Source organism: Sedimentitalea xiamensis (assembly GCF_030164465.1).
GTDB classification, from domain to species: domain Bacteria; phylum Pseudomonadota; class Alphaproteobacteria; order Rhodobacterales; family Rhodobacteraceae; genus Sedimentitalea; species Sedimentitalea xiamensis.
Genome location: NZ_JASNJE010000004.1, coordinates 56,722 through 113,696, shown reverse-complemented (window position 1 = coordinate 113,696; position 56,975 = coordinate 56,722). Strand labels below are relative to the sequence as shown.

Below are 56,975 nucleotides of genomic sequence, written 5' to 3'. Positions count from 1 at the left end.
CGAGGAATTCGGCCCTGGCTGGCGGCATACAGGGAACACCGCTGGGGGCAGCACGTCGGCAATGCCGATCAGCCCCTCCGGACGCGTCCACATCGCAGGGTCGCGGTAACGCGCCCAGACCCGGACGTATCCCCGGTCCGCCCCCATGAACGGCAGGTGTCCGTCGATCAACCGCACCTCGAAATTGCCGAAGAACCGAGCCGGCGGGCGGGACATGCCCGGTGGGAAATAGGGATCGGTCTGTTCCGGCAGCGGCGCCGCTGGCGCGGATCGTTCCACGGTCACGTGACTGTTCTGCGCCAGACCGAATGAAAACGTGCCCTGTGCCACCACCTTCCCGTCGATCCGGGCCTGGGTATTCACGGTGGTCACGTTTCTGCCCTGCCGGAAGATATCGACCGAGATATCAGGCGAAGTCGTGACCGGCGCGGTGAAATTGATCAGGGCCGAACGCAGAGGCGGAAGATCGGCCTGGACCCGACGCGCCGCGGCCAGCAGCAAGGCGGCGGTGAACCCTCCATAGGCGGTTCGGCCCTGTTTCCAGTTGTCGGGGACCGCGAACCGGGGCGAAACGCCGGTTGCATCTGGCGCGTCAAGCACTTCGGAAAGGGTCATTTCGCTCATCGCCGGTCTCCTCCTGGTGGCAGGTGGATCCTTGCAGCCTCGCCGCCCGGACACAAAGATTACCTCGGGTCAGAATCCGCTTCCACCTTGCCCCCGAACAGGGTTTGCACCAGCGGAACCAACAGTTTGGAGGCCACCGGAATCAGGACCATGCCGAGTGCGACGCCGAACACACCGTCCATTGCCGCCGTGGCGGCCCATTCCACAGTGCCCCGGTATGCATCCGGAACCAGGCCAGCGACGAGAACGGCGGCATCGTGGATGTGATGGCCAAGCCAACCGAACCCCAGTTCTTCCATCCCATGGATCACGATGGATCCGCCGACCCAGAGCATCGCCGCCGTGCCGATGATCGTCAGCGCCTTCATCAGCCCCGGCATGGCGCGCACGATTCCCCGCCCCAGCGAACGGGTCGGGCCAAGGCGGCCGTTGGCGGCCATGAACAGCCCCACGTCATCCGCCTTCACGATCAGGGCGACGCTGCCGTAGACGACCACGGTAATGCCGATCCCGACCACTGCCAGCGTCGCGGCTTCCATCCAGATGTTGGATTGCGGGATCGCCGCCAGCGCGATGGTCATGATCTCTGCGGACAGGATGAAGTCGGTCTTTATCGCGCCCGCCGCCTTTTCCTGTTCCAGATGCGCCGGATCGCCTTCGATGTCTTCGGGAAAGACATGGGGATCGTCATGCGGAATCAGGGCGTGATAGATCTTTTCGGCGCCTTCGAAACACAGATAGGCCCCGCCCAGCATCAACAGGGGCGCGATCATCCAGGGCGCGAAATTCGCCAGCAACAGGCCGACGGGCAACAGATAGAGCAGCTTGTTCTTGAACGACCCCTTGGCAATCTGCCAGATGATCGGCAATTCGCGGCTGGCATGGAAACCGTGCACGTATTTCGGCGTGACCGCCGCATCGTCGATCACCGCGCCCGCCGCTTTGGCACCGGCCTTGGCCGCCTGACCGGCAATGTCATCCACCGAGGCGGCCGCCACCTTGGCGATGCCCGCCACATCATCCAGCAACGCCAGCAGCCCGCTCATGTTCCACCCCTTGCAGATTGCGCCTGAAATTGCAGCCTAGCGCATACGCCCGTCAGGGCAAGCGTTAGCGCAACCGGAAAAAGTTTGCGCTAACACGCTGTGAATGCGACGCTTTTTCCCTTTTTATGCAGGGGGTGCGGGTCTATATGCCCATCAACCCGCAACCTTCAGGAGCGACAGAACATGACCGTAACCGTCGGAATCAACGGATTTGGCCGCATTGGCCGCTGCACCCTGTCCCACATTTCAGCCAGCGGCAGGAACGACATCAAGGTGGTCAAGGCGAACGCGACCGGACCGCTGGCGACAGCGGCGCACCTTTTGCGCTATGACAGCGTGCATGGACGGTTCGGCAACGATATCCGCGTCGGAGAACGCACCCTGGACCTGGGCCGGGGCGAGATCGAGATGTTCTCGACCTATGACCCCAACGAACTGGACTGGTCGGGTTGCGACGTGGTTCTGGAATGCACCGGAAATTTCAACGACGGCAAGAAGGCCAATGTCCACCTTGAGCGCGGCGCGAAATCGGTCCTGATCTCCGCACCTGCGAAGAACGTGCAGAAGACCATCGTGTTCGGCGTCAACGACGAGATGCTGGCAAAGGGCGACAATATGGTCAGCAACGGCTCCTGCACCACCAACTGCCTGGCCCCGCTGGCCAAGGTGCTGGACGAGGCCGTCGGTATCGAACACGGGATCATGACGACGATCCATTCCTATACCGGCGATCAGCCGACGCTGGACCGGCGCCACAACGATCTCTACCGCGCCCGCGCGGCGGCGATGGCAATGATCCCGACCTCGACCGGAGCCGCCAAGGCGCTGGGCGAGGTTCTGCCGAACCTCAAGGGCAAACTGGACGGCTCCGCCATGCGCGTGCCGACGCCGAACGTGTCCGCGGTCGACCTGACGTTCCGCGCCGGGCGCGACGTGACCGCCGAGGAAATCAACGAGATGGTCGCCGAAGCGGTCAAGGGTCCGATGGGGCATGTCATGGCCTATGACCCGGAGCCCAAGGTGTCGATCGATTTCAACCACACCGAGGAAAGCAGCATCTTCGCACCCGATCAGACCCGCGTGGTCGACGGTCGTATGGTGCGGGTTCTGGCATGGTATGACAACGAATGGGGCTTTTCGGTGCGGATGGCCGATGTCGCCGTTGCCATGGGCCGCCTGAACCGCTGACACTTGCGGCGCACTTGAAGGAAGACGTCCGGTCAGGCATAGCTGATCGGGCGTTTTTTGTCCGCCGGGGTCCGAATGACCAATAGAATTGCGCTAGTGCTGGGCCTGCTGATCCTGGTCATCCTGCTGGCGGATGTTCTGCTCTACGGCGCGGATCACCTTGTTTTCCTGGGCAAGAAACTGTTCGACCTGATCGACTGGCTGGCCTTCTGGAGATGATTAAAAACGCCGACGCCTAGCGGCCCAGCCTTTCGAGCAGCGCTTCGTTGACCTGTGGCGTCACGAACTTCGACACATCGCCTCCGAGGCGGGCGATCTCCTTGACCAGCTTGCTCGCAATGGCCTGATGCTTGGCATCGGCCATCAGGAAAACGGTTTCGACGCTGTCGTCCAGCGCCCGGTTCATCCCGACCATCTGGTATTCATATTCGAAATCCGCCACCGCGCGCAGCCCTCGGACGATGATCTGCGCCCCGACATCGTTGGCGCAATCGATCAACAGGTTTTCGAACGGGTGCACGACGATTTCGATGCCGGTCCTGGACGCCAACGCGGTGCAGTCCGCCTCGATCATGGCCACCCGTTCCTCCAGCGAAAACAGCGGCCCCTTGTCCCGGTTGATGGCGACCCCGATCACCAGTTTGTCCACCAGCGCCGCTGCCCGCCGTATGATATCTGCATGCCCCAGCGTGATCGGGTCGAATGTTCCGGGATAAAGGGCAACGCGCATGGCAGACTCCGACCGTTGGCATGTGCGGCCAAGCAACCACGCCGCCCCCGGTTTTGCAAGGGGAGCCGGCCGGATTTGCCTTTGAATTCAGGCGTGGATCGGGCGGCGGCGCCCTAGTGCCCCATGATCATGCCTTCCAAGGCTTCCTTTTCCATGGCCAGAACGGACAACTGCGCCTTGACCAGATCGCCCAGTGTGATCAATCCGATCATCGTTCCGTCCTCGACTACGGGCATGTGGCGGAACCGGCCTTCGGTCATTATTCCCAGGATGTCCTGGGCGGAATCCTTGCTGGTGCAGGTGACGAGCTTGCTCGTCATGTAGGTGCTGACCGGCTGATCCAGACATCCCTTGCCCACATTGGACAGTTCGCGCACGATATCGCGTTCCGACAGGATGCCCGATGCGGTCTTGCCGCCGTCATCGGACACCACGACCGACCCGATCCTGTTGTCGGCCAGAATCTTGGCCGCATCCGAGACCTTAGCAGTCGACTCGATCGTCAGGACTCCGGTGGTGGATTTTGACTTGAGAATCTGATGGACAAGCATTCTGAGGGGCTCCGCAATAATCTTTCAATATCAACAGCGTTGCCGCAATAAGCAGACAAGTCAAGTCAGGCTTTCCAAACGCGCGACTTCTTCGCGCAAACCCTGGCTCAGCGCCTGGGCAAACCGGTTCAACCGGTCGCTGCGTTGGTCGCCCTGATGGCGCACCAGGAAGAAACTGCGGGTCAGGCTTACCTGATCCGTCAGGACGCGCCGCAACTGCCGGTGGCTGGGCAGCGCGAAATCATGCGCCACCCCCAGGCCGGCGTGTTGCGCCAGCAATTTCAGTTGCACCGGGACCGAATTGGACGCCAACGGCACCCGCTTGACGCCAAGCTGATCCAGATAATCCAGTTCGGCGTCAAAGATCATGTCGGGAATATAGCCGATCATCCGCCGCCCCCGCAGATCCTCGACACTCAGCAACGGCGGAGTGTCGCGCAGATACCGGCGACTCGCCACCAGATGCAGGCGATAGTCGGTGATCTTCTGCACCAGCAACCGCCCGGCCGTCGGGGCACTGACGGCGACGGCCATGTCCGCTTCGCGGCGGGACAGGTTCACGATGCGTGGCAGGGCGACGATCTGGATGTCGAGATCGGGATTGTCCGCTGCAATCGCCGCACAGACCTGTGGCAGAAGGTAGTTGGCGCAGCCGTCCGGCGCTCCGATCCGAACCTGCCCCGCCAGCCCTTCGCTGGGACCGGCAAGGGCTTCGGTGAGCGCGCGCATGGCCATTTCCGCCTGTTCGCCATGGGCCAGCAGCCGTTCTCCCTGCGCCGTAAGCGCATAGCCCTGCGGCGATTTCACGAACAACGGCGTCGCCAGAGCCGTTTCCAGCCGCGCGACGCGGCGCCCGACGGTGGCGGGATCGATCTTGAGAACGCGGCCCGCGGCAGACAGGCTTTCCTCGCGCGCGACGGCGAGAAAGACCTTGAGATCATCCCAATGTGGTGTCATCGCGCCACTCCTTTTGCAAAATCGCAAATCCTTTTTGAGTTATTGCCTCTGTTCGGTCCATTTTTGCAAGACTATGGTGCGCCCGGATGATCAATGGGAGAAAACCGATGCAGGAACTGAAACATTACATCAACGGCAGCCACGTAAAGGGACAGTCGGGACGGTTTGCCGATGTGATGAACCCGGCCACCGGCGAAGTGCAGGCCCGCGTACCGCTGGCCAATGCCGAAGAACTGGCCTTTGCCGTCGACGTGGCCGCCGATGCGCAACCGGGTTGGGCCGCAACCAATCCGCAGCGCCGCGCGCGCGTGCTGATGAAATTCGTCGATCTGCTAAACCGCGACATGGACAAGCTCGCCGAGGCGCTGAGCCGCGAGCATGGCAAGACCCTGCCGGATGCCGCAGGCGACGTGCAGCGCGGACTGGAAGTCGTGGAATACTGCATCGGCGCGCCTCAGATGCTGAAGGGCGAATTCACCGACGCCGCCGGACCCGGCATCGACATGTATTCCATGCGCCAGCCCCTTGGGGTTACGGCCGGGATCACGCCGTTCAACTTTCCCGCGATGATCCCGATGTGGATGTTCGCGCCGGCCATCGCCTGTGGCAACGCCTTCATCCTGAAGCCCAGCGAACGCGACCCCTCGGTGCCGATCATGCTGGTGGAACTCATGGAAGAAGCCGGACTGCCCAAGGGCATCCTTCAGGTCGTGAACGGAGACAAGGAAGCGGTCGACGCGATCCTTTACCACCCGACGATCCAGTCGATCGGCTTTGTCGGCTCCACCCCCATTGCCGAATACATCTACGGAACCGGGTGTTCGCAAGGCAAGCGCGTTCAGTGTTTCGGCGGCGCGAAGAACCACATGATCATCATGCCCGATGCCGACATGGATCAGGCTGCCGATGCGCTGGTCGGCGCAGGCTACGGCGCGGCCGGAGAACGCTGCATGGCGATTTCCGTGGCCGTTCCGGTGGGTGACGAAACCGCGGATCGGCTGATGGAAAAGCTTGTCCCGCGGGTCGAGGCGCTGAAGGTCGGCCCCTACACATCCGGGAACGACGTGGATTACGGTCCGGTCGTGACCGCCGCCGCCAAGGCCAACATCGAACGGCTGGTGCAGACCGGGATCGAACAGGGGGCCAAACTGCTCGTGGACGGGCGCGGTTTCAAGCTGCAAGGCTACGAGACCGGCTTTTTCGTCGGACCGCATCTTTTCGACCATGCGACGCCGGACATGGACATCTACAAGACCGAAATCTTCGGTCCCGTCCTGACCACCGTGCGGGCGCAATCCTACGAGGAAGCTCTGAAACTGGCGATGGACCACGAATACGGCAACGGCACCGCGATCTTCACCCGTGACGGGGACGCGGCGCGCGATTTCGCCAGCCGCATCAATGTCGGAATGGTCGGCATCAACGTGCCGATCCCGGTGCCGTTGGCCTATCATACCTTCGGCGGCTGGAAGAAATCCGTCTTCGGCGATCTCAATCAGCACGGCCCGGACGCGTTCAAGTTCTACACCCGGACCAAGACCGTGACTTCGCGCTGGCCATCAGGCCTGAAAGACGGCGGCGAGTTCCACTTCAAGCCCATGGACTAGGACTGTCCTGCCGTCCGATATCCCGGTGTGTCCCCTTGTCCGATGGGCAATGGGGACACACCTTAAGGGAATGCTACCATCTATTAACAACCCAAGATTGCATATAGGCGGAATTCTGCCTATCCTTTCCAGAGCAACGGCCATCGAGCGAGGATTGGACGCGATCATACCATGGGGATAACCTACAAGTACCTCCCAGAGCGGTATCTGATCTACGTCCGCCTGGAAGGGTATGTCGATCAGAAGGACATATTCCGATACTTCGCAAAATTCGAGCGCGATACGACCCTGGTCGCCGGCTGCAATGAACTGATCGATTTCAGCGCCTTGACGGATCTGGATCTCACCTACGAAGAAATGCGCACGGTCAGATTGCGTGAAGAAGGCTACTACAAGAGCGCGCCCGCTCCGGTGCTCTGCGTGATCCACGCCCCGCGGGACACGACTTTCGGCATGGCGCGGATGTATCAGCAGATGGTGGCGGCCACCGAAGACCATATCGTTCAGATCGCCCGAACCGAAGCCGAGACGCTGCAAATGCTGAGTCAACCTGAAGCCCGGTTTTCAGAATTGCTGGGCACCGTCGACAGCCCGGCCTGAACCGTCGAACTTTCCGGCAGGACGCGCCTCACCCTCTTTCAATTCAACGTGAAACCGCCGATTTCGCGGGATTTTCACTGGCTTCCACTTCTGCGGCGCAATAGAGATCCTTCCAAAACGACTGAAGAGGCACGATCATGACCCGTTTGAACTTAACCCGACGCACGGCGCTTTTGGGGGCTGCGGCCAGTCTGGCGGCGCCGACCCTGCTGCGCGCGCAGACATCCAGCGACGCGTTTCCGCAGGATGAAGCACCGATCCGCGATCAGGAAGCCGTGCGCCGCAATATCTCTTCCTTCACTCAGCAGAACTGGCAGGACCACTTCGACACGCTCGGCAAGGGCTGCCTGCTTGCGGATATCACCAGCCGCGCGGTGCATTACTGGGGTCCTGACGGGGTCACTTACATGCTGTTCCCGTCATCGGTTCCGATGTCCGAAGAACTGACGCGACGGGGTTATTCCAAGATCGTGCGAAAGGCAGAAAATCCCCGCTGGACGCCGACCGCCAACATGCGGGAACGCGATCCGACCCTGCCCGACTACATGGAAGGTGGCCCCGGCAACCCTCTGGGCACACGCGCCATGTATCTGGACTGGCCCGCATACCTGGTGCACGGCACCCATGACACGCGCAAGATCGGGCGGCAAAGCAGTTCCGGCTGCATCGGTCTCTACAACCAGCACGTCGAACAGCTCTATCCGCTGGTTCAGATCGGCACGCAGGTGCGGCTGCTTTAACCGCGTTTTCGAATCCAGAAGCTCTGGGCGCGCCCCGCGCCCAGAAACGGCAGGGCGGCCACGGCATCGGGCCGCTCTTTTTGCAGGTAGTAGCCCGGCCAGAGAATGTCGTAGCCGCCGCCCTGGAGCAGAGCGTGCAGCATGTATTGTTCCGCCCAGGACGGACAGTCGTAGAAGAACCGCTTCGGGTATTCATAGGGCAGGAACACGTCATGCACATGAATGACGACCCCGGCGGGCAGAGCCGGGATGATCCGGCAGAACAGATGCGCCACATCATTGCTCATCCGGACCTGATGGCTGCTGTCGATGAACAGGATGTCGCCTCGGGAAAGATCCGAGAACAGGGACGGATCGACACTTTCCAGTGGAGCCTGGTGAAACCGGTCCACCAGCCCGACAATATCGGCGCGCGGAAAGGGATCGATCGCGGTCAGCGTGCAGTCCATCCCCCCGTCGAGAATGGCCTGACGGGTGATGCGGGTCGAATTTCCGCAGCCCACCTCGATCACCCGCCGCGGCGCGTTTTGGCGCACCATCAGATACAGGGCTTCGGCGTCGGGGCTGTCGAAATACCCATTACCGGGGACATATCCCGTCGCATTCGCGGCGGGGTCCGCCAGGCGATGCAAATCCGCCGCGAACCGGCCCGCATCCTCGATCAAGGGCGAAATGTCGAAGCTTTCCATGCCGGGAGACAGCGCATAGGCCGGAGCGTTCAATCCGCCGCGCGCTTCGAAGTCTCGGAGCCGGCGCTGTTCCGCCTCATGCTCTGCACCATCCGTGATCCGAACATCAAGTTCACCAAGCAATGCATTGATTTTCCGTATCTTGCTGCCGTTTCCCATTGCTTCTTCTCACCCCCGGCAACACCGCGCCACCCGCGCTTTGCACCCGTGCAATTGCCCTGTTCCGCAGGCAGTTTCAAGCCGTGCCGGCGCACCGGCAACGGTTTTTCTTCTTGGCATCCGCAGCGACAGCCTTTTCACTGAAGAAAACCCGGACCGGAGACGTCGCATGCAGCAGGAATTCACCCTTGGCATCGAAGAGGAATACCTGCTGGTGGATCGGGACAGCTTCGATCTAGCGCAAGCGCCCGAGGCGCTCATGTCCGCCTGCCAGGCGGATCTCGAAGGTCAGGTCAGCCCGGAATTCCTGCAATGCCAGATCGAGGTCGGCACCCGCGTCTGCGCAACGATCGCCGACGCCCGCGAGGACCTGAGGCGCCTGCGCGCCTGCGTGTCGCGACATGCCGCGGACCACAATCTCGCCCCGATCGCCGTGTCCTGCCATCCCTTCGCCGACTGGAAGGATCAGCACCACACCGCAAGAGCCCGCTACGATTCCCTGCGGCAAGCCCTGGGCGGGGTGGCCCGGCGCATGCTGATCTGCGGCATGCATGTGCATATCGGGATCGAGGACCAGTCCCTGCGCACCGATCTCATGCCGCAGCTGTCCTATTTCCTGCCGCATCTCCTGGCCCTGTCCACCTCGTCGCCGTTCTGGCAGGGCGACGATACCGGACTCGCCTCCTACCGTCTCACGGTGTTCGACAACCTGCCCCGCACCGGCTTGCCGCCGCATTTCGACAGCTGGGCGGAATATGAACGGACCACCGGAACCCTGATCGAGCTCGGCGTGATCGAGGACACCAGCAAGATCTGGTGGGATCTGCGGCCTTCGGCTAAATTTCCGACGCTGGAAACCCGGATCATGGATGTCTCTCCCCGGCTGGAAGACACGCTGGCGCTCGCCGCCCTCAACCAGGCCATTGTCCGCATGCTGTGTCGCCTGCGGGAACGCAACCTGCGCTGGCGCGCCTATGACCGGTTCCTGATCGCCGAGAACCGCTGGCGCGCGCAGCGCTACGGGGCCGCCGAGGGGCTGATCGACTTTGGCGACCGGTCGATCAAACCCTTCGCGACCCTGCTGGACGAACTGATCGGAATGCTGCTCGAAGACGCCGATGCCCTTGGCACGACCCAAGAACTGGCGGCCCTGCGCGGCATCGTCAAGGATGGCACCAGCGCCGCCCGCCAGCGCCAGGTGCATGCCGAAGCCTCCGCCGCCGGACAGCCCGCAGGCGAAGCGGTGGTCCGGCATCTGATCGAGGAATTCCATGCGGATCTTTGATGCCTCAACGGCGCGCCATCCCTGGTCGCCCACGCGCAGTTTAACGCGAATCATCGTCTGAACGGACCCTGTCCAACCGGCGTCCAGCGCAAATGGGTGAGACCATCGGCTGAGGCGTGCAACTTTCTTTCCCGACGCGGCGAGAATGTTCAATGAAGCAGAAAACCAAAAGGCGAGCCGCAATAAACTTAGCAACCTAAAATTGAACAACGCAATAATCGCTTTGCGGAATGGTTCAAATTCTTCTAGATTAAAGAGTATTGCGAAGTGATGCGTCGTCGCGACAGATCTTCCTTCGGAGGCGCATTGATAACGAGAGTGTGGGAAGAAGGTGAGTGGAACGATGGAACTTAATTTCAGGGCTGCGCTATGCGCAGGTGGACTTGCACTAGGGGCGCTGGTTGCCTTTGGTCCGGCAGCAAACGCGGCTTCCGTGACGGTGGATCTGGACTATGAGTTCAGCGGCGCGACGATGCCGTCATCGCCCTTGAAGCTGACAATCAATGAGTCGGCGGTCGATACGCTGACCTACACGCTCGATGCGTCTGCGCTGTTGGCGTCAGAGCACGTGAAGGAATTCTACTTCAACCTCGATCCGTTCCTGTCGCCCCTGACGTGGGATCTGACAGATACCTCCGCTGCATGGGACAGCTATGGTGAAGGTCTGGATACGTTCAAAGCGGATGGTGATGGCTTCTTTGACTACAGGCTGGTTTTTGACAACGCCAACCGTCTGTCGGGTACCGAAATCTATTCCTTCTCGATCACGGGCACCGACTTGGATCTCACCGATATCGTTTCAAAATCGACGGCGTCGGGCAATGCGACGATTATCGGCGGCTTCTATTTTGCGGCGCATGTGGGCGGCATCCCTGATCCCGCTGGTGGGTCGTCTTTGTCGGGTTGGATAACCTGCAACCACTGGGATCAGAATGGGGGCTGTTCCGGTGGACCGACCCCGCGGAGCGGTCCGCCGCCGAACAACGTCCCGGTGCCGGCAAGCCTGCCCTTGCTGTTGACGGCCTTGGGTGCAGCGGCATTTATGCGGCGTCGTGCGAAAGCTTCTGCATAAGCCGAACGGAATGCGATGAAAGTTTCAAGGCGCCCTTCCGGGGGCGCCTTTTTCCTGTCCCGATGCCATCAGGCATACAACCGCACGACGATGCGCCAGTCCAACTCTCTCATTGCGGCGCATTGCAAAACTCCTGTAAGAATTCCGAATTAAACAGCCGTTCAATTCGACACATACGGGGGAGACACGCATGGATTTTGCGCTGAGCGACGAACAGACCGCCATCTTCGACATGGCGCATGCGTTCGGACAGGAACATATCGCGCCTTTTGCCCGCCAGTGGGAAGCGGAAGGCACGATCCCGAAATCGCTCTGGCCCCAGATCGGCGAACTGGGGTTCGGCGGACTCTATGTCAGCGAAGAAGGGGGCGGCGCGGGGCTGACCCGGCTTGACGCGACGCTGGTCTTCGAGGCGCTGAGCATGGCCTGCCCGTCGGTCGCGGCCTTCCTGTCGATCCACAACATGTGCGCAAAGATGCTCGACACGTTCGCCGATGACGCCCTGAAGGCGCGGGTGATGCCGAGTGTGTTGAGCCTCGACACGGTTCTGTCCTATTGCCTGACCGAACCCGGATCGGGCAGCGACGCGGCGGCGCTCAAGGCCCGCGCGACCCGCACCAACGACGGCTACGTGCTGAATGGAACCAAGGCGTTCATTTCGGGCGGCGGCTATTCGGATGCCTATGTCTGCATGGTCCGCACTGGCGAGGACGGACCCAAGGGAATTTCGACGGTCTATGTGGAAGACGGCACGCCGGGCCTGTCCTTTGGCGGTCTCGAAGACAAGATGGGCTGGCGCAGCCAACCCACCGCGCAGGTGCAGTTCGACGATTGCCAGATCCCGGCCGGGAACCTTGTCGGGGAAGAAGGCCAGGGCTTCAGATACGCGATGATGGGGCTGGATGGCGGACGGCTGAACATCTCGGCCTGTTCGCTGGGCGCCGCGCAGACCGCGCTGAACATGACGCTCGGCTACATGGGCGAGCGCAAGGCCTTCGGCACCTCGATCGACCAGTTCCAGGGGCTGCAATTCCGCCTCGCGGACATGGAGATCGAATTGCAGGCGGCGCGCACCTTCCTGCGGCAGGCGGCCTGGAAGCTCGACACCGGTGCGCCGGACGCGACCAAGTTCTGCGCCATGGCCAAGAAATTCGTCACCGAAGCCGGCAGCAAGGTGGTGGACCAGTGTCTGCAACTGCACGGCGGGTATGGATACCTCGCCGATTACGGGATCGAGAAACTGGTGCGGGATCTGCGGGTGCACCAGATCCTCGAAGGCACCAACGAAATCATGCGGGTGATCGTTGCCCGGCACATGCTGGCGGCGCGCTAGGTGCTCATGGCTGATCTCAACGTCCGCGTCGAAGGCCGCGCCGGCCGGATCACGCTGACCCGGCCCAGGGCGCTGAACGCGATGACCTATGACATGTGCATGGCCATCGACACGATTCTGCACCTGTGGCGCGAGGAAGAACAGGTGGCGCTGGTGGTGATCAACGCCGAGGGCGACAAAGCGTTCTGCGCCGGCGGCGACATCGCCGAGCTTTACGACACCGGCACGAAGGGCGATTTCGCCTACGGCCGCAACTTCTGGCGCGACGAATACCGCATGAACGCGATGCTGGCGGATTTTCCGAAACCGGTGGTCAGCCTGATGCAGGGCTTTACCATGGGCGGCGGCGTCGGCATTGGATGCCATGGCAGCCACAGGATCGTGGACGACAGCAGCCGCATCGCTATGCCGGAATGCGGGATCGGGCTGGTGCCCGATGTGGGCGGCAGCTATCTGCTGGCCCGTGCGCCGGGCCATCTCGGAACCTACCTGGGCATCACGGCAGCCCGGATGGACGCGGGCGATGCGATCCACGCCGGGTTCGCCGACCATTACGTGCCGCGCGACCGCTGGGCGGACCTGACCGAATTGCTGGAGGCCAGCGGCGACGTGTCCCACGTTTCGCGGCTGGCCCAATCGCCCCCGGCCGGGGCGATGGCACCGCACCTGGACGCGATCGATCGCCTGTTCAAGGCCCCTGCCCTGTCCGGAATACTCGCCGACCTGCGATCGGACGGCAGCGCATTCAGCCAGGGCGCGCTCAAGACGATGAGCCGCAATTCACCGCTGTCGATGGCCTGCGCGGTCGAGACGATCCAACGTCTGCGGCGGGACGGCCCGGCCATGCGGGCGGCGCTGGACCTGGAATTCCGGTTCACCTGGCGGGCGATGGAACACGGAGACTTTCTCGAAGGCATTCGCGCGGCGATCATTGACAAGGACCGCAATCCGCGATGGCAATTCGCTGACCTCGATGTGCCGGACTCCGCCGTCGAGCGGATGCTTGCGCCGCTGGGTGCGGATGCGCTGACATTTCAGGACTGAGGAGAGCGAGATGAAGATCGGATTTATCGGACTGGGCAACATGGGCGGGCCAATGGCCGCCAACCTCGCGAAAGCCGGGCATGACGTGATCGGCTTTGACAACGCGGACGTCGCGGTCGACGGAGTCGAGATGGCCGGGAGCGCCGCAGAGGCCGCCAGCGGAACCGACGTGGTCATCACGATGCTGCCCAATGGCGACATCCTGCGGTCCGTGGCCAACGAAGTGATCCCGGCCATGGCCAAAGGCGCGACACTGATTGACTGTTCGACGGTGGACGTGGACAGCGCCCGCGCTGTCGCCGAACAGGCCGAAGCCGCCGGGCTGCTGGCCGTGGACGCCCCGGTCTCCGGCGGCGTCGGCGGCGCCTCCGCCGGAACACTGACCTTCATGGCCGGCGGGTCGGACGCCGCCTTCGCCAAGGCTGCACCCCTGTTCGAGATCATGGGTCAGAAGGCGGTGCATTGCGGCGGTGCGGGCGCCGGTCAAGCCGCCAAGATCTGCAACAACATGATCCTCGGGGTCACGATGATCGCCACCTGCGAAGCCTTCGCGTTGGCCGACAAGCTGGGCCTGGACCGGCAGAAGATGTTCGACGTGGTTTCAACCTCGTCCGGCTATTCCTGGACCATGAACGCCTACTGCCCCGCACCCGGCGTCGGCCCGCAAAGCCCGGCGGACAACGGCTACAAGCCCGGTTTCGCCGCCGAACTGATGCTGAAGGACCTACGCCTTTCGCAACAGGCCGCCGAAAGCGCCGATGCGGATACCCCGATGGGACAGCTGGCGCAGGCGCTCTACGCGCAATTCGTCGAGGCCGAAGATGGAAAGGGCTGCGATTTCAGCGCCATGCTGCCCCGGTTCGAGAAACGCGGGCGCAACGCCTGATCCTGTCCCGGTCGGCAAGAATCCACCGCCGAGATACATGCGGGACCAAGGACGCCTATATTGAGGGCAAACACAGGAGGCCGATATGAAATCGAACGCAACGACTCTGATGACCGCCCTTGCGCTTGCTCTGTCCATGACCGCCACCGCCGGACACAGCAAGGACAGCAAACACATCGCCGCCGGCTGTCCGCCGGGACTTGCCAAGAAGAACCCGCCCTGCGTTCCGCCGGGCCAGGCGAAAAAATACATCGGCAAATCCGATGACCGGCGTTACCGGGTCGGTGATCGGATCGACAACGACTATTTCTGGATCGACTCCCCGGGACGCTACGGCTTGAACCGCGACGGCTATTACCTGCGCTCGGGCGATTATGTGTATCGCGTTGATCGGGAAACCAGAAAGGTGCTCAACCTCATCGGAGCCGTGATCGATGTCCTGAACTGATCCGCCGATCCGCCGGTCCACCGCCGCGGATCAATGGGCGAATAATCCTGGCCGTTGCGACAGGCGCACCATGGCTGAGCCGTCTTCGGCAGTGTAGGATCGCAGCCATGACTCCGCACGACCGCACCTCCATGCCCGTGACCGGCATATTCGTCATTCTGCTGATCCACCTCATGCTGTGGGCGGCGAATTTTCTGATCCCGGTCACGGCCGCCGTTCTGTCCTATTTCGTCTTCAACCGCCCGCGCCGGTTCCTGTCGCGCCACGGGTTTCCCGACGGCCTGATCGCGGGTCTGTTCACCGGCTTCCTGCTGATCGTCGTCGTGATGGCCGTGCTGTGGTTTCAGGAACCCGTTTCGGCCCTGATCCGGGACCTTCCCAACCTTTTGCGCGACATCGAACAGGACGTGATGTCGCAAAGCGGCACGCTCCAGGCCGTCAACGAAGCCGCCGCCGCTTTGGACGAGGCGGTCAAGTCCGGGTCGGACAAGGCTGCGATGGAAGTCGAGGTCGTGTCCGACAAGGCTTCCAGCCTGACCATCATGTCCATGGCGCCGCAGGTTCTGGGCCAGGTCGTGTTCGCCATCGTGCTGACGTTCTTTCTCATCGCGTCGGGTGATTTCTTCGTCAACCGGATGGTCGAAAGTTTCAGCAAGAGCAGCGACAAGCGCCGGGTTGTCGAGATCATCGACCGCATCGAGACACGGTTGGGCAGCTATCTGGGCGGCATCACCCTGATCAACGCGGTGCTGGGCCTCTGTATCGGCGTCGCCATGTGGCTGTGGGGGCTGACCGGGGCGATCTCGCTCGGGTTGCTCGGTTTCGCGCTCAACTACATCCCTTTTCTCGGCGCGGTGCTCGGGGCCTCGGTCGCCGGCCTGCTCGCGTTCATCCAGTTCGACGAACTCTGGCCCGCGCTCGGCGTTTTTGCGACCTACATGGCCCTGACCTCCATCGAAGGGCAACTCGTGACCCCCATCGCGATCTCGCGCCGGATGCGTCTGAACACGCCGATCCTGTTTCTGGTCGTGGCCTTCTTCGCATATATATGGTCCGCCGTCGGAATGGTTGTCGCGGTGCCCATCCTCATCGTCGCCAAGATCGTCTGCGACGAGATCGAAGGGCTGAAGTGGCTGGGCCACTTCCTGGGCGACGCGCAAGAACGCTACCCAAAGCGTGGCCGTGCTCGGACGGACATCTCTCCCTGAACCGATCCGCGGCCTGCACCGGGCCTCGTCAGAAAAACCGCCGGGACCGGTGCATCCCGTTCAAAGCGACCGCGACGCGCGGATCGTGCCCGCAGCCCTTCGCCATGGGCAAGCCCGGTCGCCCGTCATGGCCTTTTGTAGGGATTCCTCGGCGCCCGGTCCTCTGACAGCGACTGCTGGGTCTTGCAGACCAGTTGTTCGATTGCATCAGCGAGGTGAACGCGGTCGATATGGTGATCGCCCCTCGCGACCCGGATGCGATGGGCGGCAATCATCACATCCGCATGGGTGCAGCCGGTCGGCGGTTCGAAACGGTAGCTCGCCAATTCGATCAGAAGGCCCAGCGGGTCCTTGAAATAGATCGAATCCATGAAACCGCGATCCTTTGGGCCGGAATGGTCGATTCCGCGCTCGTCAAGCCGCTCCACCGCCTGCCAGAAGGTCGCCTGGCTGACGTTGAACGCCAGGTGATGCACACAGCCCGGATCGGTCGGCGTTCTGTCAGGGCTCCCCGCGCGGGACTCGTTGGTGAACACGGTGATCAGACGGCCATCGCCCGGATCGAAATAGACATGACCTTCGTCCGGGTTGTCGAGATTGGGCTGATCGAACACGAAGGGCATCCCCAGAACGCCGGACCAGAAATCGATGGTGGATTGCCGGTCCGCGCCGGTCAGGGTGATGTGGTGCACACCCTGGGTCTGAAGTTTGCGCATCCGATCCTCCGGTCCTTATGTTCTGGAGACAAATTGCCACGAACCGCCCGGCATGTCATCCGGACATGGGCGCTTGTTCCTGCCCCTCTTGCCCGTTGGCAGGACCCGATTCACTGTCGACCATCAGATCAAGGCTCTCGATGCGCGCACCCTCGCCCCCAAGGCAAGGACGAACGTCACTCCGCCGCGACTTTCTTCTTGGCCAGCATCGGTTTCAGATAGCGCCCCGTGTGGCTCCTCGGTTCCTCTGCCACCTCTTCGGGCGTGCCGGTGGCGACGATCTCGCCGCCGCCGTCGCCGCCCTCGGGGCCGATATCGATGATGTGATCGGCGGTCTTCACGACGTCGAGATTGTGCTCGATCACCACCACCGAATTGCCCTGATCGACCAGTTCGTGCAGCACTTCCAGAAGCTTGCGCACGTCTTCGAAATGCAGACCCGTCGTCGGCTCGTCGAGAATGTAGAGCGTGCGGCCCGTGGACCTCTTGGCCAGTTCCTTGGACAGTTTCACGCGCTGCGCTTCGCCACCGGACAGGGTGGTCGCCTGCTGGCCGACCTTGATGTAGCCCAGCCCGACACGCATCAGCGCATCCATCTTTTCGCGAATGCTGGGCACCGCTTTGAAAAACTCCTGGGCGTCCTCAACGGTCATGTCAAGAACGTCCGCTATGCTCTTGCCTTTGAAGTGGATTTCCAGGGTTTCGCGATTGTAGCGCGCGCCCTTGCAGGTTTCGCAGGTGACATAGACATCCGGCAGGAAATGCATCTCGATCTTGATGACACCATCGCCCTGACAGGCCTCGCAGCGGCCGCCCTTGACGTTGAAGCTGAAGCGCCCCGGCTTGTATCCCCGCGCCTTGGATTCCGGCAGGCCGGCGAACCAGTCGCGGATCGGTGTGAAGGCGCCGGTATAGGTGGCCGGGTTGGACCGCGGTGTGCGCCCGATGGGCCGTTGGTCGATGTCGATGACCTTGTCCAGATGTTCGAGCCCCTTGATGGTCTCGCAGGGTGCCGGCGTCTGGCGCGCGCCGTTCAGACGCATGCTCGCGGTCTTGAACAGGGTTTCGATGGTCAGGGTGGATTTGCCCCCGCCCGACACGCCGGTCACGCAGACGAACTTGCCGAGAGGAAAATCCGCCGTGACCTCCTTGAGGTTGTTTCCCGTCGCCCTGACCACCCGGACCGCCTTGCCCTTGCCCTTGCGGCGGGTGTGCGGAATCGGGATTTCGCGGGTTCCGGCCAGGTATTGGCCGGTGATGCTGGCCGGATCGGCGGCGACCTCGGCGGGGGTGCCATGCGCCACCACACGGCCACCGTGCACGCCGGCGCCGGGACCGATGTCGAAAACGTAGTCCGCCTCGCGGATCGCTTCTTCGTCATGCTCCACGACGATCACCGTGTTGCCCTGGTCGCGCAGGTTCTTCAGCGTGCCAAGCAGGCGGTCATTGTCGCGCTGATGCAGCCCGATGCTGGGTTCGTCCAGGACATATAGAACGCCGGTCAGGCCCGATCCGATCTGGCTTGCCAGGCGGATACGCTGGCTTTCGCCTCCGGACAGGGTGCCGGAATTGCGGGACAGGGTGAGATATTCCAGCCCGACATTGTTGAGGAATCCCAGCCGTTCGCGGATTTCCTTGAGAATCGCGCGGGCAATCTCGTTCTTCTGTGCGCTCAGATGTTCCGGCACGTTCTTGCACCAGTCGAACGCCTCCTTGATCGACATCTGAACCACCTGCCCGACATGCAGGCCGGCGATCTTGACCGCCAGCGCCTCTTCGCGCAGACGGTAGCCCTGGCAGGTGCCGCAGGGACGGTTGTTCTGGTAGCGCTCGAACTCTTCACGAATCCAGTTGCTGTCGGTCTCGCGATAGCGCCGCTCCATGTTCGGGATCACGCCTTCAAAAACGCGCGTCACCTGGTAGACGCGGCCGCCTTCGTCATAGCGGAACGAGATTTCCTCGTCACCGGAACCATAGAGAAACACCTGCTGCACATGCGCGGGCAAGTCTTTCCATTTGGTATTCTTGTCGAATTCATAGTGCCTGGCGATGGCTTCGATGGTTTGCAGGAAATACGGGCTCTTGCCCTTGCGCCAGGGCGCCAGCGCACCGTCATAGATCTTCAGACCCTGGTCCGGCACCACGAGACGTTCGTCGAAAAACAGCTCCATCCCCAGACCGTCGCACTCCGGACAGGCTCCGAATGGTGCGTTGAAGGAAAACAGCCTCGGTTCGATTTCCGGGATCGTGAAGCCGCTCACCGGGCAGGCGAATTTCTCGCTGAACACCGTGCGTTCGGGGTCGTCGGTCGCGGTTTCCACTATGGCGATGCCATCGGCCAGGTCCAGCGCCGTGCGCAGGCTGTCGGCAAGCCGCGTTTCAAGCCCCTCGCGCACCACCAGCCGGTCCACGACCACGTCGATGTCATGGCGGAATTTCTTGTCGAGCGCCGGCGCGTCGTCGAGTTCGTAGAACTGGCCGTCCACCTTGACCCGCTGAAACCCCTGCTTGCGCAGTTCCAGCATTTCCTTGCGGTATTCGCCCTTGCGGTCGCGCACGATGGGCGCCAGCAGATAGGCGCGGGTGCCCTCCTCCATCGCCATCACGCGATCGACCATGTCCTGCACCTGCTGCGCTTCGATCGGTTTGCCGGTCGCCGGCGAATAAGGTGTGCCCGCGCGGGCGAAGAGAAGGCGCAGGTAGTCGTAGATCTCGGTCACGGTTCCGACGGTGGATCGTGGGTTCTTGGAGGTCGTTTTCTGCTCGATGGAAATCGCGGGCGACAAGCCGCTGATGTGGTCCACGTCGGGCTTTTCCATCATGTCCAGAAACTGCCGCGCATAGGCCGACAGACTTTCGACATAGCGGCGTTGCCCCTCGGCATAGATCGTATCAAAGGCAAGGGACGACTTGCCCGACCCGGACAGGCCGGTGATCACGACCAGCCGGTCGCGGGGAATATCCACGTCGATGCTCTTGAGATTGTGTTCGCGCGCGCCGCGCACTTCGATGTTCTTGAGTTCGGCCATGGTGCCCCCGTTAACGGTTTAGACATAGTGGAACGGTGGCGAGTCTCCAACTGAAAAACGAGAACTTAAAGTGAACATACCCGAAGGAACATGTTCGATGGCCGGATTACGCCGGGTGCATTTGGTTTTTGCCAGCCAAGCCCGCGGCAACCGGTCACCGGATCGGCAGCGATCCATGAGCCGTAAATGGTCTTCGGACCTGACAGGAACGCGGCGGACCCGGCGCAGGCTCACATATGGATGACGCGGCCGTAGGCGTCCAGAACGCTTTCGTGCATCATTTCGGACAGGGTGGGATGCGGGAACACCGTGTTCATCAGGTCTTCTTCGGTGGTTTCCAGCTGACGCCCCACAACATATCCTTGGATCAGTTCCGTCACTTCCGCACCGACCATATGGGCGCCCAGCAATTCGCCGGTCTTCGCGTCGAACACGGTCTTGATCATGCCTTCGGGTTCCCCCAGCGCAATGGCCTTGCCGTTGCCGATGAATGGGAAACGGCCCACCTTGATCTCGTATCCCAGATCTTTCGCCTTAGCCTCGGAATAGCCGACGCTGGCGACCTGGGGTTGGCAATAGGTGCATCCGGCGATGCTTTCGGGTTTGACCGGATGCGGATGACCGCCGGCGATCAGTTCGGCGACCATCACACCTTCGTGGCTGGCCTTGTGCGCCAGCCAGGGTGCGCCAGCGATGTCGCCAATCGCATACAGGCCTTCCACGGCCGTCCGGCAGTATTCGTCCGTCACCACATGCGTGCGGTCGATCTTGACGCCCAATTCCTCCAGTCCCAGGTTTTCGACATTGCCGACAATCCCGACCGCTGAAATCACGGTGTCGAATTCGATCTTTTCGGTCTTGCCGCCGGTTTCGACATGCGCCGTTACCCGCCCCTTGCCACGGTCCAGTTTCTTGACAGTCGCCTTTTCGCGGATGTCCATACCCTGTTTCACGAACTGTTTTTTGGCGAAGGCGCTGATCTCGGCGTCTTCGACCGGCAGGATCCTGTCCATGACCTCGACCACCGTCGTTTGCGCGCCGAACGTGTTGTAGAAACTGGCGAATTCGATTCCGATGGCGCCCGATCCGATCACCAGCAGCTTTTTCGGCATACGCGGCGGGACCAGCGCGTGCTTGTAGGTCCAGACGAGATCGCCGTCCGCCTCCAGGCCGGGCAATTCGCGGGCACGCGCACCGGTGGCGAGAATGATATTCGCCGCTTTCAGTTCCTCGGCTCCCTTGTCGGTCTTGACCGAGACGCGCCCCTTTTCGGGCAGGGTCGCCTGCCCCATCACCGTCGTGATCTTGTTCTTCTTCATCAGGTGGCCGATCCCGCCCGAAAGTTGCGCGGCCACGGCGCGGCTGCGTTTCACCACCGCGTCGAGGTCATAGCCGATGTTGTCCGCCTTCAGCCCGAAATCCTTGGCCCGCTCCATCAGGTGGAACACTTCGGAACTGCGCAGCATCGCCTTGGTCGGGATGCATCCCCAGTTCAGACAGATTCCGCCCAAGTGTTCGCGTTCCACGATGGCCACTTTCAGGCCCAGCTGCGCGGCCCGGATCGCGGCGACATAGCCTCCGGGCCCGGCCCCGATGACAATCAGATCAAAAGAATTGGCGGCCATGACATTCCCTGCTCGATACGGCTGAAACCCTGTTGATCGAGCCTACCAACCGGTCCCCTGCATTGCAAAGACTTCGGCGGTTCGGCGCGCGCGCCATATCGGGCACTGTTCACCTGGACGAAACAGTCCCGTGTTTTGCGGTTTTACCGATGCAAGTTCGTGATAGGTTACGGCCAGATAATCGGAGAAGACAAATGGCGAAGACGCTGAAGGACCTTCTGTTGGCCATGCTGAACGCGACCTTGATCCTGGTGGCGCTCTGCCTCTTTCTGGCGCTGAGCGTGGTGAACCGGGCCCATTCCCTGACCGCGACCTTTGCCGAGCACTTGCATGTGCTGGGTCCGCTCCAGGACTCCGTGCAGGCGGCGGGCGAAGAACTTGCGGGGTTCCGGTCCGACCTTGCCGGGTTGTACGATCAATCCCAGGATCTGTCCTCGGAAACGATGGCGCACTTGCAGGAACGCGCCGCCGAGATGGAAACCAAGCTGGCCGACATGCAGGCAGCCCTTGCCGAACTGCGCGAGGCCCCCACCCGACTCGTCGATCATGCCATCGAACAAGCAGGCGATCAGGCGGTTGAAAGCGTCGCGCGCATCCGGGGATGCGTGCCGCAATAGATCCGAAAGATCCGGATTACGCTATCCGGCGGCTTGCAGACCGCGCACGGTCTCGCCATAGCCGCCATTCAACACATAGGCGGTTTCCGGCGGTGTCGAAGGGCGCGACAAGGCTTCGTTTCTATAGGGAAAACGACCAAAACGCCGGATCACTTCCCGATGCGCGCGGGCATGCAGCAAGTTCGACGCTCCGTGTTCCGGCATCCGCTCGCACATCAGGCGCACGCAGCGTTCCTGATCGCACAGGTTTTCCGAATGCATCATCGGCAGGTAAAAGAACTGCCGCGCGGGTTCGTCGATACGCATGTCCCAACGGCGGTCCACCGCAGCCTTGGCTGCGGCCAGGGCAATCCTGTCGCTGGAAAACGCCCGCGCGGATCCGCGGAACATGTTGCGCGGGAACTGATCGGTCAGAATGATATAGGCCAATGCGCCGCTGGAATATGTCAGCCACAGGGAAAACCGGCCTTCGCAGGCACCTTCCCATGTGTCTTTGAACCTTCTGGAAATTTCAGCATCAAGGGCGCTGTCCTGGGCATACCATCCCGCTTCGCCCACGTCGTCCAACCAAAAACTCAATACTTCTTCAGGGCCAACCATGAGTTGCTCTCCACTCCATCTGTCCCCCACTACAAATTCATCAAAACCCCATTTTCAATTCAATTACAGTAACGTTTTGCTACATTCGCGACAAAACCGGCAAACTCACGCCGATTCCTGGGCCTGCTGATCTTCCAGATCCGCCTCTATGGCGACCTCTTGCGCCAGCTCCATGACGACCGGCGTGGCGGAGGGGTAGACCGGCGTGATCTGCCCGGTCTCCGCCACCGGAACGGTGGGCCGCTGGGTGCTGCGATAGGCTGCGTAAAGCGCCAGCGCGAACAGAAGCCCGGCCATGAACAGGAAGAATCCCGAGGGGCCGAAGATCGCATCGCCCATCATCCAGCCGATGATCAGCGGGCCTGCGATCGCGCCGAGTCCATTGATGAAGATCAACCCGCCGGAGGCCGCCGCCATGTCTTCGTGCGCCAGATAGTCGTTGGTATGGGCGATGAGCAGCGAATACAGCGGATTGCTCAGCCCGCCGATCAGGAAGGCCGCGACGAGCAGCATGTGGAAATTCGCGCCGAACGCCATGCCGATGATGGCCCCGCCGCCACCGATGGTCGCCACGACCAGGATCAGGAAACGCCGGTCCATCCGGTCCGACAGCCAGCCCAGCGGATATTGCAAGAGCATGGCGCCCACGTAGAAGGCCGCGACGAAGATCGAAATCTGCACGAGGCTCAGCCCCGCCTTGGCGCCGTAAACCGCGCTCATCCCGAATTGCGAGGCGAAGACGCCTCCGAGAAGGAACATGCCGACGCATCCCAGCGGCGATATGTTCATCAGCTCGCGCAGGGTCATGGGTTTCGTGGTGTCAAAGGCCGGAGTCGGACTGATGGACAACAGAATCGGCGCAAAGGAAATCGAGATCAGCACCGAGGCGACGACGAAGGTCTCGTATCCGGCCGGGTCGCCCACCAGCAGCAAGGCCTGCGCGCTGACGATCCCGACCATCTGGACGATCATGTAGAGCGACAGCGCCTGGCCCCGGTTCTCGTTGTTGGCGGCATTGTTCAACCAGCTTTCGGCCGTCACGTAGACGCCCGAGAAACAGAAGCCGATGATGACGCGGCCCAACGACCAGGCGATCGTGTTGGTGAAGGTGGGATAGAGGATCATGACGGCGGAAATGAACGAGGCCAGCGCCGCGAACACCCGGACGTGGCCGACGCGTCTGATCATTTCCGGAGCCATGCGCGATCCACCGAGAAAGCCCACGAAATAGGCCGACATGACGACCGACATTTCGAGCGTGGAAAAGCCTTCGATTTCGCCCCGCACGCCAAGCAGCGTGCCCTGAAGGCCGTTGCCCACCATCAGCAGCATCATCCCCAGAAGCAGCGCCCATGCGCTGGACAGGACTTGAAACATGAGACGCCTCCGAAAGACTGGCGGGTTGGTCCGGTCCGCTATCCGGATCCTGCCCGTCTCTATCCCGTTTGGCGCGGGAACGATAGGTGTCGATTTCGAGATTTACCGCCGGTCCGGGATCAACAACGACGCATCCCCGTAGGAAAAGAATCGGTAGTTCCGCGCGATCGCGTGACCGTAGATATCGAGAATGCGATCCCGTCCCATCAGCGCCGACACCAGCATCATCAGGGTCGACTTCGGCAGGTGGAAATTGGTCATCAGGGCATCCGCGACCCGGAACCTGAACCCCGGATAGATGAAGATGTCCGTTTCGCCTTCCCACGGCGAAATCTCGCCGCCGCGGGCGGCGGTTTCGATCAGGCGCAGGGCCGTCGTTCCGACCGGCACGATCCGTCCGCCGGCGGCCTTGGTCGCGGCGATCTCAGCCGCGGCCTTCGGGCTGACCTGCCCCCATTCCGCGTGCATCCTGTGGCGGCTCACATCGTCCACCTTGACCGGAAGGAACGTGCCCGCGCCCACATGCAGGGTGACGTAGGTGGTCTCGACGCCTCTTTCGGCGAGGGCCGCGAGCAACGCCTCGTCGAAATGCAGCGACGCCGTCGGGGCCGCGACGGCGCCCGGCGCGCGGGCAAAGACCGTCTGGTAGTCGGTCTTGTCTTGCGCATCCGCAGGTCTCTTGGCCGCAATGTAGGGCGGCAGCGGCATGGCACCGGCTGCGGCAAGCGCGGCGTCGAAATCCTCGCCCGACAGGTTGAAACGCAGCCGCCCCTGCCCGTCGCTCACACCCACCAGTTCCGCGCCCAGATCGTCCGAGAACCGGACGGTTTCCCCCGGCTTCAGCTTCTTCAGCGGTTTGATCAGCGCCGACCATGTTCCATCGGCGCGCGGCTCCAGCAGGGTGACTTCGATGCGGGCTGCGGTATCCCCCTGGGCGCTTCTGCGATGGCGCAGGCCGCTCAGACGCGCCGGGACGACGCGGGTATCGTTCAGAACCAGACGGTCGCCGGGGCGCAGCCAGTCCGGAAGATCGCGCACCTGCGCATCCGTAATGGCGTCGGATGTCGCGACCAGCAACCGTGCGGCGCTGCGCGGCACGGCGGGCCGCGTCGCGATGCGGTCTTCGGGCAGGTCGAAATCGAAATCGCTGAGTTTCATGGAGCGCCTTCTAGGCACAGCCGGGCCGAATGACCATCCTTCAATCCAGGCGCCTTGCTCCGACCTGCGCTCCTAGCGGCCGGAATTCGCATCGTCTGGTTTCCTGTGCGGCGTCCGCCTGGCCGGAGGGGCGTTTTCGTCGATTGGCGGCGGCGATGTCCGCATGATGTCGCGCAGGAAGCCGGGCGCGAGGGCCGAAAGCGGATTGACCTGGACCCTGGGTGAGGCGGCGGGTCCGGTGAGCGTGTAGTTGAACCCGATGATGCCCTCGCCGCGCCGGGCGACAAGATTGCCGATCTGGTTCAGGAGATAGACCGGAGAGATCACGCCCTGCATCCGCAGCGTTCCGCTGGCCACATCGAACACACCGTCCATCGACAGGCCGATCGACGGCCCGGTGGCGCTGCTTTCGAACACGGTGACCCTGGCCGGTTCCAGGCGAAACCGCGCATCGACCTGGCCGAACTGGATGCCCTGGCCGGACAGTTCATCCAGCAACCCGACGACGCTGATGGAATTCAGGAGCGCCGCGATGGCCGGGGCGTCGATCACCCGCGTGTTGCGAATCCGCAAAGTGCCGTCGAACTGTCCCGGCCCGCCGGTCGGCAGCAGGCTCAGATCGAAACTGCCATCGCGGGCCTTGGTCAGCAGCCCGGCGGAGCGCACGACCCCGCCGGCGTCGTCCGATTGTATCCGCACCGCGCTGCGTCCGGACTGGGGCACGACCTGGCCGGCGACCTCTGTCTGGCCATTGACCTTGCCGCGAAACCGCCCGTTCAGCCCGCCGTCCAGCTTGAAAGCGCCGGCGAAACCCGTCAGGGCCAGCGTGTCGGTGACCTGAAGCCGGTTCAAAGCCACCTGCAGGTCGCCGGGCGCGCCGTCGCCGCCACCGCCCTCGCCGAAGGTCGCACGGCGCAAGTCGAGCGTACCACCCAGAATGCGCAGATCGGGGGCCGCGCTGCCACGCCCGATGATTTCCACCGAGGTGTCCAGCCAATCGCCAAGTCGCACCGAACCCAGAAGCGCGCGGTCCAGCCCGCCCCCCGGAACCGTCAGCACCGACCCCGTGACCGCCATCCCCGCGGCTTCGAGAATCAGCCGGTCGATCCGGCTTTGCGGCCCAAGCACGCCTGCCAGTTCAAGCAGCCCCGTCCCGGACTGCGGCTTGGACCATCCCAGGGAAGGCAGAGCCAGCCCGACGTCGGACAGATCGGAACGCAGCAAGAGATCTGGCGGCCGGCCCGGCGCGAGATCGATCCGCACATCGGCCCAGCCTTTTCCGGAAACGCTGCCCTTGGGCAGGCCGATCCCGAATGTATCGACGGTCAGCGGCGACAGCTCTATCCGCCCGTCGACCCGGCTGCCCCTGGCCGCGTCCGGTCCCAGAGGCTGCCGCCAACGGACATCCATCGGCACCGGACCGATGCTGGCCGGGCCCTTGACCTCGATCCGTTGCTGGTTTCCCACGACTTCCAGTTTCCGGGCCGCGACCGAATAGTCCGGAACCAGCAGGTCGCTTTGTGCATCTTCCACGGTGCCGGCCAGGTGGAATTCGATTTCCTCGAATGGCACCCTGGGCTTCATCGGAAGCGCGACCGTTCCCGTGACCCGCGCCTGACCTTGCGCCAGATCCACCGGAAACGGCGTGTCCTTGAGCACGGAAAGCGGTGGCAGGTCGAGAAGCGACAAGATCGCCGTGACCGACCCTTTCCCGGTCACGCGCGCAATACCGGGCGTCGCCGGCTTGACCTCCACATCCGGAATGATGAAGGACGTGCCGGAAATGTCCACCGGCCCGCCCTGTTCCGGAACGATCGCCCCCGCCGTCGCCGTTGTCACGAAGCGGCCGGCTGCCAGGCTCGCCTGACCGAAGGCGCCGGTGATCGGCGGCAGCGTCTTCACTGCCCTGACCGTCGCGTCATCGTAGTCGAAATCCAGATAGACGTTCGGCGTCTGGCCGGGTTGGACGCGCAGGGCGAAGTTGACGTCTTCCAGCATCCCGCCCAGCAGGTTTTCATCAACCCATTCCCGCGGTTTGGGGGCCGCCCTTTCGGGCCAGATCGTCAACAGCCGTTCCCGTGTCACGGAACCGGTTTCGCCATCGACGGCGAGCGACCAGCCTTCGGGTTCTGCCGACAAGGACCCGGTCAGGAACAGCCGTATATCTTCCTGCGTCACGTACAACTGTCCGAGCTGCATCCGGAACGGGGCGAATTCCAACCTGAAATCGGCGTTGGCGCCAGCGATGAGCAGCGGTTCGTCGTACAGCCGGTCGGGATTGATTTGCAGGTCCGCCAGAGAGAACTGGCCGACCAGACTCTTCAGAACGCCGCCTTCGACATCGAGATAGGCGCGGCCTTCGGACAGGCCGCTGCCCCAGCCGCTGGACACGAAAACCTCGTTGAAGACCAAAGCCTGGTCATCGGGTCGATAGGTGAAATAACTGCGCGCCCCATTGAAAGGGATCGGCCGCGTCGCATCGGTCGGCTGGAGAACCCCTGCCCCGATATGCAGGGTCGCAGACAAGGGTCCGAGCGCCCCCTCGTCGTCCACGCTGCCGCGCAGGGCGCCCGAAATCGGGGCGCGCAGCACATCGAGCCACCCCAGCGCCACGTTCTGCGCCGCGATGTCGGGCGCGGCGATATCGGCCACGACGACCCCGAACTCGGCTTTCGTGCTCCCGATCCGGCTGGCATAGTTCATTTCCACCGAACTCACGGAATCCGTTCCCGACAGCAGCGCGAAGCTGCTGGCCAGACGCAGCTGGTCGGCATCCCGGTCAAACCGAATCCGCCCGCCATCCAGGGTCCAGGCCCGGTTCTTCAATGCGTCTTCATATTGCAGGGTCAATGCCTCGATATCGACCGACACCAGCGCGGACAGGGCCGGCAAAAGAAAAAGCTGGTCCCATTGCTCGATCAGCTGCGGCAGGCTCGCCGCCTGATCCACCGGCGCGGTGGCGTTGCCAAGCGACAGCGACAGATTGCCCGACGCATCCCGCCGCAACCGGGCGAACGCGCCGGACAGCGAGATGTTCTTGGGTTGCACCAGCCCCCGCAGCAGCGGCCGCATGGCCAGGCTCGCTTGGGCGTCCGCCAGCTGCACGATCGGCTGCCCGTCGGGTTCCGAAAGCGTTACGTCGAGCAGACGGACCCTGGGGCGCCAGCCCTTGTTGACCACCATCTGGACATCGCCAAATTCGATCTGAAGCCCGTTCAGGTTTCTTTCGATCCGCGTTTCGATGCGGTCGCGCACCCAATCCGGCAGGGTCAGGGTCTGGCCGATTCCCCAGACCGCCAGCCCAGCCGTCAGAAGCGCGACGCAAAGCACCGCGAACAAGGACCACTTCGCGATCCGGGCCGCGCCCGAAGCCGCGCGCGGCGGTTCTGGCGCGGCCTTCGCCCCTGGCACCTGCGGTTCGGGCTCCTGGGTCATGATTTCGCGAAATCCGCCTTTAAGTTTCCCTGCCGCGCCTTAAGGTCAAGCGCATGTGTTGTTCAGCAAGACGGAGTATCCATGATGCCTGATGTCGATGACATCGCCCCCGATTTCACCTTGCCCCGCGACGGCGGAAATACGGTCAGCCTGTCCGATCTGCGCGGCCAAGCCGTCGTGCTGTTCTTTTACCCCCGCGATGATACTCCGGGCTGCACCAAGGAATCCATCGGATTTTCCGAACGGCTGCGAGAGTTCGCGGATCTGGGAGTCGAGGTGCTCGGCATCTCCAAGGACAGCGTGGCCAGCCATGAGAAGTTCGCCGCCAAGCATGCGCTTTCGACCGCGTTGCTGTCGGACGAGAACGGTTCGACCTGCGAAGACTACGGTGTCTGGAAGGAAAAGAACATGTATGGGAAAAAGTTCATGGGCATCGAACGGTCCACCTTCCTGATCGGCGCGGACGGTCGGATTCGGGCGATCTGGAGAAAGGTCAAGGTGCCTGGCCATGTCGAAGAGGTTCTGAGCGCCGTTCGGGGCCTATGATTTCCTTTTTCTGACCTCCTGCGCCACGGAAGCCTTTGTTTACGAAAGATTGCTATGCATTCGACCGAACGGGGGCTATGAAGCGCCCAAATACGGCATTTCATGATGTAAGGCCGGATCAGCCGGCCCTTCTGACCATCAGGCCGCCAGGAAACGGAAGGTCGCATGACCCAGTACGACGATACGGAGACATTCGGGCCGATGGAGGCCTCGTGGACATTTCGGCTGACGCGGAACCCTCTGCGGCTTTCACGCGTGGCCGCGATGATGCTGTTGCCGGCCCTGGTATTCTTGTCGGCCTGCGGTGGCCAATTCGAAACCGAATACGGACAGCCGATCGATGCGAACGTTTCCCAGACGTGGCGCGTCACGGCGGTGAATGTCACCGTTCCGGATTCGCTGACCGTCTCGGATGAAAACAGCTTCCTGCCGCGGGCGGACATCGTCTGGCACGGAGACCCTCCGGGGGACCGGAGGGCGCAGGTTCAAAAAATCGTGGCCGCTTCTGCGAAGACCGCGGTTTCGGGCCTGCGCGGGAACCGGCCGGTGGCGCTGAACATGACCGTCCAGGCGTTCCACGGCGTATCGCCGATCGCGCTCGCCCGTGCGCCCGAAGCCGTTTACGCCATGGCATTTCTGGCGCAGATCACCGATGCCCGGACCGGAACGGCGCTCACGCCCTTGACGCATATCCAGGCCGACACGCCAGCGCTGGTCGGGGAAGCCGGAATCAACGCGGCGCAGTTCGGCCCTACGCAGACCGAACAGGTTTCCAGTCATATCGTGGCGACCCTGCAAGGCTGGCTGGGGATCGGACCGGACGTCAGCGGATCGTTCACGAGCCTGGGGCGCTGATACCGCGACGCGGTTCCCCGCCCCGCTGAATCCCGCTAACCCTGTCACGACTGGCCATCCGCGCACGAAACGAGTTGCCGTCAGGGGGCCGTCCGGATTGAACCTCGTGTTGAAAGGATGCTTTGACATGCCCCAGTCCCTTGCCGAAATGGCCGCGGAGGTTCTCTGCACGTCGGATGCGCGGGAAAAGACCGACCTGTCCCGCCGGCACGCGGCGCGCTGGTTTGCCGCGCGCGACGGCGAAAGCGAACCAGTCATGATCGGAACGGCGACACCGCCGCTGCATCCGGCGCGTCCGGACCGCCCGGAGCTGCTGTCGCCGCGGGACGTGCCGCGCCGGCGGCCGGGTAGCCCCGCCGGGCGCATCGCCCTGCTCCACGCGGTCGCCCATATCGAACTGAACGCGGTCGACCTGCACTGGGACATCATCGCCCGGTTTTCGCGAACTCCGATGCCCATGGGGTTCTACGACGACTGGGTCAAAGCGGCGGACGAAGAAAGCAAACACTTCCAGTTGGTCTGCGGCTGCCTTCAGGAACTCGGCAGCGACTACGGCGAATTGCCGGCCCATGCCGGCATGTGGCGGGCCGCGGAAGACACGCGCGACGACCTGATGGGCAGGCTCGCGGTCGTCCCGATGGTTCTGGAAGCGCGCGGTCTCGACGTGACGCCGGACATGATCGACGTGTTCCGCAAGGCCGGATTGACCGGGCCGGTCGCCGCTCTCGAAACCATCTACGCGGAAGAAGTCGGCCATGTCGCCTACGGGTCGAAATGGTTCAACTTTCTCTGCGGCCGCCATGACCTGGATCCCAAGGCGGAGTTTCACAGGTTGGTGCGCAGCTACTTTCACAGCACATTGAAGCCGCCTTTCAACGAAGAAAAACGCGCCGAAGCCGGACTTCCGCCGGATTTCTACTGGCCCCTGTCGGAACCTGCTTCCACGTCCGGATGAGCTGTTTTCGCGTTCCGCCCCCCGCACGCGGACCAAATCATTCGGGCAACGCGATGTAATCGGCAAATTATTGCCGGTTTGCGGCCTTTCGTCCCGAATGGGCGTCGGACGCCGCCAACCGCCTTGCCCACGAGCGGCCCGCTGTTTATGCACCTGCCACGCGCCTGCTGTCTCACCACCGGGCGTCTCGGCTGGGATGGACAAGGATAAACGTGTGCGGACACGTCTGGCAATCACGACACACGCAATTCTGGAACGATTCTTTCCCGAGCGTCGACTGTTTCTGAAATCCGACACGGACACGCGGTTCATTCGCCTCAGACCTTCGACCCAGCTTTTCGCCTATGCCGGCGCATCGGCAATCGTGGCCTGGGCCATCATCGCGACCGCGATTCTTCTGATGGACAGCATCGGGTCCGGCAGCTTCCGGGAACAGGCGAAACGCGACCAGATCCTCTATCAGGAACGCCTGAATGCCTTGTCGCTGGAACGCGACTCCCGAGCCGAAGAGGCGCTGGCGGCCCAGCAGCGGTTCAACGCGGCTCTGAAGCAGGTCTCGGCAATGCAGTCCGAACTTCTGGCGTCCGAAACGCGCCGGCGCGAACTCGAGACCGGCATTGAGGTCATCCAGTCGACATTGCGCGACACGATGAAAGAACGGCAGGACGCCAAGATCGCCCTGGCGGCGTTGCAGACCCAAAGCGAGGCCGGGACCGGCGACGGCACGGCCCCTTCCGGAGGCGACGTGCCGGTCAGTTTCATGGCCGATGCGCTCGCGAAGACGGCCGAAGAACGCGACCAGGTTCTGGCGAACGCACAGACGGCCCTGAACATGGCCAGCGACCTGGAACTGGAACTGAGCCTGGTCCACGAACAGAATGACCAGATTTTCCGCCAGCTCGAAGAGGCGATGACGATCTCTGTCGCGCCGCTGGACAAGATGTTCCGCAGCGCCGGCATGCCGACCGATTCGATCATCGAACAGGTGCGCCGCGGCTATAGCGGTCAGGGCGGCCCCCTGACCAAGCTGTCCTTTACCACGCGCGGCGAAGACGATCCCTCCGCCGACCAGCTGCGCGCCAACAAGATCCTCAACCAGATGGATCTGTTGAACCTTTATCGCATTGCGGCGGAACGCGCCCCCTTTGCGAGCCCGGTCAAGTCCGCCGTCCGCTACACGAGCGGATTCGGCTATCGGCGGGACCCGAAGACCGGCGGGCGCCGCATGCACAACGGGTCGGATTTCGCAGGTTCCACCGGCACCAATATCTATGCCACCGCCGATGGCGTGGTGACTCATGCGGGCTGGCAATCCGGCTTTGGACGCCTGGTCATCATCAAGCATGATTTCGGGATCGAAACCCGCTACGCGCACAATTCCCGTATTCTGGTCAAGAAGGGCCAAAGGGTATCGCGCGGGGATCACATCTCTGATATGGGTAACTCCGGACGGTCGACCGGAACCCATCTTCACTATGAAGTGCGGGTCAATGGAACACCTGTTAACCCCATGATCTACATCAAGGCTGCCAGAAATGTTTTCGAAGAGCAAAATCAACGAGCCGTCGCCCAAAACGACAGATGACACGAAGTCGGCCGCGCCTGCGGGTGTGGCTTCGGCACCGGCGTCCGGTGACTACAAACCCAGCGCACCAAAGCCCAAACCGCCCGCATCGACCCTGTCGGCCGACCTGCACATTACCGGCAACCTGAAAACCAGCGGCGACATCCAGGTCGAAGGCACCGTCGAAGGCGACATCCGGGCACATCTGCTGACCATCGGGGAAACCGCCACCATCAAGGGCGAAGTCACGGCGGACGATGTGGTGATCAACGGCCGAATCGTCGGCCGCGTGCGCGGTTTGAAAGTGCGGCTGACCTCCACGGCCCGCGTCGAAGGCGACATCATCCACAAGACCATCGCGATCGAAAGCGGCGCCCATTTCGAAGGTTCCGTGCAGCGTCAGGACGACCCGCTGAATCCGGGCCGGTCCGGCAAGCCCGCAGCACCCGGCGCCAATCCGGCCGCCGCGCCCGCAAGGGCGGACGCCACGAACTGAGGTGCCTCGCACCTGGAATGACAAGGCCCCGCCGGATTTCCGGCGGGGCCTTTTTTTCGTCGCGAGAGACCAGTTTGGACGTGTCAGTCCGTGACCGTCACGGTTTTCATCATGTCCGGCTGTCCGACGACCGCGCCATTGCGGCCCTCGCCGCGCTTGATGGCATCGACCACGTCCATGCCCTCCGTCACGCGCCCGATGACGGTATACTGTCCGTTCAGAAAGTCGCCGGCATCGAACATGATGAAGAACTGGCTGTTGGCACTATTCGGGTCCTGGCTCCGGGCCATACCCACGACGCCGCGCTCGAACGGAACGTCGGAAAATTCGGCGGCGAGGTCCGGCTTTTGCGAGCCGCCCATTCCCGCGCGACGCATGTCGCCGCCGATCTTGCCGAACTCGACATCGCCGGTCTGCGCCATGAAGCCGTCGATCACGCGATGGAACACCACCCCGTCATAAGCGCCTTCTTTGGCGAGAGCCGCAACCTGGGCGACATGCTCGGGCGCGACATCTTCCAGAAGGTCGATCCTGACGATACCATTGGCCCCCTCGCCGCTTATCTCTATTTCCAGCCCTGTCGCCAGCGCAGGCCCGGCGAGCATCGTGCAAAGCGCGGCAAATCTAAGCATCGGCAGCCACCTTGACGCTGATCATCCGGTCCGGAGACGCCGGCGGTTCGCCTCGCGCGATCGCATCGACATGCTCCATGCCGCTGATCACGCGGCCATAGACCGTGTATTGCCCATTCAGAAAGCTGTTGTCCTTGAAGTTGATGAAGAACTGCGAATTCGCGCTGTTTGGGTTGGACGACCGCGCCGCGCCCAGCGTCCCACGGTCATGGGGCAGTTTCGAGAATTCCGCCGGCAGATCGTCCATGTCGGAACCGCCGGTGCCGGCCATGCGGATGTTGAATCCGTCTTCCATGTCGCCGTGCTGCACGTCGCCGGTCTGCGCCATGAAACCTTCGATCACCCGGTGGAACGCGACGTTGTCATAGGCGCCGGAACGCGCCAGGTCCTTCATCCGCTGGGTGTGCAGCGGCGCCACGTCTGCGAGCAGTTCGATGACGACGGTGCCGTCCTTGAGTTCCATGAGGATTGTGTTTTCGGGGTCTTTGATCTCGGCCATGAGGCTCTCCTGTTTCCTGGCATTGCGCAGATACCTAAGGCCGGGACGGCGGAATGCCAAGTGAGGCATTGACGATAGGGCGAAATGTGGGAAAAAGCGCCTGTAGCGTCGGTTTTCTTGAAGGAATTGAGCGATGGGATGGCAGACTTTGGACGACATGGACCTGTCGGGCAAACGGGTTCTTGTGCGCGTCGACATCAACGTTCCGGTCGAAGACGGCACGGTGACGGACGACACGCGAATCCGGCGGCTGCGCCCGACCATACGCGATATTCTGGACAAGGGCGGGCGGCCGGTTCTTCTGGCGCATTTCGGCCGTCCGAAGGGAAGGCATATGCCCGAGATGTCTCTTCGTCCGCTGGTTCCGGCGCTCGAAGCGGCGTTCGAGGTTCCGGTCATGTTTTGCGCGGATTGCCGCGGTCCCGCCGCCGAAGCGGCGGTGGCGGCGCAACAGGACGGATCGGTCCTGCTGCTGGAAAACACGCGGTTTCAGCCCGGAGAAGAGAAGAACGACCCGTCGCTGGCGGACGATTTCGCGACGCTGGCCGATATCTATTGCAACGATGCGTTTTCCTGCGCCCATCGGGCGCATGCCTCGACCGAGGGCGTGGCGCGGCGTCTTCCGTCCTGCGCCGGACGCCTGATGCAGACGGAACTGTCGGCGCTGGACGCAGCATTGGGGCGGCCGGACCGTCCGCTGGCGGCGCTGGTGGGCGGCGCCAAGGTGTCAACCAAGCTGGAGCTGTTGTCGAACCTTGTCGAAAAGGTCGATTGCCTGATCATCGGCGGCGGCATGGCCAACACGTTCCTGGCCGCCAAGGGCCTGGGCGTCGGCCGGTCGCTTTGCGAACATGACATGACCGGCACCGCGGCCGACATCCTGGCCAAGGCACAGAGCGTCGGATGCGCAATCCTGCTGCCCTCCGACATCGTGGTGGCGCGGACGTTCGAGGCCGGGACCGAAAACTGGACAGTGCCCGCCGATCAATGCCCCGAAGATGCCATGATCCTGGACGCGGGCCCGGAAACCGTCGCCCGCGTATCGGCCGCCCTTCAGGGATCGAAAACCCTGATCTGGAACGGACCTCTGGGCGCGTTTGAAGTCGAACCCTTCGATACCGCCACCACGTCGGCGGCGCGCAAGGTCGCGGAACTGACCAGGGCCGGGCATCTGATTAGCGTCGCCGGCGGCGGAGACACCATAGCGGCGCTCAATCATGCCGGGGTCAGCGCGGATTTCAGCTATGTCTCGACTGCCGGGGGCGCGTTTCTGGAATGGATGGAAGGCAAGACCTTGCCCGGCGTCGCCGCCCTGATCGCCTGAGCGATCCCGGGTCCGGTTGCTAGCGCAAACACCTTTCAACACCATTGAAACGCAATTTCGCCTGCCCTAAACCCGCACTGACCCGGCGGCGCAGCCGTCATGTATTCCAGCACAGGCGAGTCTTTTCATGTCCAAAGAAACTCAAACCAAACAGATGACGACAGGTGAAGGCTTCGTGGCGGCTTTGGATCAAAGCGGCGGATCGACCCCGAAAGCTCTGAAGCTCTATGGCATCGGCGAAGAGGCCTATGACGGGGAAACCGAAATGTTCGACCTGATCCACGCCATGCGCACGCGGATCATCAAGTCGCCGGCCTTCCGGGGTGACAAGGTGGTTGGCGCGATCCTGTTCGAACAGACGATGGATCGAGATATCGACGGCGTGCCGACGGCGGCCTATCTTTGGCGAACCTGCAAGGTCGTGCCATTTCTGAAGATCGACAAGGGGCTGGCTGACGAAACGGATGGCGTGCGGCTAATGAAACCGATGCCGGATCTCGACAGCCTCCTGACCCGCGCGGTGGAGGCCGGCATTTTCGGAACCAAGATGCGATCGGTCATCGATGCTGCCTCTCCCACGGGGATCGCGGCCAATGTCGCCCAGCAGTTCGACGTCGCACGACAGGTTCTGGCCCATGGCCTGATTCCGATCATAGAACCGGAAATCTCCATCGGCATTCCGGACAAGGCCGCCGCCGAAGACATTCTTCTGCAAGAACTCACGCGCCACCTGGACGCCCTGCCCTCTGATCAGCAGGTCATGTTGAAACTGACCCTGCCCGAGCGGGCCGGTCAATATGCGTCGCTTGTCGATCATCCGAGAGTCATGCGCGTCGTCGCCCTGTCCGGCGGCTATAGCCGGGACGAGGCGAACGATCGTCTTTCCAGGAACCGCGGCGTCATCGCTTCCTTTTCGCGCGCCTTGACCGAAGGCCTTTCCGCCGACCAGAACGACGAGGCGTTCAACCGCGTTCTGTCGGCTACCATCGACAGCATCCACGCCGCCTCGGTCGCCGGATAGCCTGCGCGCAACCGGATTGGGCTGGCTGGCCTAACATAAGGGATTCACAAGACGAATCGCTTGTGTAATACTGTGCGAAAGCGCCCGTCAAGGGTGCATGAGAGGCAGGCCAGTCCATGCGATCCACTCGACCCGGCTTTGGTCCGTTGGTGTTCTTCGCCACCGCATTCGCGTTGAGCGCCTATTTCACCTTTGCCGCCGTTCAGGGCGATTACGGGTTGTTCCGCAGGGTCGAGGTCGCCGCCGAGGCCGACAGTCTGCGCAAGACGCTGGACCGGCTGCAATCCGAGATCGACGTGACCGAAAACCTGACCCGGCGCCTGTCCGACGAATATCTCGATCTGGACCTTCTGGATGAACAGGCGCGGTCCGTGCTGGGCCTCTTGCGCGCCGACGAGATCGTGATCCGCTAAGCCTGTCTGCGATTTTCGCTCGCCAGATCGCCAAAGTTTCGATATCCATAGTTTAACGCTAAACTATTCATCTCGATGGGGGAGAGGCTGAAGAAATGGCTACGCGAAAAACCACGAAACGGCCCAACGTTTCGGCAGAAGAGCTGAAGACCTACTACCGCGAGATGCTGTTGATCCGCCGCTTCGAGGAAAAGGCGGGCCAGCTTTACGGAATGGGACTGATCGGCGGATTCTGCCATCTCTACATCGGACAGGAAGCCGTCGTCGTCGGACTCGAAGCGGCGGCCGAAGATGGCGACAAGCGCATCACGTCCTATCGCGACCATGGCCACATGCTGGCCTGCGGCATGGACCCAAACGGCGTCATGGCGGAACTCACCGGGCGTGAAGGCGGCTACTCCAAGGGCAAGGGTGGCTCCATGCATATGTTTTCCAAGGAAAAGAACTTTTTTGGCGGGCACGGGATCGTGGCCGCCCAGGTGCCGCTGGGCGCGGGCCTCGCCTTTGCGGACAAGTATCTGGGCAACGACCGCGTGACCTTCACCTATTTCGGCGATGGCGCGGCCAACCAGGGCCAGGTCTATGAATCCTTCAACATGGCTGCGCTCTGGAACCTGCCGGTGATTTTCGTGATCGAGAACAACCAGTATGCCATGGGTACGGCGCAGCAGCGTTCGACCTCTTCGCCCGACATCTACCATCGCGGGCAGGCCTTCGGCATTCCGGGGGAAATGGTCGATGGCATGAATGTGCTCGCGGTCAAGGAAGCGGGCGACACGGCCGTGGCGCACTGCCGGTCGGGCAAGGGGCCGTACATCCTGGAAATCAAGACCTACCGCTATCGCGGGCATTCGATGTCGGACCCCGCCAAGTATCGCACCCGCGAAGAGGTCCAGAAGATGCGCGAGGAACGCGACCCGATCGAATATGTCCGCAGCCTGCTGCTGACCGGCAAACACGCGACCGAAGACGACCTGAAGGCGATCGACAGGGATATCAAGAACGTCGTCAATGCCGCTGCCGAATTTGCCAAGGACAGCCCGGAGCCGGCGCTCGACGAGTTGTGGACCGACATCTACGCCGAAACGGCGCAAGCCTGAGGGGAGACACGACATGCCCACGGAAATCCTGATGCCCGCCCTCTCGCCCACGATGGAAGAAGGCACGCTCGCGAAATGGCTGGTCAAGGAAGGCGACGCGGTGGCCGCCGGCGACGTGCTGGCCGAGATCGAAACCGACAAGGCGACGATGGAGTTCGAGGCCGTGGACGAAGGCACCATCGGCAAGCTGCTGGTGTCCGAAGGCACCGAAGGCGTCAAGGTCAACACCGCGATCGCGGTGCTTCTGGACGAAGGCGAAACGGCGGAGGACGTGCCGGCGGCTGCTCCGGCAGCCGCCGCGGGCGACGAGGCGGCCCCCGCAGGGGGCTCCGCGGCGCCCGCCCGCCGGAAACGGGAAACCGCGGACGACAGCGCCGAGACCTCCGCTCCCGAACCCGACTGGCCCGAGAGCACCAAGCTCAGGCAGCAGACGGTGCGCGAGGCCCTGCGCGACGCCATGGCCGAAGAAATGCGTGAAGACGACCGTGTCTTCCTGATCGGCGAGGAAGTCGCCGAATACCAGGGCGCCTACAAGATCAGCCAGGGCCTTCTCGACGAATTCGGCGCCAAACGGGTGATCGACACCCCGATCACGGAACATGGCTTCGCGGGAATCGCGGTCGGGGCAGCGTTCGGGGGTCTGCGCCCCATCGTCGAATTCATGACCTTCAATTTCGCCATGCAAGCCATCGACCAGATCATCAACTCCGCGGCCAAGACGCTCTACATGTCCGGCGGACAGATGGGCGCGCCGATGGTCTTTCGCGGACCGAACGGCGCCGCGGCGCGCGTCGGCGCCCAGCACAGCCAGGACTACGCGGCCTGGTACATGCAGATTCCGGGGCTGAAAGTGGCCATGCCCTATTCGGCCTCCGATGCCAAAGGCCTGCTGAAAACCGCCATCCGCGACCCGAACCCGGTGATTTTCCTTGAGAATGAAATCCTCTATGGCCGCAGCTTCGATGTTCCGGACATCGACGACTATACCGTGCCGTTCGGCAAGGCCCGCATCTGGCGCGAAGGCACGGACGTGACCCTCGTCAGTTTCGGCATCGGCATGAAATACGCGCTCGAATCGGCGGAAAACCTGGCGAAAGACGGTATCAGCGCCGAAGTCATCGACCTGCGGACACTGCGGCCGATGGACACCGGCGCGATCATCCGTTCCGTGAAAAAGACCAATCGCTGCGTGACCGTCGAAGAAGGCTGGCCGCAGGGATCGGTCGGCAACTACATCACCTCGGTCCTGATGCAGGAGGCGTTCGATTATCTTGATGCCCCCGTCATCAATTGCACCGGCAAGGATGTGCCCATGCCCTACGCCGCCAACCTGGAAAAGCACGCGCTGGTCACCACCGAGGAGGTGGTCAAGGCCGTCAAGCAAGTGACCTACAGCTGAGGAGCGCGCCATGCCCATGGAAATCCTGATGCCCGCCCTGTCCCCGACGATGGAAGAAGGCAGGCTCGCAAAATGGCTGGTCAAGGAGGGCGATACCGTGTCCTCGGGCGATCTGCTCGCCGAAATCGAAACCGACAAGGCAACGATTGAATTCGAGGCGGTCGACGAGGGCACCATCGCCAAACTCCTGGTGGCCGAAGGCACCGAAGGCGTCAAGGTCAACACGGCCATCGCCGTCCTGCTGGATGATGGCGAATCCGTCGAAGACCTTGGCGAAACCGCCGAACCCAAGGCGCCCAAGGCCGCGCCAGCGGCCGACGCGGGCAAGGAGGCGGCCGCCATCGGCGGCTCCGACGCGCCCGCCCCCCCGGCCGCCGCCGCGCCGAAAACCCCGGACGGCGCGCGCATCTTCGCCTCGCCGCTGGCACGCCGCATCGCAGCCGAAAAGGGACTCGACCTGGCGACAATCAAGGGCAGCGGCCCCCGCGGGCGGATCGTCAAGGCCGATGTCGCCGATGCCAGCACACCCGTCGCCAAGCCGGCGCCCGCGGAAACGGTCGAGAAACAGGCGCCCGCCGCCGCGTCGCCGGCACTGCCGGCCGGGTCGGACGCGGACGCGGTCATGCGCCTCTACGAAGGGCGCCGTTTCGAAGAGATCCCGCTCGATGGCATGCGCAAGACCATCGCGGCCCGCCTGACCGAAGCCAAGCAGACCATCCCGCATTTCTACCTGCGCCGCGACATCAGGCTCGACGCGCTGCTGAAATTCCGCGCCGATCTGAACGCGCAGCTCGAAAGCCGGGGCGTCAAACTCTCGGTCAACGACTTCATCATCAAGGCCTGCGCCCTGGCCCTGCAGACGGTCCCCGATGCCAATGCAGTCTGGGCAAAGGATCGCATCCTGCGCCTGGCCCCCTCCGATGTCGCGGTGGCCGTCGCCATCGAGGGCGGCCTGTTCACCCCGGTCCTGAAGGATGCAGAGATGAAATCCCTCTCGGCCCTCTCCGCCGAAATGAAGGATCTCGCATCCCGCGCCCGCGACCGCAAACTTGCGCCGCAGGAATATACCGGCGGCACTTTCGCCATTTCCAATCTCGGGATGTTCGGCATCGACAATTTCGATGCGGTCATCAACCCGCCGCACGGTGCGATCCTCGCTGTCGGGGCCGGCGTGAAGAAGCCCGTGGTCGGCACGGACGGGGAACTGTCCGTTGCGACGGTAATGTCCGTCACCCTGTCGGTGGATCACCGGGTGATCGACGGCGCGCTTGGCGCACGGCTTTTGCAGGCGATCGTCGACAACCTCGAAAACCCGATGGTCATGCTGGCCTGACGCGCGGTCTTCGCCAGATTACTGCGAACTGGAAAACAGCTGATCCATGTTGACGGAAGGCTGGTCGCACCCGGCCTCGCCAACGATCTTGGCGGGAATGCCCGCGACTGTCTTGCAGGGCGGCACGTCCGCCAGCACGACGGAACCCGCGGCAATACGGCTGCAATGGCCGATCCGGATATTGCCAAGCACCTTCGCTCCCGCGCCGATCAGAACGCCATCCTCGATCTTCGGGTGCCGGTCTTCCTCTTCCTTGCCGGTCCCGCCCAGCGTCACCGAATGCAGCATCGACACGTTGTCTCCGACCACCGCCGTTTCACCGATCACGATGGAATGGGCATGATCGATCATGATGCCCTTGCCGATCCGCGCCGCCGGGTGAATGTCGATTCCAAAGATCTCCGAAATCCGCATCTGGAAGAAATAGGCCAGATCCCATTGCCCGCGGGTCCAGAGCCAATGCCCGACGCGATAGGCCTGCATGGCCTGATACCCTTTGAAATAGAGGATCGGCTGCAGCAGCCTGTGGCAGGCCGGGTCTCTTTCATAGACCGCCACCAGGTCCGCCCGCGCCGCATCCACGAGCTCCGGGGCCTCTTCATATGCCTGGTCCGCGATCTCGCGCAGGATGACCATCGACATTTCATTCGAGGACAGCTTTGCCGCGATCCTGTAGGACAGCGCCTTTTCCAGCGTCTTGTGATGCAGGACGCAGGCATGGATCAGCCCCCCCATCAGGGGCTCGTCGCGAACCGCCTCGCGCGCTTCCTTGGTGATACGGTCCCACACCGGGTCAACCGGCGCGATGTTTCTACGTGTCTCAGCCATGGTGTCGGTCCTTCTGTTCGCCGCAGGATACGCATGCCGAAGGGCAAAAGCCAAAGGGTTTCCCGCAAAGTGGCAGTCTTGTGATCCCGGGCGCGCAAGGTTGGCGATCCGCTTCGGATATATCACGTCCCTGAAAAATTCAAACAGAGCTTTGCGACGCTCGCTCCGGGCGGTAGCGTGATCGCATGTCCAACGCTCCGATCACGGAAATCGACATCGCCGCGTTCACGGCGGACCCCTACCCCGACCTCGCCCGGATGCGCGCGGCCGCGCCGATCACCTATGTGCCGCAACTGGGAGCGACCCTGTTGACACGCCGCGACGACATCCATGTGCAGGAAAAGCGCACGGACGTGTTTTCATCGGAGCAGCCCGACGGCCTGATGACCCTGCTGATGGGGGAAAACATGATGCGCAAGGACGGCGTCGCGCATCTGGCGGAGCGCAGGATCCTGTTCCCTGCGGTCAGCCCGCGCACCGTGCAGGAACATTGGAAACCGGTTTTCGAGACCGCAGCAAACCGCGTGCTCGACCGTCTCGCGCCGCGCGGCGGCTGCGACCTGGTCACGGACTACGCCATGCCCGTATCGGCCGAAGCCTTGAAGGCGATCACCGGACTTGTACGGATGACGCCCGCCGAGATGGACGGGGCGAGCCAGGCGATGATCGACGGCTGCGCCAACTATGCCGGAAACGCGGATGTCACGCGGCGCTGTCATGCCGCGACCGCCCTGATCGATCACCATATCGACCTCATGCTGTCCGATCCGCCGCCAAGGTCGGCGCTGGCGGTGCAAATGCAGGGCGGGCTGGCCATGACCAGTATCCGGGCCAACATCAAGCTGGTGATCTCCGGCGGGCAGAACGAACCCCGCGACGCGATTGCCGGAACCATCTGGGCGCTGCTGTCGCACCCGGAGCAACTGGAACTGATCCGCCAGGGAATGGCCAGCTACGCCGATGCCTTTGCTGAATACGCCCGCTGGGTCAGCCCCATCGGCATGTCGCCCCGGCGCGTCGCGCGACGGGACACGGTCGGGGGCGTGACTTTCGAACCGGGAGACCGGGTGTTCCTGATGTTCGGTTCAGCCGGTCGGGACGAAGCGCATTTCCAGGCGGCGGACCGGTTCGACATCCGGCGCGACACCCAAGCGGCCATTAGTTTTGGCGCCGGCCCGCATTTCTGCGCCGGCGCCGCCGCCTCCCGGTGCCTGATTGCAGAGATCGCCCTGCCGCTGGCCTTCCGGCGCCTGAAGAACCTCCGCCTCGCGGGCGATGCGCCATTCTCGGGCTGGGCGTTTCGCGGTCCGACATCGGTTCCGGTGGCCTGGAGCTTGTGATCGCCTGTCCGGGAAGCGAACGCCTGGTCCGTCGGCGATCCGCTTGCCTGATCGTGGCCGCACCACCATATTCCTGTCATGCTGAAGTTCACGCCCATCCTGCTCGCCATTCTCTACGCGCTCGCCATGTATCGCTTTTCGGTCTGGCGGACGGCGCGGGAACTCGACGCGAGATCGACGGAACTGGCCGATCCGCGACTGAAGAGGCTGACCGACCGGCTGGCGGCCTCGCTCGATCTGGCCAGAATTCCCGTCTACATCTACGAGATAGATCCGGTGAACGGATTGGCCGCCCCGGACGGTCGGATTTTCATCACCCGCGGCTTTTACCGCAAATTCCAGTCCGGCGAAGTGACTGGGGAGGAACTGTCCAGCGTCATCGCCCATGAACTGGGCCATGTCGCGCTGGGGCACTCCCGGCGCCGCATGATCGACTTTTCGGGGCAGAACGCCCTGCGCACCGCATTGATGATGGTCCTGGGACGCTTCATCCCGTTCTTCGGGATCTGGATCGCCAATATGCTGACCTCGCTTCTGGCGGCGGGTCTGTCCCGGTCCGACGAATACGAGGCGGACGCCTATGCGGCCGCGCTGCTGACCAAATCCGGAATCGGGATCGACCCCCAGAAATCCCTGTTCCGCAAACTGGATGCGCTGACTCAGCAACGCGCGGGCATGGCTCCGGCCTGGCTGATGAGCCATCCCAAAACCGACCAGCGGATAGAAGCACTCGAAAAACTGGAAGCGCGCTGGCAGGCCTAGGGGCGCGGAGGGCCCTGGGTCAGCGCCTTTGCCAACCGTGGCAAACGCGCCTTTTTCAGAAGCGGGCGCATCGACCATTCGCCCCCGGAAAGACGGTTGGCCTGCGCAAGCACGGCTTGCGCCACAGTCGCGATACTGCCGGGAAACTGACTCCAGAGACCGTGCAGAAAAGTGTCCGGATCGATCCGTTCAAGGCCTTCTTCCGCCAGGATGTTGCGCGGGAAATCCCTTGCATTCAGCGTCATGATGGCATCCGCCGAACCGTCCACGGCCACCGCCAGAACATGCAGGTCGGCGGCGTCCGGCAACCAGAGCCGCGCCTCTGTTCCCGGCGCCGGGCGCAGTTCCGCGTCGGGCCAGGCCGCGCGAACCATCGCGATTTCCGCCCGCGCCTGGATTTCACCCTCCGGACCCAGCTTCACCGCCGCCCGCGCCCATTCATCGAGTATGCGGGCAGACCAGAGCGGGGTGAAATGGCCCGCCGCCGCTGCGCCAAGCACCATTTCCCGCATCACGGTCGGATAGAGAACGCAGGTGTCGATGACGATGTTCACAGGCGGAAGAACAGGGCCTTGAGATACCCGCTCTCGGCAAGTTGCGGCAGTTGCGGATGATCCGGACCGGCAAACCCGGTGTGAATCAGTTGTCCCTGACGGCCGGCGCGACCGATGCCGCGGGCGCAGGCGGCGCGAAAGCGCGCGAGATCTGCCGCGTGCGAACAGGAACAGAGACCGAGGTATCCGCCCGGTGCGACAAGACCCGCCGCCAGGCGCGCGACCCGTTCATAGGCCCGCAAACCCGCGTCGAGCGCCTGCTTGGACGGCGCAAAGGCGGGCGGATCGCAGATGACCACGTCAAAAACCGCGCCTTCCTGCCGCAAGGCCGTCATCACATCAAAGGCATCGCCTTGCCGCGTGGTCAACCGGTCCGCCGACGCCCCTGCCCTGGCGCCAAGTTCCGCCAGGGACAAGGCCGGTGCGGACCCGTCCACCAGGAGCGCGTGGCCAGCCCCGTTGGCCAGCGCCGCCAGGCCGAAACCGCCCACATGCGAGAACACGTCCAGCACCCGCGCGCCGCTGCTCAGGGCCGCGGCGAACCGGTGGTTCGGGCGCTGGTCGAAGAACAGGCCGGTTTTCTGGCCGCCGGTCACGTCCGCCATATAGGTCGCCCCGTTCATCGGAACCGGGATCGGACCATCCGGAGCCGTGCCCGCCAGCACGGCGGATGTTTCGTCCAGCCCTTCGAGCGCGCGGGTGCGCCCGCCCGCGTTCTTCAGGACGGTGGTGACGCCGGTCACGGCGATCAACGCCCCGGTCAGCAGGTCAAGATGCGTCTCGGCCCAGGCGGCATTGGGTTGCACCACGGCGAGATCGCCGAACCGGTCGACGACGACCCCCGGCAGACCGTCGGCTTCGGCATGGACCAGACGGTAGAACGGCGCGTCATAGACCCTTTCCCGCATCTCCAGCGCGTGCCGCAGCCGCGCCGAGAACCAGTCCCGATCCACCACCGCCGCCGGGTCTGCGTCGAGCATCCGGCAAATGATCCTGGACACGGGATTGACCGCCACCAGCCCGAGCGCCGCCCGGTTTTCGTCTTCGAGAACGGCCAGCGCCCCCGCAGACAGGGAACGGGTTCTTCGATCCGTCACCAGATCGCTCGCATAGACCCAGGGAAACCCGTGACGCAGACCGCGCGCATTGGTCTTCGGCTTCAGGCGGACACGAGGGCGGTCGTCGGGGGAAATGGACTGTGTCATGTCCTCCTCTTATCCAGAACCGTGCCGCTGGGAAAGCCTTGGTCCGACGCCACGGCACGGAACCAGCCTTTCCGGCGCTTGCCGGCCTTTCCGGCGTCAATCGCGGGGACGGGATCGCCAGCCGCCGCGCCGTCGCGGCGTGGCGACAGAGGTCAAACCGTCGCGCAGCACCTTCGTCATCGGGTGATCCGGCGCGGTCGCACAGTAGCGTTCGACCAGCAGGCGCAGCGCGGCGCCGGTATCCCGCCCTTCCGGCAGGCTCAGCGCCCAGTCCAGAAAGATCGACCGGCATTCGGCGCTGGAAATGCCGTCAATCCTGTAGGCTTCCTGAATCAACCCCTTCGGGTCCGTTCGCGGATCTCCCTTCATGGCAATCCTTCCGGTTCCAGAGCCGCTGAAATCACACCGACCGCCCGATCATAGCTTTGGCCCAGGGCGTCTTCCAGGGAATCGATGCTGTCATGGCCCGTGGTCCGGCACAGAAACGCCGCCGTTCCCTCGCCCATATCGGCCGAGTCCAGCGGATTGGAGGAAATCAGCCGAGCTGCCGCCTGCACCGACCAGTAAAGCTGGTAACAGTCCTGCAGCATTTCGGCGCTGTCTCGATCAAGCCAGCCGCAATCGACTCCGCCCCGCAGCCCGGCCGGAACGTCCCGCGCGGCGGAGCGCGACAACAGCGCCCCCGCCTGCGCGATCAGTTCCACATCCTGCATCCGGCCTGGCCCGGTCTTGGCATCCCATATGCCATCCGGGCTTTTGGCCGCGTCGATCCGTTCCCGCATCTCAGCGACTTCGCGCAGGACTTTGGCCCGGTCCCTGGGCGCGGACAGAACCGATCTGCGCAGGTCCTCGATATCCTGCGCCAGGTCGGACCGCCCGGCGATAACGCGCGCGCGGGTCAGGGCAAGGTGCTCCCAGACCCAGGCTTCGGTCCGCTGATAGTTCTGGAAACTGGCCCAGCTCGTCGCCACCGGCCCCTGGGTTCCGGACGGGCGCAGGCGCATGTCCACCTCGTAGAGCCGGCCCTGCGCCATGGGGGCCGCCAGCGCGGTGATCAGCGCCTGGGTCAGACGCGCGAAATAGGGCCGCGTCTGCAATGGGCGCGGACCATCGGAACTGTCCGTGTCCTCCGGATCATAGATCACAATGATATCCAGATCGGAGGCCGCGTTCAGCCGCCCCGCCCCGAGCGATCCCATGCCCAAAACCGCCGCGCCGCGTCCGGGTGGCGGGCCATGTTTTTCCGCGAATTGCGCCGTGACCACCGGCAAGAGGGCGGAAATGACCGCTTCCGCCAGTTCCGCATATTGCCGCCCGGCGGCCGTGGCGTCGATCAGGCCGCGCAGGTGATGCACGCCGATCCGGAAATGCCATTCCTTGTTCCAGCGCCGCGCCGCGTCCAGTTGGCCTTCATAGTCGCGTTCCGTGGCAAGCACCTGCGTCAACTCGGACAGCAAGGCGGCTCCCCCCGGCCAGTCCGAAAAGAAATCGCCGCCGATGACCGCATCGAACACCCCGGCGTTGCGGGCGAGATGGCTCGCCAGCGCCGGCGAGGTGCCGACGATATCGACCAGCAGGTCGATCAGTTGCGTGTTCGCTTCGAACAGGGAAAACAGTTGCACCCCGGCCGGCAGACCGGCCAGGAATCCGTCCAGCGACAGAAGCGCTTCTTCCGGCCGGGTCGTGCGGGACAGCCGGGACAGCAATTCCGGCCGCAGCCTGTCAAAGATGCGCCGCGCCCGTTGCGAGCGCAGCGCCGGATAGGTCGGCCAACGGGCCAGAACGCCCGAATCGAAAGCCTCGGGATCGGGCGTCTGCGACGCAGGAGGCGCAGCGTCCGGGGCAAAGAAGCCTTCGCTCAACTCGTGGACTTCGGTCAGGCGCCGGGTCAGGTCCGCGACAAGGCCGGCACTGTCCGTATCCATCAGGCAGGCGATCCGCTCCAGCCCTTCGGCCGATTGCGGCACCTTGTGGGTCTGGGCGTCGTTGATCATCTGAATCCGGTGTTCGACCTCGCGATGGGCACGGTAGTGTTCGGTCAGGCGGACAGCGACATCGCCCGGTATCCAACCCTTGCCCGCCAAGGCTGCAAGGCCGGGCACAGTGCCCCTCTGGCGCAGCTCCGTATCGCGCCCTCCGGCGATGAGCTGGCGGGTCTGGGTGAAGAATTCGATCTCGCGAATGCCTCCGCGGCCGAGCTTCATGTCGTGGCCCGGCACCACGAGCGCGCCGCCGAGTCCCTTGTTTTCCCGGATGCGCAACCGCATGTCATGCGCGTCCTGGATCGAAGCGAAATCCAGATGCCGCCGCCAGACAAAAGGCGTCAGGGCCGTCAGGAACTCCGCACCGGCCCTTTCGTCACCCGCCGCCGGGCGCGCCTTGATGAAGGCCGCCCGTTCCCAGGTGCGTCCCAGGCTTTCATAATAGCGTTCGGCGGCTTCGGTGGCCATGCAGACCGGCGTGACAGCAGGATCCGGACGCAACCGCAGGTCGGTGCGGAACACGTATCCTTCGGCGGTCCGGTCGCTGAGGATACTGCACATGTTGCGGGTGGCGCGAACCATCGCCTGCCGCACGTCGTGAAAGTCGTCCGGATCATGGCGCGTCTCATCGAACAGGCAGATCAGGTCGATGTCGGACGAATAATTCAGTTCATGGGCACCCATCTTGCCCATTGCCAGAACGATCAGCCCGCAGGCGGTGGCGATGTCGTCTCTGGTCTGTCCAGGTATCTTGTTGCGGCCCACCAGCGTGGCGATTTCGGACTTGATCGTCACATCGCACGCCAGACCCGCGAAATCGGTCAGAATCCCCGTGACCTTTTCCAGTGGCCAGACCCCGGACAGATCCGCAAGCGCGGTGATCAGCGCGACGCGGCGCTTGGCCTGGCGCAGTCCGGGTTTCAGGCTGTCCGGCGCCAGATCGCGGATGTCCGCGAAACAGGTCGCGACGGCGTCGTCGGGGTCGTCCGCCGCACGCACCAGCCAATCCGCCTCGCGCTGGATCAACCCGTTCAGAAAGGGACTGGAGCCGCCGGCACCCACGATCAGGTGGGCGAAATCGCCGTCGGCGCCGGGAACAGCAGCGAGAGCTTCGGCCCCAAGATCCGGATCGAAGGCACGAGGCAGACGGGTAATTGCGCGGATCAGGGACATGACCGTAGACTGAAACCCGGCACATGAATCGTCAATGCGTCTTCGTCTTGAAAGAAGACGGTTTTCTGCGCAAAGTGCAAAAATGAGCAAGAGCCTGAACCGCGTCCGCGCCGCGCTGCATGCAGCGGGGCTGGAGCCCGAGATACGCGAAACCGCGCTGGCCCGAACAGCGGCCGACGCCGCCGCGGCCTTGGGCTGTTCGGTCGATCAGATCGCGAAGTCGATCATTTTTCGCGGCGCAACAAGTGGCACGGCCCATCTGTTCCTGACCGCAGGCGGCAATCTCGTCGATGGCAACAAGGCCGCCGCGCTGGCAGGAGAAACCCTCGGAAAAGCCGATGCAAACCTGATCCGGGCGCAGACCGGTTTTGCGATCGGCGGCGTCGCGCCGGTCGGACACCTGTCGCCGATCCGCGCCTTCATGGACCCCAGGCTTGCGGATTTCGAGGTTGTCTGGGCCGCTGCAGGCACGCCGCATCATGTTTTTCCGATCTCCCCGGCCGATCTGGAGCGCATTTCCAGTGCGCAATACGCTGACTTCAGAAAATAGCCTGTCGCCGTTTGGCTTAGCGAACCACGGCGCCCGAAAGTCGGCCGAATATGCCGAACTGTTGCGGATGAAATGAGGTCTTTCAACCCGTGCTCAACAGGGCGTTTCTCGACACGCCCATCAGCACCGAGATCACACATGTCGATTCTGTTTTCGACATGGCCAGCGGAACATTCGGGGTCGAGCGTTCATTTGCCAATCCGGATTATCGAATGCCCTCCGGCCTGCGCTGTACGTTGAATTTCACAATCAGCGCAACCGGCTGATCACCACCGTCACTTCGGGCTTCTTTCCGATCTCGTTCTGGGCCGTCTTGCGCACGATGCGCCGCAGTTCCTCTTCCAGCGTATCGTCGTTCTTCAGCGTCTTCGCCTTGGCCCGTCCCAGGAACTGGCCGAGGTCCTCTTCAAGCACCTCGACCAGCGGCGCGCGCGAACTGCCGATCTCGCTCAGCCCGATCGTATCGCACCAGGGGTCGCCCAGGGGTTCGTCGCCTTCATCCAGTATGACGGTGACGGTCACATGCCCGTTCAACGCCATGCGGATGCGATTGCGCACCACCCCGTCCAGCGCGCCGATCTTGACCGTCCCGTCCAGATAGGTCCGCCCGGTTTCGACATATTCCGCGACGCTCGGCACGTTGCCCGACAAGTCGATCATCATGCCGTTCACCGCCACGACGCCCTGCATGCCCCGCGCCGTGGCGAGCTTCGCATGTTCGCGCAGATGGCGGTGTTCGCCATGCATCGGGATCACCATCTGCGGACGCACGATGTCATGCAGACGTTCGATATCCGGACGGTTGGCATGCCCCGATACGTGATACTTCCCATTGCTGTCATCCACGACATCGACGCCCTTTTCGCTGAACGCGTTCATCACCCGGATCACACCGCGTTCGTTGCCGGGAATTGTCTTGGAGGAAAACAGGAACAGGTCGCCCTCTTTCATTTCAAGTCCCTGGTATTTTCCCTGCGACAGCTGCGCACTGGCCGCGCGGCGTTCTCCCTGGCTGCCCGTCACCAGCAACATCAGGTTCTCGCGCGGAATATCCTGCGCCGCTTCCGCGCTGACCACGGTCGGGAAACCGCTCAGGACCCCGGTTTCCTGCGCCGCCTCGACCATCCGCCGCATCGCGCGCCCCATGAGGACAATCGACCGCCCGGCCCGCTGCCCCGCTTCGGCCAGCGTCTTCACCCGCGCGACGTTGCTGGCGAAAGTCGTCGCCACGACCATGCCCTGCGCGTCCATGACCAGTTTTTCGATGGCCGGTCCCAGGCTGTTTTCGGACCGCCCCGGATCCGGCGAGAACACGTTGGTGGAATCGCAGACCAACGCCCGCACACCGCCCTTGCTGACCTCGGCCCAGAGGTCCGGATCGAACGGTTCCCCCACCACCGGCGTCGGGTCGAGCTTGAAGTCACCGGAATGGATCACCCGCCCGTCAGGCGTGTCGATCACCAGCGCGGCGCTTTCGGGAATGGAATGGGAAATCGGCAGGAACCCGACCTGGAACGGCCCCGCCCTGACCTGCTCCGGCCAGGCCGAAACGGTGCGCACCGCAGTTTCCGGATGGCCCTGTTCCGTCAGTTTCCCCCGCGCGATATTGGCGGTGAAGGCGCGTGCATAGACCGGGACGGGCAGGTCGGAATAGAAATGCGCGATCGCCCCGACGTGGTCTTCATGCGCATGGGTGATGAAGATCGCGTCCAGCCGATCGGCGCGTTCCTTCAGCCACGTGATGTCGGGCAGGATCAGGTCGACCCCCGGAGTCCCGTCCATGTCGGGAAAGGTGACGCCCAGATCAACCAGGATGAACCGCTCCGCATCCGGTTTGCCATATCCATAGAGATAGGCGTTCATGCCGATTTCACCCGCCCCGCCGAGGGGCAGGTAGATCAGTCGTTCATTGCTCATGGGCTCAGCCGATATCCTTGTTGTATTTGTGTATCACCGTCAGGCCGTGCATCGTCAGATCCTCTTCCATGACGTCGAACAGGTCCGCGCTTTGCTGAAACAAGGGTGCCAGCCCGCCGGTCGCCACGACGGTCATCGGCCGGTCCCGCTCCGCCTTGATACGGGTGCATATCTCACGCACCAGCCCGACATAACCCCAAAAGATGCCCGACTGGATGCAGGCGACCGTATTCGTGCCCACAACCTGCTGCGGCACCGAAATATCCACATGCGGCAGCGCCGCCGCCGCCATGTGCAGCGCCTCGAGGCTCAGGTTGACGCCCGGCGCGATCACCCCCCCGATATAGGCCCCGTCCTGGGACACGACGTCAAACGTGGTCGCGGTGCCGAAATCGACAACGATCAGGTCGCCGCCGTGGCGGTCGAATGCGCCGGCCGTGTTCACCAACCGGTCCGGGCCGACCTGCGTGCCCTCGTCCACCCGAGGCGCGTGGGGAAGCAGGCAATCCGGCTTGCCGACAACCAGCGGACGGCAGCCAAAGAACCGGTCGGCGAAGACCCGGAGGTTGAACACCACGCGCGGCACTGTCGAACTGATGATCACATCGGTGATATCGGCATCGATCCCATAATGTTTGACCAGCGTCGAATACCAGGTGAAATAGGCATCCGCGGTCCGCGCGTGATGGGTCGACGTGCGCAGCGTGCAGAGGAACGACGTTCCGTCCCAGATCGAGAAAACCGTGTTGGTGTTGCCGCAATCGATTGCCAGGAGCATACCGGCCTCCGTTCAGAAAAAGACATCCGCCGCCGCGATCGCGACGCGGCCCTTGGCGGTATTCAGGATGAGGTTGCCACTCGGATCAACGGTCTCGAAGGTGCCCACCGTTTCGGACGCCACCGTTCGGGCGGTGACGACTTCGCCAAGCCGGGCGGCGCGGGCCAGCCAAAGCGTCCGGATCGGTTCAAAGCCATGGGCGAGGAACCGGTTCTCATGGCCAGCGTAGGCCGCCGCCAGATGCATCAGGAATCGTTCCGGGGCCACCTTGACGCCGGTTTCCCCGAACAGCGACACCGGTCGCACGGCCGCCGCCTCCACGTCTTCCGGCTCCGGGGCGGCGGCGAGGTTGACCCCGACCCCGATCGCCAGATGGGCCAGCGATCCACCCTGTCCCGCGCTTTCAAGAAGGATGCCCGCCAGCTTGCCCCCATTGACCAACACGTCGTTCGGCCATTTCAAGGTCAGGTCGCAACCCGCACCGCCGACGGCCTTGCAGGCATCATGGAGCGCCAGTGAGGCGACAAAACTCCGCAATGCCGCGGTTCCCGCCGGCTCTTTCGGGAACAACACCAGCGTCGCCGCCAGATTGCCCCCGGTATCGACCCAGGCCCGCCCCCTGCGCCCCCGCGCCGCCGTCTGGCGATGCGCGAGGATCCACTCCGGACCCGACAGGCCGTGCGCGATCCGCGCCGCCTCGTTCAGCGTGGAATCCACTTCGTCCAGAATGCGCAGGCCGTAGCCTTCGGGCCATTCGCTCATGGCTTCATCTTTGCGGGAAATACTCCCCCCGGAGGGTCGGTCGGCCATGTGCCCGGCGCCGGCCTCAGTTGACAAGCGTCGCCGCCGCCGCCGCCGCCGCGTTCTCCACGCCGAACATGTTGATGATACCCAGCAGCATTACCGCGGCGGATGCCATCAGGAAGCCCCAGAGCACCGGCGACCGCGACTTGTCCAGCGCTTCGCCATCCTCGCCGAAATACATGTAGAACACGATCCGCAGGTAATAGAACGCGCCGATGACCGAAGCGATCACGCCGGCCACCGCAAGCCAGGCCAGCCCGCCCTCATAGGCCGCGCGCAGCACGTAGAATTTCCCGAAGAACCCGAGCATCGGCGGCACGCCGGCCAGCGAAAACAGCAGGATCAGCATGGCCAGTCCCTTGCCGGGCTCGCGCTTGGCATAGAGGTTCAGCGCCGCGATATCGGTCACCGGCTGCCCGTCCCTTTCCATCATCAGGATAAAGGCAAAGGTGCCGACGTTCATCGTGACGTAGATCGCCATGTAGATCAGCATCGCCTGGACACCAAAGGCGGTGCCCGCGGCCAGCCCCATCATCGCAAACCCCATATGGGCGATCGATGAATAGGCCATCAGCCGCTTGATGTCGCGCTGCCCGATGGCGGCGACGGCGCCAAGGAACATCGACAGCACCGACAACAGCGCAATCACCTGCTGCCAGTCCGACACGGTCTGACCGAATGCATCATGCAGGACCCGTGCGAACAGCCCCATCGCAGCGACCTTGGGCGCGGTCGCGAAGAAGGCCGTCACCGGCGTGGGCGACCCCTGATACACATCCGGCGTCCACATGTGGAACGGCACGGCGCTGACCTTGAACGCCATGCCCGAGATCAGGAAGATCAGGCCGAACAACAGACCCAGCGATACCTCCCCGTGCTGCGTCGTCTGGATGATGCCGGAAAACAGCGTCGTGCCCGTGTAACCATAGACCAGAGACGCGCCATAAAGCAGCAGCCCGGAAGACAAGGCCCCGAGCACGAAATACTTCAACCCGGCTTCGGTCGATTTCACGCTGTCCCGCCGCAGCGAGGCCACCACGTAAAGCGCCAGGGATTGCAGTTCCAGCCCCATGTAAAGCGCCATCAGGTCGCCGGCACTGACCATCATCATCATGCCGACCGCGCTCAGGGCCACCAGCAGGGGGTATTCGAACCGCAGCAAACCGCGCCGCGCCATGTATTCCTGGCTCATCAGCAAGACCGCGCCCGCCGACAGCAGGATCGCGACCTTGGCGAAACGGGCGAAACCGTCATCCACGAACATGCCGCCGAACGCGACATTGGTGCCGCCGGCCCGGCTGGCGATGAACACCGCCAGCACCAGCATCAGCCCGGATGTCGCCCAGACCAGCAGCGGCGCCATCCTGTCCTTGCCGGAGTAGACCGCCCCGAGAAGCGCCAGCATGGCGAACACGGCCAGAACGATTTCCGGCAGGATTATGGTCAGATCAGCCTGGATCATCTGCCCGGCCCCCTCAGTTCGATGCATGCTGGGTCGCGGCCTCGGCCGCTGCCAGCGAAGAGTCAAAATTCGATACCAGCGCCGCGGTGGACGGCCCGATGACATCCGTCACCAGCGACGGATAGACGCCCAGCAGCAGCGTCATCGCCACCAGCGGAGCGAATATCATCTTCTCGCGTCCAGACATGTCCGTGATCGCCCGCAGGCTTTCCTTGATCAGGTCGCCGAAAACCACGCGCCGGTAAAGCCAGAGCGCATATCCCGCGCTGAAGATCACACCCGTCGCCGCCACGGCGGCCACCCAAGTGTTGACCTGGAAAGTGCCCATCAGCGTCAGGAATTCGCCGATGAAGCCGCTGGTGCCCGGCAGGCCGACATTGGCCATGGTGAACAGCATGAAGACCAGCGCATAGGCAGGCATGCGCACCACGAGACCGCCGTAGGCGTCGATGTCGCGCGTGTGCATCCGGTCATAAATCACCCCGACGCAGAGGAAGAGCGCAGCGGAGATGAAGCCGTGGCTGAGCATCTGGAAGATCGCCCCGTCCACGCCCTGCTGGTTGGCGGCGAAGATGCCCATGGTCACGAAGCCCATGTGCGCCACCGAGGAATAGGCGATCAGCTTTTTCATGTCCTCCTGCACCAGCGCAACGAGGCTGGTGTAGACTATGGCGATGGCGCTCATCCACAGCACCAGCGGGGTCATCACCTCGGACCCGACCGGGAACATCGGCAGGCTGAACCGCAGGAAACCGTAGCCCCCCATCTTCAGAAGGATCGCGGCCAGCACCACCGACCCGGCGGTCGGCGCCTGAACGTGGGCATCGGGCAACCAGGTATGGACCGGCCACATCGGCATCTTGACCGCGAAGCTTGCGAAGAACGCGATGAACATCAGCGTCTGCATGCCGCCGACGATGTGGATACCCAGCAGATCGAAGCTCTCGAACGAGAACTGGTGCGTCAGCAGAACCTCGATATCGGTGGTCCCGGCATCGGCGAACATGCCCACCATCGCCACCAGCATCAGCACCGAACCGAGGAAGGTGTAAAGGAAGAACTTGAAGGACGCGTAGATCCGGTCCTTGCCGCCCCAGATGCCGATGATCAGGAACATCGGGATCAGCCCGGCCTCGAAGAACAGGTAGAACAGCACCAGGTCGAGCGCCATGAAAACGCCCAGCATCAGCGTTTCAAGGATCAGGAAGGCGACCATGTATTCCTTGACCCGCACCGTCACGTCCCAGCTGGCGAGAATGGTCAGCGGCATGATGAAGGTGGTCAGCATCACGAAGAGCACGCTTATGCCGTCCACGCCCATCTTGTACTGCAGGCCAAGCAGCCAGTCGGACTGTTCGACGAACTGGAACCCGGTATCGGCGGGATCGAATTCGAAATAGATGGCGAGCGACACGAGGAAGGTGACACTTGTCGCGAACAGCGCCACGTATTTCGCGTTGCGTTGGGCCGCCTCGTCCTCGCCACGCAGGAACACCACCAGGATCAGCGCGGCCAGGGCGGGGATGAAGGTGACAATGGAAAGGATGTTGTCCATCAGTGCGCTCCCCCGCCGATCGACATCCAGGTGATCAGGGCGGCGATGCCCAGGACCATCCAGAACGCGTAAGTGAAGATGAAGCCGGACTGGGCACGGCCGGCAAGCCGGGTGAAGAAGGGCACGATCCCCATGGCAACGCCATTCAGGAAGCCGTCGATGACGTTGCCGTCACCGCGCTTCCAGAGCGCGCGGCCGATGCCGAGCGCGGGTTTCACGAAGATCACGTTGTAGATCTCGTCGAAATACCACTTGTTCTTCAGGAACAGGTAGAGCGGACGCTGGTTCTCCGCCAGACGGCCCGGCAGAGACGGGTTGACGATGTAGAACCACACCGCCATCGCGAGGCCGAGCGCCATGGCGACGAAGGGCGACACCTTGACCCAGACCGGCGCGGCGTGCGCGTCGTCGAGCACCGTGTTCTCCGGTCCGAAGAAAATCGCGCCCTGCCCCGGTTCACCGGCGAAGACATAGTGGTGTTCGCCCCCGGTCGTGGCCTGATCCCCGGCCGCGCCATGTCCGTCGGCCGCAGGGGCAGCCGCATGGTCGTCGGTAGCGTGACCGGCTTCGCCTGCCGCCGCCGCGTGTTCACCCGCCTCGGCAACCGGAATGCCATAGAACTTGCCGAGCTGGTCCGCGTGGCCAAAGAAGCTGTTGTAGAACACCATGCCCGAGAAGACCGCGCCGATGGACAGCACACCCAGCGGGATCAGCATCGACATCGGGCTTTCATGCGCGTGTTCGTGGGTGTGCTTGTCGCCCCGCTCCCTGCCATAGAAAGTCAGGAAGATCAGCCGCCAACTGTAGAAGCTCGTCATCGCTGCGGCCACCACCAGCAACCAGAAGCCGTAACCCGAACCGCCGGCCCAGGCGCTTTCGATGATCGCGTCCTTGGACAGGAACCCGGCGAAACCCAGGTGGGTCAGCGGAATGCCGACGCCTGTGATCGCCAGCGTGCCGATCATCATCGCCCAGTAGGTATAGGGTATCTTCTTGCGCAGGTTGCCGTAGTTCATCATGTCCTGCTCGTGGTGCATCGCGTGGATCACGGACCCCGCGCCGAGGAACAGAAGCGCCTTGAAGAAGGCATGGGTCAAAAGATGGAACATGGCGGCGGAATACATGCCGACGCCCGCAGCGACGAACATGTAGCCCAGCTGCGAACAGGTCGAATAGGCGATGACGCGCTTGATATCGGTCTGCA

The 56,975-nt window shown here is 63.1% G+C and carries 53 protein-coding genes (2 of these 53 only partly in view); 27 read left to right on the top strand and 26 right to left on the bottom strand.

Going from position 1 to position 56,975, the window contains the following annotated elements; genetic code table 11:
• Together QO034_RS04905 and QO034_RS04900 are read right to left on the bottom strand one after the other, a co-directional pair.
• Positions 1–624 carry the 5' portion of an acyl-CoA thioesterase gene (locus QO034_RS04905; RefSeq protein WP_284484388.1) on the bottom strand. The gene continues 177 nt to the left of window position 1, outside the view, so 624 of the gene's 801 nt are visible here — the first part of the coding sequence; it begins with the start codon at positions 622–624; its stop codon lies beyond the left edge, outside the window.
• 59 nt (positions 625–683) lie between these two features.
• Complete coding sequence (locus tag QO034_RS04900) at positions 684–1,670, bottom strand: DUF808 domain-containing protein (protein WP_284484387.1); 987 nt, start codon at positions 1,668–1,670, stop codon at positions 684–686.
• Positions 1,671–1,853: 183 nt separating this feature from the next.
• Between QO034_RS04900 and gap the strand changes: the two genes are divergently transcribed.
• Both gap and QO034_RS04890 read left to right on the top strand, forming a co-directional pair.
• Positions 1,854–2,858 (top strand): type I glyceraldehyde-3-phosphate dehydrogenase, encoded by a 1,005-nt coding sequence (gap, locus tag QO034_RS04895; protein WP_284484386.1) that lies wholly within the window; start codon positions 1,854–1,856, stop codon positions 2,856–2,858.
• A gap of 75 nt (positions 2,859–2,933) precedes the next feature.
• Entirely contained in the window at positions 2,934–3,077 is a 144-nt protein-coding gene (locus tag QO034_RS04890; protein ID WP_284484385.1) for a hypothetical protein, read from the top strand.
• Between the two features lie 16 nt (positions 3,078–3,093).
• Here QO034_RS04890 and coaD read toward each other — a convergent pair whose 3' ends face one another.
• The 3 genes from coaD to QO034_RS04875 form a co-directional block, all read right to left on the bottom strand.
• Positions 3,094–3,588 (bottom strand): pantetheine-phosphate adenylyltransferase, encoded by a 495-nt coding sequence (coaD, locus tag QO034_RS04885; protein ID WP_284484384.1) that lies wholly within the window; start codon positions 3,586–3,588, stop codon positions 3,094–3,096.
• 113 nt (positions 3,589–3,701) lie between these two features.
• Positions 3,702–4,139: a CBS domain-containing protein gene (locus tag QO034_RS04880; RefSeq protein ID WP_284484383.1), complete on the bottom strand. Its 438-nt coding sequence runs from the start codon at positions 4,137–4,139 to the stop codon at positions 3,702–3,704.
• A gap of 60 nt (positions 4,140–4,199) precedes the next feature.
• Positions 4,200–5,096 carry a LysR family transcriptional regulator gene (locus tag QO034_RS04875; RefSeq protein ID WP_284484382.1) on the bottom strand — a complete coding sequence of 299 codons (897 nt, stop codon included), beginning with the start codon at positions 5,094–5,096 and terminating at the stop codon, positions 4,200–4,202.
• Between the two features lie 107 nt (positions 5,097–5,203).
• On the opposite strand from QO034_RS04875, the gene QO034_RS04870 reads away from it, so the two are divergent.
• From QO034_RS04870 to QO034_RS04860, 3 genes are all read left to right on the top strand, one after another.
• Positions 5,204–6,703 carry a CoA-acylating methylmalonate-semialdehyde dehydrogenase gene (locus QO034_RS04870; RefSeq protein ID WP_284484381.1) on the top strand — a complete coding sequence of 500 codons (1,500 nt, stop codon included), beginning with the start codon at positions 5,204–5,206 and terminating at the stop codon, positions 6,701–6,703.
• Between the two features lie 171 nt (positions 6,704–6,874).
• Positions 6,875–7,303, top strand: a complete 429-nt coding sequence (locus tag QO034_RS04865; protein ID WP_284484380.1) for a hypothetical protein — start codon at positions 6,875–6,877, stop codon at positions 7,301–7,303.
• Between the two features lie 137 nt (positions 7,304–7,440).
• Entirely contained in the window at positions 7,441–8,043 is a 603-nt protein-coding gene (locus QO034_RS04860) for a L,D-transpeptidase (RefSeq protein ID WP_284484379.1), read from the top strand.
• Here QO034_RS04860 and QO034_RS04855 read toward each other — a convergent pair.
• Positions 8,040–8,855 carry a class I SAM-dependent methyltransferase gene (locus QO034_RS04855; RefSeq protein ID WP_284484378.1) on the bottom strand — a complete coding sequence of 272 codons (816 nt, stop codon included), beginning with the start codon at positions 8,853–8,855 and terminating at the stop codon, positions 8,040–8,042. The two genes, QO034_RS04860 and QO034_RS04855, sit on opposite strands and share 4 nt — an antisense overlap.
• 205 nt (positions 8,856–9,060) lie before the next feature.
• Here QO034_RS04855 and QO034_RS04850 point away from each other — a divergent pair, with 205 nt between their 5' ends.
• From QO034_RS04850 to QO034_RS04820, 7 genes are all read left to right on the top strand, one after another.
• Positions 9,061–10,176 (top strand): carboxylate-amine ligase, encoded by a 1,116-nt coding sequence (locus tag QO034_RS04850; RefSeq protein WP_284484377.1) that lies wholly within the window; start codon positions 9,061–9,063, stop codon positions 10,174–10,176.
• 343 nt (positions 10,177–10,519) lie between these two features.
• Positions 10,520–11,248 (top strand): VPLPA-CTERM sorting domain-containing protein, encoded by a 729-nt coding sequence (locus QO034_RS04845; RefSeq protein ID WP_284484376.1) that lies wholly within the window; start codon positions 10,520–10,522, stop codon positions 11,246–11,248.
• Positions 11,249–11,438: 190 nt separating this feature from the next.
• The gene (locus QO034_RS04840) at positions 11,439–12,581 is read left to right on the top strand and encodes an acyl-CoA dehydrogenase family protein (RefSeq protein WP_284484375.1); all 1,143 of its coding nucleotides are present in this window, start codon (positions 11,439–11,441) and stop codon (positions 12,579–12,581) included.
• A gap of 6 nt (positions 12,582–12,587) precedes the next feature.
• Positions 12,588–13,625: an enoyl-CoA hydratase/isomerase family protein gene (locus QO034_RS04835; RefSeq protein WP_284484374.1), complete on the top strand. Its 1,038-nt coding sequence runs from the start codon at positions 12,588–12,590 to the stop codon at positions 13,623–13,625.
• Between the two features lie 10 nt (positions 13,626–13,635).
• Positions 13,636–14,511 (top strand): 3-hydroxyisobutyrate dehydrogenase, encoded by an 876-nt coding sequence (gene mmsB, locus QO034_RS04830; protein ID WP_284484373.1) that lies wholly within the window; start codon positions 13,636–13,638, stop codon positions 14,509–14,511.
• An 85-nt stretch (positions 14,512–14,596) separates the two neighbouring features.
• The gene (locus QO034_RS04825; protein ID WP_284484372.1) at positions 14,597–14,959 is read left to right on the top strand and encodes a hypothetical protein; all 363 of its coding nucleotides are present in this window, start codon (positions 14,597–14,599) and stop codon (positions 14,957–14,959) included.
• Between the two features lie 107 nt (positions 14,960–15,066).
• On the top strand, positions 15,067–16,167 hold the full coding sequence (locus QO034_RS04820) for an AI-2E family transporter (protein ID WP_284484371.1): 1,101 nt from the start codon (positions 15,067–15,069) through the stop codon (positions 16,165–16,167).
• 125 nt (positions 16,168–16,292) lie between these two features.
• On the opposite strand, the gene QO034_RS04815 is transcribed toward QO034_RS04820, so the two are convergent.
• The 3 genes from QO034_RS04815 to lpdA form a co-directional block, all read right to left on the bottom strand.
• On the bottom strand, positions 16,293–16,883 hold the full coding sequence (locus QO034_RS04815; RefSeq protein ID WP_284484370.1) for a VOC family protein: 591 nt from the start codon (positions 16,881–16,883) through the stop codon (positions 16,293–16,295).
• Between the two features lie 176 nt (positions 16,884–17,059).
• Entirely contained in the window at positions 17,060–19,912 is a 2,853-nt protein-coding gene (uvrA, locus tag QO034_RS04810) for an excinuclease ABC subunit UvrA (protein WP_284484369.1), read from the bottom strand.
• Between the two features lie 230 nt (positions 19,913–20,142).
• Positions 20,143–21,537 (bottom strand): dihydrolipoyl dehydrogenase, encoded by a 1,395-nt coding sequence (gene lpdA / locus QO034_RS04805; RefSeq protein ID WP_284484368.1) that lies wholly within the window; start codon positions 21,535–21,537, stop codon positions 20,143–20,145.
• A gap of 194 nt (positions 21,538–21,731) precedes the next feature.
• Here lpdA and QO034_RS04800 point away from each other — a divergent pair, with 194 nt between their 5' ends.
• Entirely contained in the window at positions 21,732–22,154 is a 423-nt protein-coding gene (locus QO034_RS04800; protein WP_284484367.1) for a hypothetical protein, read from the top strand.
• A gap of 21 nt (positions 22,155–22,175) precedes the next feature.
• On the opposite strand, the gene QO034_RS04795 is transcribed toward QO034_RS04800, so the two are convergent.
• From QO034_RS04795 to QO034_RS04780, 4 genes are all read right to left on the bottom strand, one after another.
• On the bottom strand, positions 22,176–22,754 hold the full coding sequence (locus QO034_RS04795; RefSeq protein WP_284484366.1) for a DUF924 family protein: 579 nt from the start codon (positions 22,752–22,754) through the stop codon (positions 22,176–22,178).
• A gap of 105 nt (positions 22,755–22,859) precedes the next feature.
• The gene (locus tag QO034_RS04790; RefSeq protein ID WP_284484365.1) at positions 22,860–24,131 is read right to left on the bottom strand and encodes an MFS transporter; all 1,272 of its coding nucleotides are present in this window, start codon (positions 24,129–24,131) and stop codon (positions 22,860–22,862) included.
• 102 nt (positions 24,132–24,233) lie between these two features.
• The gene (queA, locus tag QO034_RS04785; protein WP_284484364.1) at positions 24,234–25,289 is read right to left on the bottom strand and encodes a tRNA preQ1(34) S-adenosylmethionine ribosyltransferase-isomerase QueA; all 1,056 of its coding nucleotides are present in this window, start codon (positions 25,287–25,289) and stop codon (positions 24,234–24,236) included.
• 72 nt (positions 25,290–25,361) lie between these two features.
• The gene (locus QO034_RS04780; protein ID WP_284484363.1) at positions 25,362–28,724 is read right to left on the bottom strand and encodes an AsmA-like C-terminal region-containing protein; all 3,363 of its coding nucleotides are present in this window, start codon (positions 28,722–28,724) and stop codon (positions 25,362–25,364) included.
• 84 nt (positions 28,725–28,808) lie between these two features.
• On the opposite strand from QO034_RS04780, the gene bcp reads away from it, so the two are divergent.
• The 5 genes from bcp to QO034_RS04755 all read left to right on the top strand — a co-directional run bounded on the left by bcp (position 28,809) and on the right by QO034_RS04755 (position 33,140).
• Positions 28,809–29,270, top strand: coding sequence for a thioredoxin-dependent thiol peroxidase (bcp, locus tag QO034_RS04775; RefSeq protein ID WP_284484362.1), 462 nt, complete (start codon positions 28,809–28,811; stop codon positions 29,268–29,270).
• Positions 29,271–29,435: 165 nt separating this feature from the next.
• The gene (locus QO034_RS04770; RefSeq protein ID WP_284484361.1) at positions 29,436–30,125 is read left to right on the top strand and encodes a DUF6778 family protein; all 690 of its coding nucleotides are present in this window, start codon (positions 29,436–29,438) and stop codon (positions 30,123–30,125) included.
• Between the two features lie 127 nt (positions 30,126–30,252).
• The gene (locus QO034_RS04765; RefSeq protein WP_284484360.1) at positions 30,253–31,080 is read left to right on the top strand and encodes a ferritin-like domain-containing protein; all 828 of its coding nucleotides are present in this window, start codon (positions 30,253–30,255) and stop codon (positions 31,078–31,080) included.
• 214 nt (positions 31,081–31,294) lie between these two features.
• Positions 31,295–32,665: a M23 family metallopeptidase gene (locus QO034_RS04760; protein ID WP_284484359.1), complete on the top strand. Its 1,371-nt coding sequence runs from the start codon at positions 31,295–31,297 to the stop codon at positions 32,663–32,665.
• Positions 32,616–33,140: a bactofilin family protein gene (locus tag QO034_RS04755; RefSeq protein ID WP_284484358.1), complete on the top strand. Its 525-nt coding sequence runs from the start codon at positions 32,616–32,618 to the stop codon at positions 33,138–33,140. The genes QO034_RS04760 and QO034_RS04755 overlap by 50 nt, the downstream gene beginning before the upstream one ends.
• A gap of 83 nt (positions 33,141–33,223) precedes the next feature.
• Here the strand turns inward: QO034_RS04755 and QO034_RS04750 are convergent, their stop codons facing one another.
• Both QO034_RS04750 and QO034_RS04745 read right to left on the bottom strand, forming a co-directional pair.
• Positions 33,224–33,772, bottom strand: coding sequence for a peptidylprolyl isomerase (locus QO034_RS04750; protein WP_284484357.1), 549 nt, complete (start codon positions 33,770–33,772; stop codon positions 33,224–33,226).
• On the bottom strand, positions 33,765–34,271 hold the full coding sequence (locus QO034_RS04745) for a peptidylprolyl isomerase (protein ID WP_284484356.1): 507 nt from the start codon (positions 34,269–34,271) through the stop codon (positions 33,765–33,767). The genes QO034_RS04750 and QO034_RS04745 overlap by 8 nt, the downstream gene beginning before the upstream one ends.
• Positions 34,272–34,404: 133 nt before the next feature.
• On the opposite strand from QO034_RS04745, the gene QO034_RS04740 reads away from it, so the two are divergent.
• The 6 genes from QO034_RS04740 (at position 34,405) to QO034_RS04715 (ending at position 40,861) form a co-directional block, all read left to right on the top strand.
• Positions 34,405–35,595 carry a phosphoglycerate kinase gene (locus tag QO034_RS04740; protein WP_284484355.1) on the top strand — a complete coding sequence of 397 codons (1,191 nt, stop codon included), beginning with the start codon at positions 34,405–34,407 and terminating at the stop codon, positions 35,593–35,595.
• 127 nt (positions 35,596–35,722) lie between these two features.
• Entirely contained in the window at positions 35,723–36,616 is an 894-nt protein-coding gene (locus QO034_RS04735) for a fructose bisphosphate aldolase (protein WP_284484354.1), read from the top strand.
• A 116-nt stretch (positions 36,617–36,732) separates the two neighbouring features.
• The gene (locus QO034_RS04730) at positions 36,733–37,029 is read left to right on the top strand and encodes an FtsB family cell division protein (protein WP_284484353.1); all 297 of its coding nucleotides are present in this window, start codon (positions 36,733–36,735) and stop codon (positions 37,027–37,029) included.
• Positions 37,030–37,124: 95 nt separating this feature from the next.
• On the top strand, positions 37,125–38,129 hold the full coding sequence (gene pdhA / locus QO034_RS04725) for a pyruvate dehydrogenase (acetyl-transferring) E1 component subunit alpha (RefSeq protein ID WP_284484352.1): 1,005 nt from the start codon (positions 37,125–37,127) through the stop codon (positions 38,127–38,129).
• A 13-nt stretch (positions 38,130–38,142) separates the two neighbouring features.
• Positions 38,143–39,528: a pyruvate dehydrogenase complex E1 component subunit beta gene (locus tag QO034_RS04720; RefSeq protein ID WP_284484351.1), complete on the top strand. Its 1,386-nt coding sequence runs from the start codon at positions 38,143–38,145 to the stop codon at positions 39,526–39,528.
• A gap of 10 nt (positions 39,529–39,538) precedes the next feature.
• Complete coding sequence (locus QO034_RS04715; RefSeq protein WP_284484350.1) at positions 39,539–40,861, top strand: pyruvate dehydrogenase complex dihydrolipoamide acetyltransferase; 1,323 nt, start codon at positions 39,539–39,541, stop codon at positions 40,859–40,861.
• A gap of 18 nt (positions 40,862–40,879) precedes the next feature.
• Here the strand turns inward: QO034_RS04715 and cysE are convergent, their stop codons facing one another.
• On the bottom strand, positions 40,880–41,689 hold the full coding sequence (gene cysE / locus QO034_RS04710) for a serine O-acetyltransferase (RefSeq protein WP_284484349.1): 810 nt from the start codon (positions 41,687–41,689) through the stop codon (positions 40,880–40,882).
• 185 nt (positions 41,690–41,874) lie between these two features.
• Here cysE and QO034_RS04705 point away from each other — a divergent pair, with 185 nt between their 5' ends.
• Together QO034_RS04705 and QO034_RS04700 are read left to right on the top strand one after the other, a co-directional pair.
• Entirely contained in the window at positions 41,875–43,029 is a 1,155-nt protein-coding gene (locus QO034_RS04705) for a cytochrome P450 (RefSeq protein WP_284484348.1), read from the top strand.
• Between the two features lie 78 nt (positions 43,030–43,107).
• Positions 43,108–43,791 carry a M48 family metallopeptidase gene (locus QO034_RS04700; RefSeq protein ID WP_284484347.1) on the top strand — a complete coding sequence of 228 codons (684 nt, stop codon included), beginning with the start codon at positions 43,108–43,110 and terminating at the stop codon, positions 43,789–43,791.
• Here QO034_RS04700 and QO034_RS04695 read toward each other — a convergent pair.
• From QO034_RS04695 to QO034_RS04680, 4 genes are all read right to left on the bottom strand, one after another.
• Positions 43,788–44,345: an RSP_2648 family PIN domain-containing protein gene (locus tag QO034_RS04695; RefSeq protein ID WP_284484346.1), complete on the bottom strand. Its 558-nt coding sequence runs from the start codon at positions 44,343–44,345 to the stop codon at positions 43,788–43,790. The genes QO034_RS04700 and QO034_RS04695 overlap by 4 nt on opposite strands.
• Positions 44,342–45,550 (bottom strand): RSP_2647 family RNA methyltransferase, encoded by a 1,209-nt coding sequence (locus QO034_RS04690; RefSeq protein ID WP_284484345.1) that lies wholly within the window; start codon positions 45,548–45,550, stop codon positions 44,342–44,344. Before QO034_RS04690 ends, QO034_RS04695 begins: the two co-directional genes overlap by 4 nt.
• Positions 45,551–45,646: 96 nt before the next feature.
• Positions 45,647–45,919 (bottom strand): hypothetical protein, encoded by a 273-nt coding sequence (locus QO034_RS04685; protein WP_284484344.1) that lies wholly within the window; start codon positions 45,917–45,919, stop codon positions 45,647–45,649.
• Positions 45,916–48,705, bottom strand: a complete 2,790-nt coding sequence (locus QO034_RS04680; protein WP_284484343.1) for a [protein-PII] uridylyltransferase family protein — start codon at positions 48,703–48,705, stop codon at positions 45,916–45,918. The genes QO034_RS04685 and QO034_RS04680 overlap by 4 nt, the downstream gene beginning before the upstream one ends.
• Before the next feature lie 82 nt (positions 48,706–48,787).
• On the opposite strand from QO034_RS04680, the gene QO034_RS04675 reads away from it, so the two are divergent.
• Positions 48,788–49,255 carry a YbaK/EbsC family protein gene (locus QO034_RS04675; protein ID WP_284484342.1) on the top strand — a complete coding sequence of 156 codons (468 nt, stop codon included), beginning with the start codon at positions 48,788–48,790 and terminating at the stop codon, positions 49,253–49,255.
• A 249-nt stretch (positions 49,256–49,504) separates the two neighbouring features.
• Here QO034_RS04675 and QO034_RS04670 read toward each other — a convergent pair whose 3' ends face one another.
• The 6 genes from QO034_RS04670 to nuoL all read right to left on the bottom strand — a co-directional run.
• On the bottom strand, positions 49,505–51,172 hold the full coding sequence (locus tag QO034_RS04670; RefSeq protein WP_284484341.1) for a ribonuclease J: 1,668 nt from the start codon (positions 51,170–51,172) through the stop codon (positions 49,505–49,507).
• Between the two features lie 4 nt (positions 51,173–51,176).
• Positions 51,177–51,950, bottom strand: a complete 774-nt coding sequence (locus QO034_RS04665) for a type III pantothenate kinase (protein WP_284484340.1) — start codon at positions 51,948–51,950, stop codon at positions 51,177–51,179.
• Positions 51,951–51,962: 12 nt separating this feature from the next.
• The gene (locus QO034_RS04660) at positions 51,963–52,712 is read right to left on the bottom strand and encodes a biotin--[acetyl-CoA-carboxylase] ligase (protein ID WP_284484339.1); all 750 of its coding nucleotides are present in this window, start codon (positions 52,710–52,712) and stop codon (positions 51,963–51,965) included.
• A 64-nt stretch (positions 52,713–52,776) separates the two neighbouring features.
• Positions 52,777–54,216, bottom strand: a complete 1,440-nt coding sequence (gene nuoN, locus QO034_RS04655; RefSeq protein ID WP_284484338.1) for an NADH-quinone oxidoreductase subunit NuoN — start codon at positions 54,214–54,216, stop codon at positions 52,777–52,779.
• A gap of 13 nt (positions 54,217–54,229) precedes the next feature.
• On the bottom strand, positions 54,230–55,771 hold the full coding sequence (locus QO034_RS04650; protein ID WP_284484337.1) for an NADH-quinone oxidoreductase subunit M: 1,542 nt from the start codon (positions 55,769–55,771) through the stop codon (positions 54,230–54,232).
• Positions 55,771–56,975 carry the 3' portion of an NADH-quinone oxidoreductase subunit L gene (nuoL, locus tag QO034_RS04645; RefSeq protein ID WP_284484336.1) on the bottom strand. 925 nt of this gene lie beyond the right edge of the window, so 1,205 of the gene's 2,130 nt are visible here — the last part of the coding sequence; its start codon lies off the right edge, out of view; the stop codon is at positions 55,771–55,773. Before nuoL ends, QO034_RS04650 begins: the two co-directional genes overlap by 1 nt.

Coding starts and splice junctions, on each gene's coding strand:
- QO034_RS04900 (WP_284484387.1), bottom strand. CDS start 1,670: ATGAGCGGGCTGCTGGCGTTGCTGGATGATGTGGCGGGCATCGCCAAG.
- gap (WP_284484386.1), top strand. CDS start 1,854: ATGACCGTAACCGTCGGAATCAACGGATTTGGCCGCATTGGCCGCTGC.
- QO034_RS04890 (WP_284484385.1), top strand. CDS start 2,934: ATGACCAATAGAATTGCGCTAGTGCTGGGCCTGCTGATCCTGGTCATC.
- coaD (WP_284484384.1), bottom strand. CDS start 3,588: ATGCGCGTTGCCCTTTATCCCGGAACATTCGACCCGATCACGCTGGGG.
- QO034_RS04880 (WP_284484383.1), bottom strand. CDS start 4,139: ATGCTTGTCCATCAGATTCTCAAGTCAAAATCCACCACCGGAGTCCTG.
- QO034_RS04875 (WP_284484382.1), bottom strand. CDS start 5,096: ATGACACCACATTGGGATGATCTCAAGGTCTTTCTCGCCGTCGCGCGC.
- QO034_RS04870 (WP_284484381.1), top strand. CDS start 5,204: ATGCAGGAACTGAAACATTACATCAACGGCAGCCACGTAAAGGGACAG.
- QO034_RS04865 (WP_284484380.1), top strand. CDS start 6,875: ATGGGGATAACCTACAAGTACCTCCCAGAGCGGTATCTGATCTACGTC.
- QO034_RS04860 (WP_284484379.1), top strand. CDS start 7,441: ATGACCCGTTTGAACTTAACCCGACGCACGGCGCTTTTGGGGGCTGCG.
- QO034_RS04850 (WP_284484377.1), top strand. CDS start 9,061: ATGCAGCAGGAATTCACCCTTGGCATCGAAGAGGAATACCTGCTGGTG.
- QO034_RS04845 (WP_284484376.1), top strand. CDS start 10,520: ATGGAACTTAATTTCAGGGCTGCGCTATGCGCAGGTGGACTTGCACTA.
- QO034_RS04840 (WP_284484375.1), top strand. CDS start 11,439: ATGGATTTTGCGCTGAGCGACGAACAGACCGCCATCTTCGACATGGCG.
- QO034_RS04835 (WP_284484374.1), top strand. CDS start 12,588: ATGGCTGATCTCAACGTCCGCGTCGAAGGCCGCGCCGGCCGGATCACG.
- mmsB (WP_284484373.1), top strand. CDS start 13,636: ATGAAGATCGGATTTATCGGACTGGGCAACATGGGCGGGCCAATGGCC.
- QO034_RS04825 (WP_284484372.1), top strand. CDS start 14,597: ATGAAATCGAACGCAACGACTCTGATGACCGCCCTTGCGCTTGCTCTG.
- QO034_RS04820 (WP_284484371.1), top strand. CDS start 15,067: ATGACTCCGCACGACCGCACCTCCATGCCCGTGACCGGCATATTCGTC.
- QO034_RS04815 (WP_284484370.1), bottom strand. CDS start 16,883: ATGCGCAAACTTCAGACCCAGGGTGTGCACCACATCACCCTGACCGGC.
- uvrA (WP_284484369.1), bottom strand. CDS start 19,912: ATGGCCGAACTCAAGAACATCGAAGTGCGCGGCGCGCGCGAACACAAT.
- lpdA (WP_284484368.1), bottom strand. CDS start 21,537: ATGGCCGCCAATTCTTTTGATCTGATTGTCATCGGGGCCGGGCCCGGA.
- QO034_RS04800 (WP_284484367.1), top strand. CDS start 21,732: ATGGCGAAGACGCTGAAGGACCTTCTGTTGGCCATGCTGAACGCGACC.
- QO034_RS04795 (WP_284484366.1), bottom strand. CDS start 22,754: ATGGTTGGCCCTGAAGAAGTATTGAGTTTTTGGTTGGACGACGTGGGC.
- QO034_RS04790 (WP_284484365.1), bottom strand. CDS start 24,131: ATGTTTCAAGTCCTGTCCAGCGCATGGGCGCTGCTTCTGGGGATGATG.
- queA (WP_284484364.1), bottom strand. CDS start 25,289: ATGAAACTCAGCGATTTCGATTTCGACCTGCCCGAAGACCGCATCGCG.
- QO034_RS04780 (WP_284484363.1), bottom strand. CDS start 28,724: ATGACCCAGGAGCCCGAACCGCAGGTGCCAGGGGCGAAGGCCGCGCCA.
- bcp (WP_284484362.1), top strand. CDS start 28,809: ATGCCTGATGTCGATGACATCGCCCCCGATTTCACCTTGCCCCGCGAC.
- QO034_RS04770 (WP_284484361.1), top strand. CDS start 29,436: ATGACCCAGTACGACGATACGGAGACATTCGGGCCGATGGAGGCCTCG.
- QO034_RS04765 (WP_284484360.1), top strand. CDS start 30,253: ATGCCCCAGTCCCTTGCCGAAATGGCCGCGGAGGTTCTCTGCACGTCG.
- QO034_RS04755 (WP_284484358.1), top strand. CDS start 32,616: ATGTTTTCGAAGAGCAAAATCAACGAGCCGTCGCCCAAAACGACAGAT.
- QO034_RS04750 (WP_284484357.1), bottom strand. CDS start 33,772: ATGCTTAGATTTGCCGCGCTTTGCACGATGCTCGCCGGGCCTGCGCTG.
- QO034_RS04745 (WP_284484356.1), bottom strand. CDS start 34,271: ATGGCCGAGATCAAAGACCCCGAAAACACAATCCTCATGGAACTCAAG.
- QO034_RS04740 (WP_284484355.1), top strand. CDS start 34,405: ATGGGATGGCAGACTTTGGACGACATGGACCTGTCGGGCAAACGGGTT.
- QO034_RS04735 (WP_284484354.1), top strand. CDS start 35,723: ATGTCCAAAGAAACTCAAACCAAACAGATGACGACAGGTGAAGGCTTC.
- QO034_RS04730 (WP_284484353.1), top strand. CDS start 36,733: ATGCGATCCACTCGACCCGGCTTTGGTCCGTTGGTGTTCTTCGCCACC.
- pdhA (WP_284484352.1), top strand. CDS start 37,125: ATGGCTACGCGAAAAACCACGAAACGGCCCAACGTTTCGGCAGAAGAG.
- QO034_RS04720 (WP_284484351.1), top strand. CDS start 38,143: ATGCCCACGGAAATCCTGATGCCCGCCCTCTCGCCCACGATGGAAGAA.
- QO034_RS04715 (WP_284484350.1), top strand. CDS start 39,539: ATGCCCATGGAAATCCTGATGCCCGCCCTGTCCCCGACGATGGAAGAA.
- cysE (WP_284484349.1), bottom strand. CDS start 41,689: ATGGCTGAGACACGTAGAAACATCGCGCCGGTTGACCCGGTGTGGGAC.
- QO034_RS04705 (WP_284484348.1), top strand. CDS start 41,875: ATGTCCAACGCTCCGATCACGGAAATCGACATCGCCGCGTTCACGGCG.
- QO034_RS04700 (WP_284484347.1), top strand. CDS start 43,108: ATGCTGAAGTTCACGCCCATCCTGCTCGCCATTCTCTACGCGCTCGCC.
- QO034_RS04690 (WP_284484345.1), bottom strand. CDS start 45,550: ATGACACAGTCCATTTCCCCCGACGACCGCCCTCGTGTCCGCCTGAAG.
- QO034_RS04685 (WP_284484344.1), bottom strand. CDS start 45,919: ATGAAGGGAGATCCGCGAACGGACCCGAAGGGGTTGATTCAGGAAGCC.
- QO034_RS04680 (WP_284484343.1), bottom strand. CDS start 48,705: ATGTCCCTGATCCGCGCAATTACCCGTCTGCCTCGTGCCTTCGATCCG.
- QO034_RS04675 (WP_284484342.1), top strand. CDS start 48,788: ATGAGCAAGAGCCTGAACCGCGTCCGCGCCGCGCTGCATGCAGCGGGG.
- QO034_RS04670 (WP_284484341.1), bottom strand. CDS start 51,172: ATGAGCAATGAACGACTGATCTACCTGCCCCTCGGCGGGGCGGGTGAA.
- QO034_RS04665 (WP_284484340.1), bottom strand. CDS start 51,950: ATGCTCCTGGCAATCGATTGCGGCAACACCAACACGGTTTTCTCGATC.
- QO034_RS04660 (WP_284484339.1), bottom strand. CDS start 52,712: ATGAGCGAATGGCCCGAAGGCTACGGCCTGCGCATTCTGGACGAAGTG.
- nuoN (WP_284484338.1), bottom strand. CDS start 54,216: ATGATCCAGGCTGATCTGACCATAATCCTGCCGGAAATCGTTCTGGCC.
- QO034_RS04650 (WP_284484337.1), bottom strand. CDS start 55,771: ATGGACAACATCCTTTCCATTGTCACCTTCATCCCCGCCCTGGCCGCG.